Annotated in this window: 55 protein-coding genes and 1 riboswitch (2 of these 56 running past the window's edge); of the genes, 10 read left to right on the top strand and 45 right to left on the bottom strand. The window is 55.1% G+C overall.

Annotated features, from left to right (window positions below):
• The 6 genes from RUM_RS07580 to RUM_RS07555 all read right to left on the bottom strand — a co-directional run.
• A protein-coding gene (locus RUM_RS07580; protein WP_015558554.1) for a TspO/MBR family protein crosses the window boundary here: on the bottom strand, positions 1-195 show its start. Its footprint begins 279 nt before the window's first position; only the first 195 of its 474 coding nucleotides appear in the window; its start codon is at positions 193-195; its stop codon lies beyond the left edge, outside the window.
• Positions 196-289: 94 nt separating this feature from the next.
• Positions 290-1,063, bottom strand: a complete 774-nt coding sequence (locus tag RUM_RS07575) for a dockerin type I repeat-containing protein (protein WP_015558553.1) — start codon at positions 1,061-1,063, stop codon at positions 290-292.
• The gene (locus tag RUM_RS07570) at positions 1,060-1,635 is read right to left on the bottom strand and encodes a Maf family protein (protein ID WP_015558552.1); all 576 of its coding nucleotides are present in this window, start codon (positions 1,633-1,635) and stop codon (positions 1,060-1,062) included. Before RUM_RS07570 ends, RUM_RS07575 begins: the two co-directional genes overlap by 4 nt.
• Positions 1,636-1,667: 32 nt before the next feature.
• On the bottom strand, positions 1,668-3,458 hold the full coding sequence (locus RUM_RS12115; RefSeq protein ID WP_147645592.1) for a sensor histidine kinase: 1,791 nt from the start codon (positions 3,456-3,458) through the stop codon (positions 1,668-1,670).
• A gap of 65 nt (positions 3,459-3,523) precedes the next feature.
• On the bottom strand, positions 3,524-4,204 hold the full coding sequence (locus RUM_RS07560; protein WP_041326346.1) for a response regulator transcription factor: 681 nt from the start codon (positions 4,202-4,204) through the stop codon (positions 3,524-3,526).
• A gap of 197 nt (positions 4,205-4,401) precedes the next feature.
• On the bottom strand, positions 4,402-4,668 hold the full coding sequence (locus tag RUM_RS07555) for a hypothetical protein (RefSeq protein WP_015558551.1): 267 nt from the start codon (positions 4,666-4,668) through the stop codon (positions 4,402-4,404).
• Between the two features lie 512 nt (positions 4,669-5,180).
• On the opposite strand from RUM_RS07555, the gene aroF reads away from it, so the two are divergent.
• From aroF to RUM_RS07520, 7 genes are all read left to right on the top strand, one after another.
• Positions 5,181-6,194, top strand: a complete 1,014-nt coding sequence (aroF, locus tag RUM_RS07550) for a 3-deoxy-7-phosphoheptulonate synthase (RefSeq protein ID WP_015558549.1) — start codon at positions 5,181-5,183, stop codon at positions 6,192-6,194.
• Positions 6,194-7,240 (top strand): 3-dehydroquinate synthase, encoded by a 1,047-nt coding sequence (aroB, locus tag RUM_RS07545; protein WP_015558548.1) that lies wholly within the window; start codon positions 6,194-6,196, stop codon positions 7,238-7,240. Before aroF ends, aroB begins: the two co-directional genes overlap by 1 nt.
• Entirely contained in the window at positions 7,237-8,487 is a 1,251-nt protein-coding gene (gene aroA / locus RUM_RS07540) for a 3-phosphoshikimate 1-carboxyvinyltransferase (protein WP_015558547.1), read from the top strand. Before aroB ends, aroA begins: the two co-directional genes overlap by 4 nt.
• Positions 8,468-9,562 carry a chorismate synthase gene (gene aroC, locus RUM_RS07535; RefSeq protein ID WP_015558546.1) on the top strand — a complete coding sequence of 365 codons (1,095 nt, stop codon included), beginning with the start codon at positions 8,468-8,470 and terminating at the stop codon, positions 9,560-9,562. The genes aroA and aroC overlap by 20 nt, the downstream gene beginning before the upstream one ends.
• Positions 9,563-9,578: 16 nt before the next feature.
• On the top strand, positions 9,579-10,160 hold the full coding sequence (locus RUM_RS07530) for a DUF4364 family protein (protein ID WP_015558545.1): 582 nt from the start codon (positions 9,579-9,581) through the stop codon (positions 10,158-10,160).
• Between the two features lie 120 nt (positions 10,161-10,280).
• Entirely contained in the window at positions 10,281-10,736 is a 456-nt protein-coding gene (locus tag RUM_RS07525; RefSeq protein WP_015558544.1) for a GtrA family protein, read from the top strand.
• The gene (locus tag RUM_RS07520; protein ID WP_015558543.1) at positions 10,733-12,319 is read left to right on the top strand and encodes an NAD(P)/FAD-dependent oxidoreductase; all 1,587 of its coding nucleotides are present in this window, start codon (positions 10,733-10,735) and stop codon (positions 12,317-12,319) included. Before RUM_RS07525 ends, RUM_RS07520 begins: the two co-directional genes overlap by 4 nt.
• Here RUM_RS07520 and RUM_RS07515 read toward each other — a convergent pair.
• The 15 genes from RUM_RS07515 to RUM_RS07445 all read right to left on the bottom strand — a co-directional run bounded on the left by RUM_RS07515 (position 12,264) and on the right by RUM_RS07445 (position 26,286).
• Positions 12,264-13,844, bottom strand: coding sequence for an oligosaccharide flippase family protein (locus RUM_RS07515; RefSeq protein ID WP_015558542.1), 1,581 nt, complete (start codon positions 13,842-13,844; stop codon positions 12,264-12,266). The two genes, RUM_RS07520 and RUM_RS07515, sit on opposite strands and share 56 nt — an antisense overlap.
• Positions 13,845-13,911: 67 nt before the next feature.
• Positions 13,912-14,592, bottom strand: coding sequence for an ECF transporter S component (locus tag RUM_RS07510; protein ID WP_015558541.1), 681 nt, complete (start codon positions 14,590-14,592; stop codon positions 13,912-13,914).
• On the bottom strand, positions 14,589-16,229 hold the full coding sequence (locus RUM_RS07505) for an ABC transporter ATP-binding protein (RefSeq protein ID WP_015558540.1): 1,641 nt from the start codon (positions 16,227-16,229) through the stop codon (positions 14,589-14,591). Before RUM_RS07505 ends, RUM_RS07510 begins: the two co-directional genes overlap by 4 nt.
• Positions 16,157-17,062, bottom strand: coding sequence for an energy-coupling factor transporter transmembrane component T (locus RUM_RS12670; protein ID WP_015558539.1), 906 nt, complete (start codon positions 17,060-17,062; stop codon positions 16,157-16,159). Before RUM_RS12670 ends, RUM_RS07505 begins: the two co-directional genes overlap by 73 nt.
• Entirely contained in the window at positions 17,059-17,589 is a 531-nt protein-coding gene (locus RUM_RS07495) for a DUF4430 domain-containing protein (protein ID WP_015558538.1), read from the bottom strand. The genes RUM_RS12670 and RUM_RS07495 overlap by 4 nt, the downstream gene beginning before the upstream one ends.
• Positions 17,586-18,950 carry a prenyltransferase/squalene oxidase repeat-containing protein gene (locus RUM_RS07490; protein WP_015558537.1) on the bottom strand — a complete coding sequence of 455 codons (1,365 nt, stop codon included), beginning with the start codon at positions 18,948-18,950 and terminating at the stop codon, positions 17,586-17,588. Before RUM_RS07490 ends, RUM_RS07495 begins: the two co-directional genes overlap by 4 nt.
• Positions 18,943-19,875 (bottom strand): DUF4430 domain-containing protein, encoded by a 933-nt coding sequence (locus RUM_RS07485; RefSeq protein WP_015558536.1) that lies wholly within the window; start codon positions 19,873-19,875, stop codon positions 18,943-18,945. Before RUM_RS07485 ends, RUM_RS07490 begins: the two co-directional genes overlap by 8 nt.
• 124 nt (positions 19,876-19,999) lie before the next feature.
• Positions 20,000-20,204, bottom strand: a riboswitch (cobalamin riboswitch).
• A gap of 20 nt (positions 20,205-20,224) precedes the next feature.
• Entirely contained in the window at positions 20,225-21,046 is an 822-nt protein-coding gene (locus RUM_RS07480; protein WP_015558535.1) for an Mrp/NBP35 family ATP-binding protein, read from the bottom strand.
• Between the two features lie 20 nt (positions 21,047-21,066).
• Complete coding sequence (locus RUM_RS07475) at positions 21,067-21,798, bottom strand: YebC/PmpR family DNA-binding transcriptional regulator (RefSeq protein WP_015558534.1); 732 nt, start codon at positions 21,796-21,798, stop codon at positions 21,067-21,069.
• A gap of 5 nt (positions 21,799-21,803) precedes the next feature.
• Positions 21,804-22,208, bottom strand: a complete 405-nt coding sequence (locus RUM_RS07470) for a Mini-ribonuclease 3 (RefSeq protein WP_015558533.1) — start codon at positions 22,206-22,208, stop codon at positions 21,804-21,806.
• Between the two features lies 1 nt (position 22,209).
• Entirely contained in the window at positions 22,210-23,487 is a 1,278-nt protein-coding gene (gene obgE / locus RUM_RS07465; RefSeq protein ID WP_015558532.1) for a GTPase ObgE, read from the bottom strand.
• A 102-nt stretch (positions 23,488-23,589) separates the two neighbouring features.
• Positions 23,590-23,874: a 50S ribosomal protein L27 gene (rpmA, locus tag RUM_RS07460; RefSeq protein WP_015558531.1), complete on the bottom strand. Its 285-nt coding sequence runs from the start codon at positions 23,872-23,874 to the stop codon at positions 23,590-23,592.
• A gap of 3 nt (positions 23,875-23,877) precedes the next feature.
• On the bottom strand, positions 23,878-24,201 hold the full coding sequence (locus RUM_RS07455; RefSeq protein ID WP_015558530.1) for a ribosomal-processing cysteine protease Prp: 324 nt from the start codon (positions 24,199-24,201) through the stop codon (positions 23,878-23,880).
• Complete coding sequence (gene rplU, locus RUM_RS07450) at positions 24,201-24,512, bottom strand: 50S ribosomal protein L21 (protein ID WP_015558529.1); 312 nt, start codon at positions 24,510-24,512, stop codon at positions 24,201-24,203. Before rplU ends, RUM_RS07455 begins: the two co-directional genes overlap by 1 nt.
• Before the next feature lie 127 nt (positions 24,513-24,639).
• Positions 24,640-26,286, bottom strand: a complete 1,647-nt coding sequence (locus tag RUM_RS07445; RefSeq protein ID WP_242821760.1) for a cellulase family glycosylhydrolase — start codon at positions 26,284-26,286, stop codon at positions 24,640-24,642.
• A gap of 122 nt (positions 26,287-26,408) precedes the next feature.
• On the opposite strand from RUM_RS07445, the gene RUM_RS07440 reads away from it, so the two are divergent.
• The 3 genes from RUM_RS07440 (at position 26,409) to RUM_RS07430 (ending at position 29,994) form a co-directional block, all read left to right on the top strand.
• Positions 26,409-27,140, top strand: coding sequence for an NAD-dependent protein deacylase (locus RUM_RS07440; protein ID WP_015558528.1), 732 nt, complete (start codon positions 26,409-26,411; stop codon positions 27,138-27,140).
• Between the two features lie 159 nt (positions 27,141-27,299).
• On the top strand, positions 27,300-29,450 hold the full coding sequence (locus tag RUM_RS07435) for a glycosyl hydrolase (RefSeq protein ID WP_015558527.1): 2,151 nt from the start codon (positions 27,300-27,302) through the stop codon (positions 29,448-29,450).
• A gap of 112 nt (positions 29,451-29,562) precedes the next feature.
• Positions 29,563-29,994 carry a hypothetical protein gene (locus RUM_RS07430; protein WP_015558526.1) on the top strand — a complete coding sequence of 144 codons (432 nt, stop codon included), beginning with the start codon at positions 29,563-29,565 and terminating at the stop codon, positions 29,992-29,994.
• Positions 29,995-30,076: 82 nt separating this feature from the next.
• On the opposite strand, the gene eno is transcribed toward RUM_RS07430, so the two are convergent.
• From eno to RUM_RS07310, 24 genes are all read right to left on the bottom strand, one after another.
• The gene (gene eno, locus RUM_RS07425) at positions 30,077-31,336 is read right to left on the bottom strand and encodes a phosphopyruvate hydratase (RefSeq protein ID WP_015558525.1); all 1,260 of its coding nucleotides are present in this window, start codon (positions 31,334-31,336) and stop codon (positions 30,077-30,079) included.
• Positions 31,333-31,944: a rubrerythrin gene (gene rbr, locus RUM_RS07420; RefSeq protein ID WP_015558524.1), complete on the bottom strand. Its 612-nt coding sequence runs from the start codon at positions 31,942-31,944 to the stop codon at positions 31,333-31,335. The genes eno and rbr overlap by 4 nt, the downstream gene beginning before the upstream one ends.
• Positions 31,945-32,068: 124 nt before the next feature.
• Positions 32,069-32,302: an acyl carrier protein gene (locus RUM_RS07415; RefSeq protein ID WP_015558523.1), complete on the bottom strand. Its 234-nt coding sequence runs from the start codon at positions 32,300-32,302 to the stop codon at positions 32,069-32,071.
• A complete protein-coding gene (locus tag RUM_RS07410; protein WP_015558522.1) occupies positions 32,295-34,100 on the bottom strand; it encodes an HAD-IIIC family phosphatase in 1,806 nt (601 codons plus the stop codon). Before RUM_RS07410 ends, RUM_RS07415 begins: the two co-directional genes overlap by 8 nt.
• A 10-nt stretch (positions 34,101-34,110) precedes the next feature.
• A complete protein-coding gene (locus tag RUM_RS12110; RefSeq protein ID WP_015558521.1) occupies positions 34,111-35,553 on the bottom strand; it encodes a DHHW family protein in 1,443 nt (480 codons plus the stop codon).
• A gap of 12 nt (positions 35,554-35,565) precedes the next feature.
• Complete coding sequence (locus RUM_RS07400; RefSeq protein ID WP_015558520.1) at positions 35,566-36,969, bottom strand: MBOAT family O-acyltransferase; 1,404 nt, start codon at positions 36,967-36,969, stop codon at positions 35,566-35,568.
• Between the two features lie 230 nt (positions 36,970-37,199).
• Entirely contained in the window at positions 37,200-38,459 is a 1,260-nt protein-coding gene (locus RUM_RS07395; RefSeq protein WP_015558519.1) for a bifunctional folylpolyglutamate synthase/dihydrofolate synthase, read from the bottom strand.
• Positions 38,460-38,502: 43 nt separating this feature from the next.
• Positions 38,503-41,124 (bottom strand): valine--tRNA ligase, encoded by a 2,622-nt coding sequence (locus RUM_RS07390; RefSeq protein ID WP_015558518.1) that lies wholly within the window; start codon positions 41,122-41,124, stop codon positions 38,503-38,505.
• Positions 41,125-41,293: 169 nt separating this feature from the next.
• On the bottom strand, positions 41,294-41,806 hold the full coding sequence (locus RUM_RS07385; protein WP_015558517.1) for a DNA-3-methyladenine glycosylase: 513 nt from the start codon (positions 41,804-41,806) through the stop codon (positions 41,294-41,296).
• On the bottom strand, positions 41,790-43,565 hold the full coding sequence (locus RUM_RS07380; RefSeq protein ID WP_015558516.1) for an Rqc2 family fibronectin-binding protein: 1,776 nt from the start codon (positions 43,563-43,565) through the stop codon (positions 41,790-41,792). Before RUM_RS07380 ends, RUM_RS07385 begins: the two co-directional genes overlap by 17 nt.
• Before the next feature lie 13 nt (positions 43,566-43,578).
• Entirely contained in the window at positions 43,579-44,346 is a 768-nt protein-coding gene (locus RUM_RS07375) for a Nif3-like dinuclear metal center hexameric protein (RefSeq protein ID WP_015558515.1), read from the bottom strand.
• Positions 44,336-45,025, bottom strand: coding sequence for a tRNA (adenine(22)-N(1))-methyltransferase (locus tag RUM_RS07370; RefSeq protein ID WP_015558514.1), 690 nt, complete (start codon positions 45,023-45,025; stop codon positions 44,336-44,338). The genes RUM_RS07375 and RUM_RS07370 overlap by 11 nt, the downstream gene beginning before the upstream one ends.
• Positions 45,026-45,086: 61 nt before the next feature.
• On the bottom strand, positions 45,087-45,290 hold the full coding sequence (locus RUM_RS07365) for a DUF1858 domain-containing protein (RefSeq protein WP_015558513.1): 204 nt from the start codon (positions 45,288-45,290) through the stop codon (positions 45,087-45,089).
• Between the two features lie 106 nt (positions 45,291-45,396).
• Positions 45,397-45,675 carry a zinc-ribbon domain containing protein gene (locus RUM_RS07360; protein ID WP_015558512.1) on the bottom strand — a complete coding sequence of 93 codons (279 nt, stop codon included), beginning with the start codon at positions 45,673-45,675 and terminating at the stop codon, positions 45,397-45,399.
• Positions 45,676-45,775: 100 nt separating this feature from the next.
• Positions 45,776-46,390 carry a sigma-70 family RNA polymerase sigma factor gene (locus tag RUM_RS07355; protein ID WP_015558511.1) on the bottom strand — a complete coding sequence of 205 codons (615 nt, stop codon included), beginning with the start codon at positions 46,388-46,390 and terminating at the stop codon, positions 45,776-45,778.
• A 238-nt stretch (positions 46,391-46,628) separates the two neighbouring features.
• A complete protein-coding gene (locus RUM_RS07350) occupies positions 46,629-47,975 on the bottom strand; it encodes a coiled-coil domain-containing protein (RefSeq protein WP_015558510.1) in 1,347 nt (448 codons plus the stop codon).
• A gap of 222 nt (positions 47,976-48,197) precedes the next feature.
• Positions 48,198-49,295: a cell division protein FtsZ gene (gene ftsZ / locus RUM_RS07345; RefSeq protein WP_015558509.1), complete on the bottom strand. Its 1,098-nt coding sequence runs from the start codon at positions 49,293-49,295 to the stop codon at positions 48,198-48,200.
• A gap of 169 nt (positions 49,296-49,464) precedes the next feature.
• Positions 49,465-50,313 carry a cell division protein FtsQ/DivIB gene (locus RUM_RS07340; protein ID WP_015558508.1) on the bottom strand — a complete coding sequence of 283 codons (849 nt, stop codon included), beginning with the start codon at positions 50,311-50,313 and terminating at the stop codon, positions 49,465-49,467.
• A 28-nt stretch (positions 50,314-50,341) separates the two neighbouring features.
• The gene (murA, locus tag RUM_RS07335; protein WP_015558507.1) at positions 50,342-51,598 is read right to left on the bottom strand and encodes a UDP-N-acetylglucosamine 1-carboxyvinyltransferase; all 1,257 of its coding nucleotides are present in this window, start codon (positions 51,596-51,598) and stop codon (positions 50,342-50,344) included.
• 100 nt (positions 51,599-51,698) lie between these two features.
• Positions 51,699-52,820 carry an undecaprenyldiphospho-muramoylpentapeptide beta-N-acetylglucosaminyltransferase gene (gene murG / locus RUM_RS07330; RefSeq protein ID WP_015558506.1) on the bottom strand — a complete coding sequence of 374 codons (1,122 nt, stop codon included), beginning with the start codon at positions 52,818-52,820 and terminating at the stop codon, positions 51,699-51,701.
• 11 nt (positions 52,821-52,831) lie between these two features.
• Positions 52,832-54,001 carry a putative lipid II flippase FtsW gene (ftsW, locus tag RUM_RS07325; protein WP_015558505.1) on the bottom strand — a complete coding sequence of 390 codons (1,170 nt, stop codon included), beginning with the start codon at positions 53,999-54,001 and terminating at the stop codon, positions 52,832-52,834.
• 54 nt (positions 54,002-54,055) lie between these two features.
• The gene (mraY, locus tag RUM_RS07320; protein WP_041326344.1) at positions 54,056-55,093 is read right to left on the bottom strand and encodes a phospho-N-acetylmuramoyl-pentapeptide-transferase; all 1,038 of its coding nucleotides are present in this window, start codon (positions 55,091-55,093) and stop codon (positions 54,056-54,058) included.
• 37 nt (positions 55,094-55,130) lie between these two features.
• Positions 55,131-56,495, bottom strand: coding sequence for a UDP-N-acetylmuramoyl-tripeptide--D-alanyl-D-alanine ligase (locus RUM_RS07315; protein ID WP_015558503.1), 1,365 nt, complete (start codon positions 56,493-56,495; stop codon positions 55,131-55,133).
• Between the two features lie 3 nt (positions 56,496-56,498).
• Positions 56,499-57,671: the 3' portion of a UDP-N-acetylmuramoyl-L-alanyl-D-glutamate--2,6-diaminopimelate ligase gene (locus RUM_RS07310; protein ID WP_041326343.1), read on the bottom strand. 291 nt of this gene lie beyond the right edge of the window; only the last 1,173 of its 1,464 coding nucleotides appear in the window; its start codon lies beyond the right edge, outside the window; the stop codon is at positions 56,499-56,501.

The raw sequence follows: 57,671 nt of genomic DNA, 5'->3' as shown, positions 1-57,671 counted from the left end.
CAGATAAGAAGAAATGCCCATCAAGACGAACAATATGCCCCACACCACCGGAAAGATCCAACCGGGCGGTGCAAGCGGCGGCTGGACAAGCCCCCCATACTGCTCCATGGCATCCCGAGTCACCCAGGCGGACAGCCCTCCTACTCCCAGGGGGATCACCAGAGCCAGCAGCAGCTTTTTCCCCTCGATCTTCATACATTTTCACCTCTGAAAAAGTATATGCAGACCCGGGTCAAGTATACGTCCGAATACAAAAAAACGACCCATGGATTCCATGGGTCGTGCTGATTCACCATTGCGGATTCGGATCCACCAATGTCCGGGCACAGTATTGCAGAATGGCAACTGCATCCGCAACCTCCACTGTACCGTTTTCGGTTGCATCTGCGCCGCAAAGCCAGGCGTAGGACTGATCCGGCGTTTGCCCGACGGCAGCCTCTGCACAGTATTGCAGAACCTCTACAGCATCCGCAACCTCCACTGTACCATTGCCGTCCGCATCACCCCGCAGATAGTCCGGCTTGCCCTCCAGCACCGTCACCGTCAGATCCTCCAGGGTACAAGACAACAGTTCCCGATCCTGATTGCAGGCATCCGTCGCTGTAGGATCAAACGAAATTTGATATTCCCCGGCAGGTGTGCCCTGTGGGATTACCACTGACAAAATCGCAAAGGGCAGTGCCGCATCATATATGACTTCATTTGCCCCGTTGTTGGAGGTATACCACAGGAGTCTGGCAGACCGGGGAGATGTTACCCGGCACTGATCCTCTGCCCCTGCCCTGCCGCTACCATAGCAGTATGGCTCCGCAAAGGACAGCCCCCTGATCTCCAGGGGCGCATCCGCCCCAAACGCCGCATTGATCCCGGCAGTGCCCGGATCCTCTGCAATCTGCATGGCAACAGTCAGGGAGATATCCTGGCTGGAAAGCTGTGCCGTATAAAACACCTGCTGCTCCGCACGCAAGCTGTAGGTCAATCCGGATGCTGCCTCCGCTTGCACACCATACAAACCGGTCAACATGGCAGTACTCAACAGCAGACTGATGCACTGTCTGCTCATACGCTGCCGCTCCATTCAGAAAAATCCGCAAGCTCCCGCAGCAATCGGGATATGGGCAGCCCCACTACGTTGTAGTAGTCCCCGCAGATCTCCTCAATCAGCAGGGCGCCCAACCCCTGAATGCCATAGCCCCCGGCCTTGTCAAATGGTTCGCCTGTGGCAATATACCGGTCGATCTCCCCGTCGGACAGGGCGTAGAACCGTACATCCGTACACACGGTAAAGCTCCTGCGCCGATCCCCCTGCTGCAATGCCACACCCGTATACACCTGGTGCGTCTTGCCGGACAGCAGGTGCATCATCCGGCGGCAATCCTCCGGGTCAGTTGGCTTTCCCAGGATCTGATCCCCGATCACTACCACCGTGTCACAGCCGATCACGATGGAGTCCGGATAGTCCGCAGCTATCGCTGCTGCCTTCTGCTTTGCAAGATGCTCCGCCGCATCACATGCCTGGATACCGACAGGGAGCTGCTCGTCTATATCTGCCGGATACACCGAAAAATCCGGAACCACCAGCTTCAGCAGGGACTGGCGCCGGGGGGAAGCTGATGCTAAGATCACTTGTTTCATCGTAAACGTTCCTTTCGGGAAATCAGCTGCGGTCAGGGCAGCGTTGTGATAAAGGTCACAACGCCCTGCCCGCTGTGGGCAACAATGGTACCCCCATGGTTCTGCACGATGGTCTGCGCAATATTCAGCCCCAGACCGGAGCCGCCTGTGCGCTTTGCCCGGGATTCATCCAGCCGGTAAAACCGGTCAAACAGCTTTTCCAGCTTATCCGGCGGAATGTCCTGTGCAGAGTTGGACACCGCCAGCCGGATCTTTTGCTGACAATCCTGGCTCAGGGATACCTGAATGTGGGCATGCTCCGTAGAATGCAGCAACGCATTGTCCAGCAGGATGGTCAGCAGCTGCTTGATCCGATCCTGATCCCCCACATAGGATATATGCGCCTGGATCGAGGTCTCCAGCGTCTTTTCCTGTTCAAACGCCAACGGCTCGAACACCAGGCATACGCTGGAAACCAGATCACTCATATCAAAGCTCTGGGGGGCGGACTTCAGCTGCTTGGCATCGGATTTGGCGATAAACAGCAGATTGCCCACCAGCCGGGTCATGCGGACGGTTTCATCCTTAATGTAATTGAGGAATTTCTCCTGGTTATGCACCAGATCGTTGGGATTGGACAGCACCACATCCGTATTGGCAGAGATCACCGCCAATGGTGTTTTCAGCTCATGGGATGCATCCGCCACAAACTGCTTCTGCTTTTCCCATGCCTGCTCAATGGGTCGGATGGTCCAGTTGGCAAGCGCCACACTGATTACAAAGATCAGCATCAGCCCTACCACGCCGATGATTACAAAGATCACCAACAGGCGGCTCAGGGTGGAAAGCTCCACAGAACGATCCAGCAGCACCACCCCATAGGAATGATCCGGGCCGGGCTGGGTCTTGCAATACCGGTAGTGGATATCCCCCACCTTGATCGTGCCCCGCTCCTTGCCGCTTTCCAGCACCTGATTGATGGCAAGGGATACGGTGTCCATGTCATTCTCTACCCCGAACTGGGACATGGCGCTTTCGATCACGTTGCTGCTGCTGAGAGAAACATACACGGAATTGCGCATATACATGCCCATTTCCTTGTCCACCGGCTCTGCAGTCGCCATGGATGCCATGGTGCGCCGGGTGGTTTCCGGCACAGCCGTTGTTTCCGGCGGTGCCGTTTCCGTGGTATCCGCTACAGGCGCCTCCGTTGCAGAAGTCGGCTCCGGAACCGGCTCCGGAGTCCGGGTCACGATCACCGGCTGTTCCCTGGTCTGCACCGGCGGCTCTGTTTCCGGCTCCGTTTCCGGCTGCGTCTGGACAGGAGCCGCAGTGGTTTCCGTTGGAAGCGGCGCATCCGTAGCCGTCGGTTCCGTTACCCATGGCTCCTCCGGCGGCGGTCCCCAGGGACTCCAGGGATCATAGGGTCTATCCGGATACTGGGGCCACGGATGCCATGCGCCGTACCGGTCAAAATGCCACTGGTCATTCCACTGCCCCTGGTTTTCCTCCGGCTGGTCTCCATCCCATCCCTGTCCGGAGGGATCCTCCGGCTGTGCATCCTCATAGGTCAGAGCAGAAGCCGCCTGTTCCTGCCAATGATACTCCAGCTGTATGCTTCCTGCAGGCATGGATGCGGAGGGAGAATCCCCTCGCGGCTCCGGCGGCTTTTCTCCTCTGCCCTTGTCCATATGGCTCTGTGCCACATGATCCATAATCTGTTCAGATACCCGCACCTCCGAACGATACATCATAGTAAACACCGCAATCTGAATGCCAAGCATCAGGCAGGTCAGAATGGACATGTTTACAAACACAAAGCGCCGTTTCAGTTTCCGGATCACAACAATCACCACAGCCGAAGCTGTTATCCTTTCCCGGGACAGTACAGAAAAACGGCATTGCCCCGTCAGTGCTGTTTGCTTTCCAGGCAGTATCCCACACCACGCACCGTCTTGATGGAAACAGTGGATTCAATATGCGTGAGCTTCTTGCGCAGAAAGGATATGTATACCTCCACATTGTTGTATTCCGCATCAGATTCATAGCCCCAGATTTTTTCAATCAGGGTCTCCTTGCTTAGTACAATGCTGCCATTGCGCAGCAAAAGCTCCATCATGTAGAACTCCTTGAGTCCCAGCTTGATGGATTTCTCACCGCAGAACAGCTCATATGTGGAGAGATTGAGGGTAATGTCGCTGAAGGTCAGCGCATTCTCCACGACCATATGCTGATTGCGCCGGCTGATGGAACGGATCCGTGCCAATAGCTCCTCGGTGGAGAACGGCTTTGTGATATAATCATCCGCACCGTAATCCAGACCGGTCACCTTATCCGAGATCTCATCCTTTGCGGTCAGCAGGATCACAGGCGTTTCCAGCTTGTTCCGACGAATCTCCCGTAGAACCTCCAGTCCGTTCATTCCGGGCAGCATAATGTCCAGAATGATCACATCGTGGATGCCGGTTAATGCATTATCCAGTCCGCTGACACCGTCATAGCAGGCGTCGGTCATATACTTATTCTTTGCAAAAATCTGTACCAATGCATCGGATAAGCCGACCTCGTCCTCAACCAGCAAAATGCGCAAAACGGTCACCCCTTCCCCGGAGTCATGCCCAACGGCATGACCTGAACCGGCGCCGCAGAGATGCTTGCTCTCTGTGAGGCCGTTTTCTATGCAGCTCCTGGAAGAACTGCTTTTTTATGCTTCTATTATACCACATTCCGACCGAAAAGGCAAGACGGCAGCCTGTGTTTTTGTACATCTGCTACCGGATCGTCCTGTCAGAAATGCTGATCCGGCGGTATCCCCCGAAAGCAGCTTTGTAGGGCACGGTATTCCTGTGCAGCAGCTTTCAGCTGTACCGGTTGTATGCAGGACTGGAAAATGTATTCCACAAAGCTGACCGCCTCCATCAGCGTAGGTGAAAAATCAGAGATGATTGCCGTGTCCCCGTTCCGGTGCGTCACACTGACACCGTAATGAGGCTTTTTGAATTTGTAAACATAATACACAACCTCGCCGCATCGCTTCGCATACATAATAGCCATACTCAATATCACTCCTGTTTACTTTTATGCTTTAAAGTTTTTATGCTTTAAAGCCTTCGTATATTATAACGTAAAAAAGAGTAGAAATGAGTCTAATTTCAGAAAATTATTAAAAAAATCAGCAGAATGCACAGAAAAACAACCGTTTCTTTGTGCAATAAAATAAACTATGTGTACAAATTCATAAAAAAAGCGATAAAAAACCGTTGACAAATCCGAAAGCGTCTGCTACAATGTAAACATCAATTCATGCATGATTGATTGTTTCACTTTTGATTTTTGAAGAAAGGAAGGCTTCTGCTATGTACCAGGCAAATCATTCTGCAGTCTTTACATATTTTCAGTTTGACTCTCGCTTTTACTTTAGCTGGGGGTTTTATTGTGCTGCAAAATATGATAAAGAACAGAAAAGCTAGGTGCATTGCGAAACCATCACAAGAAATACAATGCCGCTGCTTTTGCGTTCTTGCAGAAGCAGCGGCATTTTTTATTGAATGCAGGAGGTAATTATCATGATCGTCATTCTGAAGCAGAACACCAAGAAGGAAGACCTGGACCGTTTCATCAGCATGCTCAACAGCTACCATGTAAAGATCGCAGACATCAGCGGTGAGCAGCACAGTATCTTCGGTCTGATCGGCGACACCAGCAAGATCGATATCGATCTGCTCCGGGCACAGCCTGTGGTTGCAGACATCAAGCGTGTCCAGGAGCCGTACAAAAGCTGCAATCGAAAGTTCCACCCGGAGGATACCATCGTGGACATTGCCGGCAAGAAGATCGGCGGCAAGCATTTTCAGGTGATTGCCGGTCCCTGCTCCGTGGAAAATGAGGATCAGATCATCGAGACCGCAGAGGCTGTAAAGGCTGCCGGCGCTACCCTGCTCCGGGGCGGTGCGTTCAAGCCCCGTACCTCTCCTTACGCATTCCAGGGGCTCCACGCAGACGGCATTGAACTGCTGCTGAAGGCAAAGAAGGCAACCGGCATGCCCATTGTCACTGAAATCATGGCCATTGAGCATCTGGATCTGTTCGCTGACGTAGACCTGATCCAGGTAGGCGCCCGGAACATGCAGAACTTCGAGCTGCTGAAGGCGCTGGGGCACTCCGACAAGCCCATCCTGCTCAAGCGTGGTCTTGCCAACACAATGGAAGAACTGCTCATGTCTGCGGAGTACATCATGGCAGGAGGCAACAACAACGTGATCCTCTGTGAACGAGGTATCCGCACCTTCGAGACCAAGACCCGGAACACTCTGGATCTTGCAGCAGTTCCGCTGCTCAGTCAGATGTCTCACCTGCCCATCGTGGTAGACCCCAGCCACGCAACCGGCATCCCCACTCTGGTAAAGCCCCTGTCCCTGGCTGCCATTGCATGCGGTGCCAATGCTCTGATGATCGAGGTTCACAACAACCCGGCAAAGGCGCTGTCAGACGGTGCCCAGTCCCTGACTCCTGAACAGTTCAGAGATGTGATGGATGCAGTGAAGAAGCAGGCAGCATTCTCCGGAAAGGAGCTTGGCTGATGCGCAGGATCTCCGTACACGCAAGCACGGATTACGACGTACTGGTAGAGCATGGACTGCTCCGCCAGTGCGGCAGCCTGCTTGCCGGTGCGGCAGTTACCCGACATTTTGTCATCGTCACGGATGATACCGTGGACGAGCTGTACAGCAAGGATCTGCTGCATGCGCTGGATATGGCAGGATGCAAGGCGGAATGCTTTGTATTTCCCCACGGGGAAGCCTCCAAATGCAGCGGCACCCTGCTGAAGCTTTACGATTTTCTCTGTGAATCCGGCATTACCCGCTCCGACTGTCTGATCGCCTTAGGCGGCGGCGTTGTGGGGGATCTCACCGGCTTTGCGGCTGCCACCTTCCTGCGGGGCATCCGGTACATTCAGATTCCCACCACTCTGCTGGCGCAGATTGACTCCTCCGTAGGCGGAAAAACTGCCATCAACATCCCCGGAGGCAAGAACCTGGTGGGGGCATTCAAGCAGCCCAGCCTGGTGATCTGCGATCCGGACACGCTGAAAACCCTGCCGGGACATATTCTCAGCGATGGCATCGCAGAAGCAATCAAATATGGTATGATCCGGGATCCGGGGCTGTTTGCCCTGCTGGATGCCCACAACAGTGACAATGTTTTGCCCCAGGCGGACGAGATCATTGCCCGGTGCGTCACCATCAAGCGGGACATCGTAGCCAAGGATGAATTTGACACGGGAGAGCGCATGCTGCTGAATTTCGGTCATACCCTGGGGCATGCCATTGAGCGGCATTCGGAATTTGCCTACACCCATGGTCAGGCGGTAGCTGCCGGCATGTGCATGCTGTCCGCCCGGACAGCCGCCCCTGCTGTGACCGCCCGGCTGATCGGCTGCGTAAACAACTACGGACTGCCCACGGACTATGACGCTCCCATGCAGGAGCTGACTGCCCTGTGCGGGCATGACAAAAAGCGCATGGGCGGTGAACTGTCCTATGTAGTATGCCCGGCAATCGGTCAGGGAGAGATCCGGAAGGCGTCCTTTCCGGACTTCTGCCGGATGATGGAGGAATCCCTATGAACTGTGTGATCGAACCGGGACTGCTGGAGGGTACCGTGTCCATTCCTGCATCCAAAAGCGCCGCACACCGGGCTTTGATCTGCGCTGCCCTGGCAAAGGGTACCTCCCGGCTGACAAATCTGTCCGATTCCGAGGATATTGCCGCCACCATCGGTGCCTTGCAGCAAATGGGGGCGAAGATCACCCGGACTGGCAGCAGCGTCACCGTCACCGGCATCCTGGAGCCACCCACACAGCCCATTACCCTGGACTGCGGTGAAAGCGGCTCCACCCTCCGGTTTCTCATTCCGGTGGCAGCAGCCTTGGGACTGACCTGTACCATCATCGGCAAGGGCAGACTGCCCTACCGACCCCTGGATGCCTACCTGCGGGAACTGCCGAAAAAGGGTATATCCATTCAGCCGGAGCGGCAGGATGCTTTGCTTCCCCTACACATGTCCGGCAAGCTGCAAAGCGGCGTTTTTCAGCTGGAAGGGGATGTATCCTCCCAGTATCTGACCGGACTGCTGCTGGCACTGCCCTTGCTGGAGGGAGACTCACGGCTGGAGCTGACCTCCCCTCTGGAATCCGCCCCCTATGTGGATATGACCGCAGCGCTGCTCCGGCAGGCAGGCGTCCCCACCGAGAAAACTCCGGAGGGCTACCGGATCCCCGGGGGCGGCGTGTATCATCCTCTGTCCCTTGCCATTGAAGGGGATTACTCGCAGGCAGCGTTTTTTCTCACCGCCAATGCCCTGGGCAGTCATGTCCGGGTGGACGGACTTGGGGAAAATAGTTGTCAGGGGGATCGAAAAATTGTTGAAATCCTCCGGGAATTATGCTATACTAAAGAGAACACAATCGCTTCCGGTCTTTCTGTGTATGCCGCAGATATCCCGGATCTGGTGCCGGTGCTGACTGTGCTGGCATGCCTTTGCGGCAAGCCCTCCCGGATTTACGGGGCAAAGCGGCTCCGGCTCAAGGAAAGCGACCGGCTGGCAGCCATTGCAGCGGCGCTGAACGCCATCGGCGGACAGGTGAGCCAGACCGAGGACGGACTGGAGATCCAGCCCATCGCCGCTTTTACCGGCGGCACGGCGGACAGCTGCGGAGATCACCGGATCGCCATGAGCCTTGCTGTGGCAGCTACCCGCAGCACCGCTCCTGTCACCATACTGGGCGCAGAAGCGGTACGCAAGTCCTATCCGGATTTCTGGAGCGATTATCAAAAACTAGGAGGAACGGTACATGTCATCTCTTTGGAATAACCGCATTTCCATCTCTTTATTCGGCGAATCCCACGGCACAGCCATCGGCGTGGTGATCGACAATCTCCCTCCGGGGGAATCCATCGACCTGGAGGAGATCGCACGCTTTCTGGCTCGCAGAGCGCCGAAAAAGGACGGGACTACCACGTCCCGGGCGGAACTGGATATTCCACAGATCATGTCCGGTCTGTACCACAACAAAACCACCGGCACGCCTCTGTGCGCCATGATCATGAACACAGACACCCACTCGGTGGATTACTCCAACCTGTCCAAGCTCGCCCGGCCGGGACATGCGGACTATACCGGCGCCCTCCGGTACCGGGGCTTCAATGATGTGCGGGGCGGCGGACATTTTTCCGGCAGACTGACAGCTCCCCTGTGCTTTGCCGGGGCAGTCTGCGGGCAGATTCTGGAACGTCGGGGCATCTACACCGGCGCCCACATTGCCTCCATTCACGGCATCAAGGATGCGGTATTTGACAGAACCAACGTGACCAAGGAGGATCTGCTGGCAGTGCGCTACAAGGGCTTCCCGGTCATCAATACGGAACAGGGCGAAAAAATGCGGGAGGATATCCAGAACGCCCGGCTGGGGCAGGAATCCCTGGGAGGCATCATCGAATGCGCCAGCGTGAACGTACCTGCCGGCATCGGTTCCCCCATGTTTGACGGACTGGAAAACACCATTTCCCAGCTGGTATTCGGCATTCCTGCGGTAAAGGGCATCGAATTCGGTGCAGGCTTCCTGACCGGAGAAATGGTGGGCAGTCAGAACAACGATGAATTTTATGTGGACGAAAACGGTCACGTCAAGACCCGTACCAATAACCACGGGGGCATTCTGGGCGGCATCTCCTCCGGTATGCCCATTACCCTTCGGGTGGCTATCAAGCCCACGCCTTCCATTGCCCGGCCCCAGGCCACTGTGGACTACAGCGCCATGAAAAATGAAGTGGTCAACATTCACGGCAGACACGATCCCTGCATCGTGCCCCGGGCTGTGCCCTGCGTAGAGGCGGCGGTGAACCTGGCGCTGCTGTCCCATATGCTGGATTATCCCAATTTCACTTGAGGGAGGCGTCGTCCGCATGGAACACAACACTGCCGATCTGACCAACATTGAGCTGAACGATCTGCATCTGATCAACATCCTGCTGTGTTATCTGCTCTATCGGATCAAGGAGCCGGTCACACCGGATGCCCTATACGACATCGCCGTTTCCACCGGCATCATCAACTATTTCTACTACCAGGATTCCCTGGATTTTCTCACAAAAAACGGCTCTCTGGAGTTAAAGCCGGACAAAAAGGGGAAAGCCTGCTATATGCTGACCCCCCAGGGGGAGCTTTGCGCACTGCGGCTCAAGCAGTATGTGCCTAAGATCTTTCGGGACAAGCTGGTGCTGGCAGCGCTTCGGTACATCGCCCGTCAGAAGTATGAAAACGAGGTGCGGATCACCTACGAGCCCATGGACAAGGGGTATTACGTTCACCTGCGCTGTCTGGATACCGGGGACGATCTGCTGGATATGAAAATGTTTGCGCCGGATCTGCGGCAGGCCAAGCTGCTGGGAGAACGGATCATGAAAAACCCCCTGGGCTTTTACGGCAAGATCCTGGACATCGCCCTGCAAAATGAAGAAGAACCCTACGATCTGAGCGACAATTAAAACAATCGGTGCAGTCTGAACAGGCTGCACCTTTTTGCTGCAATTCCTGTGCACTGGGGTTTGACTTTTTGTGAAATATGTGCTATACTGATAAAATGATATATAAAGGAGTATGGAAACATGAAGGAGTTGCTTGGCTGTATCCGCAGGCTGGACTGGAAGGGATTGATGATCACCCCGTCGGACAACCTGTTCATTCAGCTGTTCCGTTATGCATTTGTTGGCGGTCTTGCATTCGTTGCCGACTTTGGCACCCTGGCACTGCTGTACCACAAATTCGGCGTCAATGAATATCTGGCAACGGCAATCGCCTTTGTGATGGGGCTGATCGTCAACTTCATCCTCTCCAAGCTCCTGGTATTCACCACCGGGGCAAAGGTAAAAAGCACAGTGCTGGAGTTCCTCTCCTACACCGTCATCGGTATCATCGGGCTGGGTCTGACGGAAGCCATCATCTGGCTCGGCACGGTACCCCTGCACATCCCGGTTCTGGTTGCAAAGGTCATTGCGGCGGTTCTGGTTCTGATCTGGAACTTTGCCGCACGAAAAATATTTCTGTACGGAGGAAAAGCATGAAGCAGGTTGTAATCATCGGCGCAGGGCCTGCCGGACTGACGGCGGCTTATGAATTGCTCAAGGCAAATGAGGACTACCAGGTCACCATCCTGGAGGAAAGCAACACCATCGGCGGTATTTCCCGGACGGTCAAGTATAACGGCAAGCGCATGGACATCGGCGGACACCGGTTCTTCTCCAAGGATGCCCGTGTCACCAAGTGGTGGGAGGAGATCATGCCCACCCAGGGTGCTTTGCCCTATGACTACAAAAAGCTGGGCAGGCAGATCGAAACCGTACCCGGCGGCCCTGATCCGGAAACCACCGACCGGGTCATGCTGGTGCGGAACCGGGTATCCCGGATCTACTACCAGAAAAAATTCTTTGACTACCCCATCAGCATGAAGCCCCAGACCTTCAAGAACATGGGCTTGTCCGCCACCATCAAGGCAGGATGCAGCTACATGAAGTCCACCGTCAGCAAGCAGGAAGAAACCTCCCTGGAGAATTTCTACATCAACCGCTTCGGCAAGGTGCTGTACTCCATGTTCTTTGAGGGCTACACCGAAAAGCTCTGGGGCAGACATCCCCGTGAGATCTCCGCCTCCTGGGGGGCGCAGCGTGTCAAGGGTCTGTCCATCAAGGCAGTCATCAAGGATATGTTCGGCAAGATCCTGCCCTCCGGCAACAAAAAAGAAGTGGAGACTTCCCTGATCGAGGAATTCTACTACCCGAAGTTCGGCCCCGGTCAGTTGTGGGAAACCGTAGCGGATCTGATCCGGGAAATGGGCGGAGTGATTCGCATGAACTGCGCCGTACATGCAGTACATACCGAAAACGGAAAGATCGTTTCCCTGGGATACACCGATGAAAACGGCACGGAGCAGACCATTGCCGGAGATTATTTCCTGTCCTCCATGCCCGTAAAGGATCTGATTGCCAGCATGCAGTCCACACCGGATGCAGTGCCGGCGGACATTGCCCAGATTGCTGCCGGGCTCCCCTACCGGGATTTCGTCACCGTAGGTCTGCTGGTGGACAAGCTGAACCTGGTCAACGGCACGGATATCAAGACCCTGGGGAACATTACCCCGGACTGCTGGATCTATGTCCAGGACGTAGGCGTGAAGCTGGGCAGAATCCAGATCTTCAACAATTGGTCCCCCTATATGCTGCCGGATCCGGAGCATCATGTGTGGATCGGTCTGGAATACTTCTGCAATGAGGGAGACGACTTCTGGAATATGAGTGACAAGGACTGCACGGAGTTTGCCATCATGGAACTGATCAAAATGGGCGTGATCCACAGTGCAGCCAACGTGCAGGATTCCCACCGGGAACGGGTCAAGAAGGCATACCCGGCATACTTTGACACCTACGATCACATGGATGACCTGATCGCATATCTGAACCGGTATGACAATCTGTTCTGCATCGGCAGAAACGGACAGCACCGGTACAACAACATGGATCACTCCATGGCGACCGCCTTTGAAGCAGTGGACAACATCCGCAAGGGCATCACCGACAAAAACAACGTTTGGAATGTCAATACCGAGCAGGAATATCACGAGGCAAAGCAGACGGAGCCGTCTGCACAGTAAAGGAACCAGACACGGAATGCAGAGATGTATTCCGTGTTTTTTTCTGCTGCTCCATGGAATCCAGCACCCGGAGAGCAAACAGATACACACCGCCCCCCAGCACCAGAAACACCGCCGGCTCCGCCCACAGGGGCAGGGCAAACAATCTCAGCAGCCGACACAGCAGCATGCCGCACTGCCAGGCAGCAAACAGTGCAATTCCGGGCCGCAGCAGAAGTGAACCCCAGGGAATGCCGCCGGCAAGCCGCCGAACCATCCAGAGCCGCACCAGATTGCCGATTACGTTGCTGGCATAATAGGACGCAAGAATCCCGTAAAAGCCAAAGATGGGTACACAAATCAGCAGCACGGAGATCCGGATCATATACTCGGCAAGATAGTTGACGGAGGAAAAATTCTGCTTTCCCATGCCACGCAGGATCCCCTCCAGCACGATCTCCAGATAGATAAAGGGAATCACCGGTGCCAGGATCCGCAGCATCCGTCCTGCAAAGGCGTCTCCTCCGATCAGGGTGCCGATCTGACTGCCATACAGCAAAAACAGCAGCATCACAAACCCGGCAAACCGCAGTGTCCGCCGCAGCACACTGCCAATCAGCGCCTGGGCATCCTCACCGCTGCCGGCACCCCGGTTCCGGGAAAGCTCCGGCACCAGGATGCTGGACAAGCATCCTAATACCACTGCTGGAAAAAACAGAGCAGGCAGCAGCAGTGCCTCAAATACCCCGAACTGGGCAAAGGCTTCTTCCGTAGAATTTCCGAACTGCCGCAGGGTAAATGGGATCAAGGCATCATTGGCAGTACTGAGCAGGGAGGTCAGATAGCTGTTTAACAGCAGGGGCAATGCTGCCCAGGCAAACCCCCGCAGACACATGGTGCAGGCATTGCTGCATGCTCGGCGGCTGTGCAGATACAGCACCCCCAGATAGCAAAATGCCGCCAGCTGTCCCAGCAGCATGCTGACCACAATGAGCATGAACAAACTGCAATGTCCAACGGGCAGCAGGAAGATGACTCCAAATGCCAAAGCGGCTCCATGCATGAGAAATTCAACCGCATCCGCCGCCGCAGGAATGGTCACCCGGCGCCGTGCGTGAAAATATCCCTTGAGACATGCACAGATGGACGCAAAGGGCAAAGTCACTGCCAAAAGCCGTACACCGCTTGCCAGGGCGGCAGACTTCAGAAACCGTTCCGCAAGCCAGGGTGCCAGCACAAACACGCTGCCCCCCACGAGCAGGCTCAGTAGCAGGCTGCAAATTCCCGCATACCGCAGCACACGCTCCGGATTGCCGCTGCTTCTGCCGATCTCCTCTGAAACGAACCGGCTGGTGCTGACAAAGCCGTTTCCACTGGCAAGCACGGCACACAGTCCGAAAAAAGTACTGATGAGTGTAACCACCCCCACCTGGGAGGGGCCGATCCGGCGGGTCAGAAACACATTCAGCATCAGACCCAGCGCCTGTAGCAACAACTGCATCACGCTTAGAAAGCAGGTATCCCTGCCCACTGATCCCTTGCTCATAGGCTCACCCCTTTTCCATAAAAGCTATGCGGGATGCGCCCGGAATAGACGCATCCCGCATAGGGATTCAGGTTTGTGTGAACAGTCCGTACTTGGTACAGATCCGGGTGAGCCGCCTGCCGATGGGCTTGGTCAACACCAGCAGGAATGCTGCATTGCTCACCGCATACACCGCAGTCACCGGCGCAGCGGTCAAGATCGCCGCACCATACCGGGCAAGGGTGATCTCCCCTTGGGCACTGAGTACCGTCCAGATATCCATCACCAGAGAGAAGAAGATGCCGGACAATGCGCCATAGAGCAACAGCACCGGCAGCCTATGAAACCAGGCATAACGGGCAAGGATTCCGGCGCCGTAGCCGATCAGCCCCCAGCTAAGCATCTGAAAAGGAGTCCACATGCCCTGACCGAAATAGCAATTGGACAGCAGTGCTCCCAAAGCACCGCAGAGAAAGCCGGATTCCCGCCCCAGATACAAGCCGGTCAGGATCACAAGGGCTGCCACCGGCTTGATGGACTGGGTCCAGGCGAAAGCCAATCTGCCTGCCACAGTCATTGCCACCAGCACCGCCAGCACCACCAGTTCCCCTGCCTGCCAGGCTCGATGCTCAATCCGCAGCAGCATCACTCCGCAGGTCAACAGTACCATCAGCACAGAAGCTGCAAGGGTATTTTGCAGCCATACTACACACAGCAGCATGCCAGCCGCCCCCAGCATCAACAGCCACCGCTGCACATGCCCCCTCATGCCTGCACCTCCAGGGCGGCAAGCACGTCTCCGCAGGTGACAGCCTCCGGCAGGCAGGACGCTGCCATCCGGTGCGCCGGCGTGGTGTAGATCCGGTTCTGCCGGAAAAATTGCCGGCTGGGGGTCAAGGGCGAAAGCTGTCCGTCAAAGAGCATGCCGCAAAGCTCCGTATACAAAGCGGCAAAATCCAGGTCATGGGTGGCAAGCACAATGGTAACGCCCTGTCCGGTCAGAGCACGCAGCTGCTGACCCAAGGACTGCCGTGCGGCTGCATCCATGCCCTTTGTGGGTTCATCCAACAGTAAAATTTTCGGCTTCGCCAGCAACAGCTTTCCCAGAGCAGCACGCTGTTGCTGACCGCCGCTAAGATCGTAGGGATGCTGCTTCAGCAGTTCCCGCAATGCCAGCACAGGCTCCAGCTCCGCAAGCCGCTGCTCTCTTTGCTGCTCATTCAACCCCAGACATCTGCTATAGGCGGTATAGTCCGCATCCAGGGTATCCTCACAAAACAGCAATGCAGGCTTCTGGGGCAGATACGCCGCCTGTATGCTGCCCGGGCGCAGCTTCTTCCCCCACACCTTCACCGAGCCCCGATCCGGCGAGAGCATCCCGCACAGCACCTGCAGCAGGGTGGACTTTCCGCTGCCGTTCCCACCAAGAATCGCCGTACAGGTACCCTCCGGCAGGGTCAGATCCACCCCCCGCAGCACATCCTCCTGCCGCTTTTCGTACCGAAGCCACACATCCCGGAGTTGGTAGCACGCCGCTCCCTCCGGCACAGTCTGCTCCGGGATCGGCACCGGCTTTGTCGGCATTTGCTCCAGAACAGCACGACCCTGGGGGATGGTCAGAGGACAGGGCTGCACCCGATGGTCAAATACCTGAACCGCTGCCGGCATGCCGGAACGAAGCACTGCATAAGCCTCCGTTCCCCGAAGCCGCTCCAACGCCTGCTGAGGCGGTGCCAGGCAGCAAAGTCTGCCCCCATGCAGCACTCCCACCAGATCCGCCATGGGCAACGCCTCCTCCAATCGGTGCTCTGACAAAAGGATGGTCGTCCCCTGCTCCCGGTTCAGCCGCTGCAGGGTGGCAAAAAAGTCGGATGCCGCCACCGGATCCAACTGGGCGGTAGGCTCATCCAGCAGCAACAGTTGAGGGGCAAGGGCAAACACGGATGCCAGGCTTACCAGTTGCTTCTGCCCTCCGGACAGCGTATCCGTCCGCCGCCGATACAAGGACTCCAGTCCAAAGTAACTGACGGTTTCTGCGACTCGTACTGCCATCTCGGATTGGGGCATACCCAAGGATTCCAGCCCGAAGACAAGCTCCTGCCAGACCCGATCCGTGACGATCTGCCCCTCCGGATCCTGTCCGATAAGTCCCACTGCCCCCGGCTCCGGCTTGCCTGCCTGGAAAATTGCCGGGTCAAACCGGATCTCCCCTTCCCGACTGCCATGGGGGGCACATTCTGCTTTCAGCAACCGCAGCAGGGTGCTTTTCCCGGAACCGGAACCGCCGCAAAGCAGCAGGATCTTGCCCCGGGGAACAGCCAATGTCACATCCTTCAGCGCCGGGACTGCCGCTCCGGCATAAGTAAAGCTGAGTGCTGTGGTTTCCACAAGTGCCATCTGATCCATGCGCCTCCTTCCTCCAATCCGGGCAAAAGCAGCAGCAAGCCGAACCCTGCGGCAGTTGCCAGTTCCCGTGCTCCAAGTTGAAATTCCATACGGGGGTAAAACTGCGCCTGCATAGCGCCCCGGTGCAGCAAAATTCCGATGCACACCGTCAGCAGCAGGATGCAACCCAGTTGCGTCCATTCCCGTTTCCGCATCCGGTACAGACTCATCCGGGTACGCTTTCCGCTGCCGTATCCTCTGGCACGCATGGTATAGGCAGTCTGCACCGCATCCTCCAGTGCACTGCCCAGAAGAACGGATAAGAGCTGAAAGCTGCCGTTCAAACGATGCACAAAGGTGTCCTGCCGGTAAAGCCCCATACATGTGTGCAGACGGTGCAACTGCTGGTACCGGCGCTGCAAGGCAGGCAGATACCGCATTGCCACCGAAAACAGCAATGCAGCCTGGGGGAGCACTGCGCCCAGCAGCCACAGGATCTTTTCCCCGTCCACCAGGTGACTATAAATACCCCCCCACAACAGCAGACTGCTGAGCAGTCCGCCCAGAACCGCCCCGTAGCAAAGTGCCTCCAGAGTAATGGGATTACCCCGGAAAAACAGCAGAGGCGTGACCCCATTGTGAGAAATCAGAGGGTTCAGCAGCGCCACTCCCAGGGCAAAGAGCACCAGTCCCGGCAGCCGCTTTACAAGCGCATGCCAGCCGGATAGGGCGCCGCTGACCACACAGCCGGAAACGAACGCTGTGCCGATCCAGAGGGGGTGCATGGTCAGCATACTCAATACCAGCACTGTGCCAAAGTAGCACAGCAGCACCAGGGGATGATCCCGTCTCATATGCCAGCCTCCTGCCACTGGGCTTCGGAAACGATGTACCGCCATTCGATCACATCTCCGTCGGACAACACATAGGCACCGCATCCCCGATCCGCCGCCTTGCCGTTGACCAGATAGATCCAGCCGCTCTGGGCACCGCAGGAGAACTCATATAAGTAGCTGATGCCCTGTACGTACACATCAGATGCGCCGGTGCTTTGATACTCCATCTGAATCTGGTGGTGCCGGGTCACCTGTTGTAACACATCAAACACCGTATCCCCATCCGAAAAGGAAACCTGCTCCTCCGGCAGGATCTGCCCGTTTTCCGGAAAATAGCCGCCGGCTTGCAGTGCCGGATCCAGCTGATCCCAAGCCCCGTATACCCGGCTGCAATCAATGGAGATGGAGGCATGCAGCCCTGTGTCCTCACCGGAGGATGCACCGTAATACTCTGCCGGAGTCTGCACATTGTGTACGATCCACGGTACCACGCACAGGGCGACACCAATCACGCAAAAACCGATCCCAATTTGTTTCGTTTTCATTCTTTTTTCTCCCACAGCATGCAGCCTCCCAGTGCCATGCAGACAAGTCCAAGCACCCACCAGGAACAGGTGACTGCCGGATGGGACTGCTCTGTTGCTTCCGCAGGGGCAGTGCGGATACCGGTACCTGTATTGACGACTTGTGTCTGGGTATATGCTGTCACGGTTCCGCCGACCGACTCCGTTCTGGCGGTTGTCTGCACGGCAGTGGTTTCTTCTGCATCATCGGAGGTCTGTGCCGGGATATCCGTTTCCTCCGGCGGCATGGTTTCCTCCGGTTCTGGTGCATCCGTCCCGATGGACTCTGTGACCGTCGGCGGAGCCGTATGCTCCGGCTCTTGACGCAGGGGCACATCCGTCAACTCATACACAGACTGCATACCCGCATCCAGCCGCTGCAACCCTGCCAGCGCCAGCATGCACTGGTTGGTGGCGATCACATTGCTGCCAGTCTGGGAAGCAATGTGGGCAAAGCCTCCGTCCTGCCGCCGATATGCCAACAGGGCATCCACCGGACTATGCCCCCCTGCCTGAAATGCAGCATCCAGCCGGGGATCCCGTCCAAGACTCAGCAACGCCAGGATCACCTGGGCTGCGCTTTCCGCATTTTCCGTGCCGTAGCTTGCAAAGCCGCCGCTTTCCAACTGCCGTTCAGACAGCAGTTCCATGCAGGCATCCACCACCTGCCGGATGGTGACAGCGCATGCAGCCCCATCAGAGCGCCGGGTATAGGTATACACCCTGTCCGCCTCATACAAAGGCGCCAGAGCCGCCACAACAGAAGCGGTCACATCCACATCTCCACTGGTGCCCGCAAGGGCAAAGCCACCATCCGGCAACTGCCTGGACAAAAGCTGCCGGATCATGTCCGCCTCCGTGTCGTGCGCATTGGCAGGCACTGCATACGCTCCACTGTGCAGGGTAATCAGCGCCCAGATCCAACCGGTCAACCCCTGCCGATCCAAAGCAGCGGTGTTGCCCCGGTTGTATGTGCCGTCGGCGATGAGGTCAATCGTTCCATCTGCACATCCGGCAGGATCCACTCCCATAGCCCGGAGAGTCAGAGAGATCCGGTGCCATTCGGTTGCCTTAGCAGGGCTCAGCTTTTGGGCGGTCTGATACTTTTGTGCCACATAGGCTTCCAGGGCTGCCGGATCCCCCTGTTCCTGTAAGGATGGCGCACGCTCCACTGCAAAGGTGAACCAATCCGTCTCCGAAGCACCCGGTTTGTCCTGCTCATGCTGTCGGTGCCATGCGGCTGCATCGGACAGCTCCTGCTCGTAAGAAGCCCCACAAACGAAGCGAGGCATACCAAGCAGCAACGCTGCTGATATGCCTGCGATCAGTATCCCTTTACGCATGCCGCTTCTTTGCACACAGTGCAGCCAGTGCCAGCACGCCGCATCCGGTAAGCACCAGTCCACCGGTATGATCTCCGGTCTTGGGTGCCGGGGTGCTTGTACCCGTTGCTGTCGTAGTCACGGTCGTGCCGGTGGTCTCCGCTGCAGCCTCTGTTGTGGTGGTCACAGTGGTAACGACCGGTTCTGCCTCCATAGCCGCCTGCAGTGCTGCTGCCGCCTCATCCAGCTTTGCCTGTTCTGCGGTCACATCGCTGATAACTGCAACTGCCGCATCGTAAGCAGCCCGAACTCCTTCGCCCTGGGCATCCTTTGCTGTTGCCAACAGCTTGGTCAGTGCATCCCGGTCTGCCGCCGGTGTGATGGCTGCTGCACCGCCCCATTCGGACATGTAAGAGGTGTCAATACCAAGATCCGCTCCGTATGCGTAAATGCTGAAGGTCCAGCGCAATACGTCCCCGTCCTGGGGCGTGTAATCCCCGATGCCGAAGGAAGGCACCTCATTGTTGACCATGTACATCCAGCCGGCAGTGCTTGCATAGTCATAGGACGCAAGCCAGCCCGGTGTGAGGCGCTCCTCCGCCAATGTACCGCCTGCGGCTTCCACTGCATTGCGGATCACCTCCGGAACGGTTCCCTTGCCCCCATCCGGATCAGCAATGGAAGCGATGTAGGCGCCTACGCCTTCCCCTTCGTTGATCTGCTCAGCCCCAAGGGCACGCTCCGTCAGGGCTGTACCGGTTTCTCCTTCATAAAAGGGCACTTCTACCGGCTCCAGAATGTAGCCCTCGCCAGTGGTAAATTTCTCCACTGCAACGGTCACATAACCCTGGGGCGCCGTTTCTTCTGCGAATACCGGCATAGCTGCAAATGCCATGCAGGCTGCCGCGGCACAAGCCGCAAGGATCTGCTTGTGTGTGTGTTTCATATTTATTCCTCCGATAAATCCGCCGGAAAAGAAAAGTGCCGCCGAAAGCGCCATGAAACCAAAGCCCCGCCCCGCAGCGCAGATGCAGGGCGGATGACTGAGCTTCCGCCATTCTCCTCCGGACTAATTGGGATAGAATGTGGCAGTTCTCCTGGCTTGAGTTCATCCTACTTGTCCGCATAGCCTTCCCGCACCGGCATGCCGGCACAGTGACCTGATTTACATCAACACGGAGGTTCGTCCCTCTCACAGTAGCGGGGACTGCTGCGGTTTTTCACCGCATTCTCTTTTCATGCACGCAGGGTGCAACCACATTCTCCACAGCACAGCTGTGTTCTGATGATTGGGATCAGACTGCCTCAATGGCGCTGACTGCATCCTGCAGCCAGTCCCCCTCAAACAGTTCGATCATACCCTTATCGCAGGCTGCTGCCAGCTTCGGGTTCATAGGGATCCGTGCCAGAACCGGCAAGCCATATTCCTTAGCGATCTCCTCAATATGGCTGTCGCCGAATACCTGGATCTTCTTTCCGCAATCCGGACATTCCGCATAGCTCATATTTTCCACAATGCCCAGGATCGGCACATTCATCAGCTTCGCCATCTTCACCGCCTTCTCCACGATCATGGATACCAGTTCCTGTGGGGTGGTGACGATGATGATGCCGTTGATGGGGATGGTCTGGAACACAGTCAGGGGCACATCGCCGGTTCCGGGAGGCATATCCACCATCATATAGTCCACTTCGTTCCAAATCACATCCGTCCAGAACTGCTTGACCACGCCGGCAATGACGGGGCCCCGCCAGATCACCGGGTCGCTTTCATTTTCCAGCAGCAGATTCACGGACATGATCTCCGTACCCAACTTGCTCTTTGCCGGATACAGACCCATATCGTCCCCCCGTGCCTTATCCCGGATTCCGAACATCTTCGGAATGGAAGGTCCGGTAATATCCGCATCAAACACGGCAGTCTTGTGCTCGTTGCGCTGCAGAGACACTGCCAGCAGGGAGGTCACCAGGGACTTGCCCACGCCGCCCTTGCCGCTGACTACTCCGATGACCTTGCCGATCTTGCTCAGTTCATGGGGCTTTTCCAGCATGCTCTCCGGCTTTCTTTCACCGCAGTTCTGGCTGCAGCTGCTGCAGTCATGTGTGCATTCACTCATTGTATGCTCCTTTCAGCCGGTTACTCCTCCGGCATCTCCCAGTTATGATATACGTTCTGTACATCATCATGATCCTCCAGATTTTCCAGCAGCAGATTCATTTTCTTGATCTGATCCTCGTCTGTCAGAGTGGTATAGGTGGAGGGAATCTGTTCAACCTCAGCGGACAGCACCTTATAGCCCTTTGCAGTCAGTCCCTCCCGCAGCGCATGCAGGTCGGAGGGTGCGCAGGTGATCTCTACCGTATCCTCATCGAAGGAAAAATCATCTCCGCCACAGTCCATGCAGTCCTCCATGACGGTATCCTCATCCAGACCGGTATTTTCCAGAATCACCACGCCCTTCTGGGAGAACATGAAGCTGACGCAGCCGCTGGTACCCAGATTGCCGCCGAACTTGTCAAAGTAATGCCGCACGTCGCCTGCTGTCCGGTTCTTGTTGTCCGTCAGACACTCTACGATCACTGCCACGCCGTTGGGACCATAGCCCTCGTACACCATGGACTCATAGCTGTTCTTGTCGTCTCCGCCGGCAGCCTTCTTGATGACACGGTCAATGTTATCGTTGGGCACATTGTTTGCCTTTGCCTTGGCGATCAGATCCCGCAGCTTGCTGTTGCTGTTGGGATCCGGGCCGCTTTCCTTGACGCAAACCATGATTTCACGACCGATTTTGGTGAAGATCTTGCCCTTGGCAGCGTCGGTTGCTTCCTTCTTCCGCTTGATATTATTCCACTTTGAATGTCCCGACATTCGTATCACTCCTCCGTTGGTAATTCCATATTCCAGATGGGAGCAAACAGCTCCTCCAGCCTGTCCTGCCGCCCCAAAAGATGCAGATAACCGAACAGACACTCCAATGCAGTGGCACGCCGATAAGTCTGTACGTCCGCATGCTTTGGCACTGTGTTTCCGGTGGCATTCCTCCCCCGGCGCAGCACGGTCTGCTCCTGTTCCGTCAGCATGGGCAGGATCACATCCACCGCAGCGGACTGATACTCTGCGCATACCCGTCGTATCGTCAGGTTATGCAGCTTGGCGTTGGGCATATTTGCACTGCCCAGGATCCGGCTGCGCATCATGCACTCGTACACGCTGTCCCCCAGGAACGCCAGCGCCAGGGGGCTGTATGCATTGACCTGCTTTTCCGTTAGTGTCTGCATATCACTTTACATAGTCAAATTCAAAGCCGAGGATATTGACCGTATCCCCTTCCTGAATGCCCATTTCCTCCAGTTTTTCAATGATCCCGCTGTTTTGCAGCACACGCTGGAAGTACTGCAGCGAGGAGTAGTCGTCCATATCCACCGTCCGCAGGATGGGCTCAAACCACTTGGCGTCCACATAGTACACCCCATCCTCCACCTGGATCTCGAACTTGCCGTCTCCGCTGCTGCGGGCAGCCAGCTCTTCTCCGGTCAGAGGCTCCGGCTCATACGCCTTGATGGGAGGCAGGGTCTCCAGTACCCGAGCCACATCCTGCACCAGGGCATCCGTACCCTGGGTGGTAGCGGCGGAGATCACGAAGAAGTGATGCCCTTCTCCCTCGATGAAGGTGCGCAGCCGCTGAATCTGCTCCTCTGTGGCCATGTCCGCCTTGTTGGCGGCTACAATCTGCGGGCATTCAGCCAGCTCCTCGCTGAAATTGGCAAGCTCCCGGTTGATGATCTTGTAATCCTCAATGGGATCCCGACCCTCCACGCCGGAAACATCCAGAACATGCAGGATCAGCCGACACCGTTCCACATGCCGCAGAAACTCGTGTCCCAGTCCCACGCCCTCACTGGCGCCCTCGATCAGTCCCGGAATATCCGCCATGACAAAGGAGCGCTCCTGGGCGATCTTGACCACTCCAAGCACCGGAGTCAGGGTGGTGAAATGGTAGTTGGCAATCTTGGGCTTGGCAGCGCTGACCACAGAGATCAGCGTGGATTTCCCCACGTTAGGGAAGCCCACCAGACCCACATCCGCCAGCAGCTTCAGCTCCAGGATCACCTCCAGCTCCTCACCCGGATAACCGGGCTTTGCAAAGCGGGGGATCTGCCGGGTAGCAGTGGCAAAATTCTGGTTGCCCTTGCCGCCCCGCCCCCCATGCGCCAGGATCTGTGGCTCGTCCGTGGACAGGTCTGCCAGCAGCCTGCCGGACTGGGCATCCCGGACAATGGTACCCCGGGGCACCTTGATGATCAGATCCTTTGCCGCCTTGCCGGTGCAGTTGCGGGAGCTGCCATCCTGCCCACGCTCTGCCACATACTTGCGCTTATAACGGAAATCAATCAGGGTGGAAAAATTATCGTCCACCACGAATACAACATCGCCGCCCTTGCCGCCGTCGCCACCGTCCGGGCCGCCTGCTGCTACATACTTTTCCCGGTGAAAGGAAACAGCGCCATCGCCGCCGTCTCCCGCCTTGATTTTAATTTTCGCCTTATCAACAAACATATGCTTCCTCACATGTGACAGGGCATCCGCCCGGCACCTTATTACACAATAAAACCCCTAGCCAAAGCAAGGGGTTTTATCTCTGTTTTTCAAACGTCCGGATTACTGCTCAACAGCGTAAACGGAAACCTTCTTGCGGTCCCGACCTACACGCTCGAATTTTACAGTACCATCGATCTTTGCGAACAGGGTGTCATCGGAACCGATGCCAACGCCCTCGCCCGGATGAATATGTGTGCCTCTCTGACGCACGAGAATGTTGCCTGCTACAACGAACTGACCGTCTGCACGCTTCACACCAAGACGCTTGGACTCAGAGTCACGACCGTTCTTAGTGGAACCCATTCCCTTCTTATGCGCAAAAAACTGCATACTAATTCTCAGCATTTCTTACACCTCCGTAAGCTTCATCTGAATTCTGTTCGGATAATCCTCTGACAGACACTGAAGCTGCAATTGCAGCCCCGCAAGCAGCTTGCTGCCTGCCCCTGCGCTGTCATCCTGCTGCCGGATGCTGATCCGGATCTCGTTGTCCAACGCCTCCACCTTTGCAGGGATCCGGAAGATCTCCGTGATTGTGTTGGTTGTCAGCTGTACTGCCGAGGAGACGGATGCACATACGATATCGTAGCCCGCATCCCCGAAATCGGCATGTCCGCTGATCTGGAGTCCGCACAGCACACCACCGCAGCTGCGGAATCTTGCGGCAATCATTATGCCTTGATTGCTTCGATCTTAAGCTTGGTATAGGGCTGTCTGTGACCCATCTTGGTCTTTTCGCCCTTCTTCGGCTTGTAGGTGAAGACTGTGATCTTCTTAGCCTTGCCGTTCTTGAGCACCTTGGCTTCAACGGTTGCACCTGCAACGTAAGGAGTTCCGACAGTCAGACCGCTTTCTGCGCCGATTGCGATTACCTTGTCAAAGCTTACTGCTGCGTCAGCCTCTACCGGCAGCTTCTCGATGAAGATCTCATCGCCTTCGCTGACCTGATACTGCTTTCCGCCTGTTTCAATCACTGCGTACATGATTCTGGCACCTGCCTTTTTCTAAAAACTCGCTGCGAGAGGCGGATGCATGCACATCACTTTTCCTGCCCATCACATGCGGCTTATTTATTTTATCACATTTTTACACCACTGTCAAGGGTTTTTCTCAGGTTTTTTCCTGGGTCAGATATCGGATCATAGCCACCAGATCCGCAATGTTCACCGTACCGTCCCGGTTGAAATCTGCAATTTCAGCGTCCAGGGTCTCCAGATCCGTGTGACCGATGATGTAGCGCTTGAAGATCACCACATCCAGTGCGTTCAGCTTGCCGTCGCTGTTGAAGTCACCCTGCAGAATGGGCTTGGCAGTGGTCACAGTCACCGGATTGCCCTGCTCATCCGTCACTGCTGTAGTGCCGGGTGTGGTCTTGCCATCCGTATACTCGCCCAGGGAAACCCCGTTGACCCCCAATGGGATCTCGTGATCCAGACCGATAAAGGCACCGTCCTCCGTCTGCCACAGCGCCGGCTTTACCAGTGCGTACTTCGCCTCATCCCAGGTGGAGAAATTGTCGTAAACCAGCCCGCCGGTATCACCGGAGTTTTCGTTGAAGCACCAGAAGGTATGATGGATATGCTTCTCGATCATATAGTCCCGCAAATAGGTCATCCACTTGGTGTTCTTCCCGTCTGCGTCATGCTCCTCGTCAATAAAGCCACCCCACTCGCCGATCAGCAGCGGCGCAATGTTCTCCTCATAAATAAACGCCCAGTTGTCATACCAGCAATCCTCCATCAGAGTCTCTTGGGTGAAATCCTTGTCAAACCAGGTCTGAGTCCATACCAGAGGCCCGTAGTCATGGGGAGAGAATACCACCTGTTTCTGATACTGGGGATTCTTTAGAGTAATCGGGTACTCCCGCTGTCCCCGGAAGCATGCACCCCACCAGGTATGATGATAGTACTCGGTCATGGTGGTGTAATCAATGCGAGGCGTCGTCCAGTCGTAACCCTCCATGGGGTATACCTCCACGCCTTCGATCATAATCAACAGGTTAGGGTTCACGTCCAGCACCCGGTTCGCACAGGTCTCTGCCGCGTACTTCCAGTTGTTGGCGTCCGTGGTATTATCCCACTTTGCCATGATATCCGGTTCATCCGCCGTACCATGGGGTTCATTCTTCAGGTCGATGGCTAGAATGGTGTCATCATCCTTGTAATAGTCCGCAAACCACTCCAAGCCCGTACACCAATCCTCCGTGCTGAACTTGTCCGTATACCAGAGGTGAATCTGATGACCGGCAGAAGCAGTCTCGGCACTGTGTACGTCAATCATGATTTTGATGCCCGCTTCTTTACACCATTGCACTGCCTGATTCCAGATGTCAAAGCTGTACTTCACTGTACCGCCTTCCACCCCCTCCACGGACAGTTCCGGATTGGAGTAGGTGTTTACCTTCGGCGTTGCCGGATCCGGATCCCCGTTTTTCCACTGGAGCAGCAGCTCCGTTGACATGGGTACACGCAGCAAATTGAACCCATGGTCAGCAATCTGCTGCAGCATGCTGTGCATGTTCTGGGACCATACCCCGTCGAACACCTGGCTACCCACATTGTAGCCGAACCAGTTACAGCCTGTCAGCCACACCTCGTTGCCGGATGCGTCATAGATCTTGTTCCCCTCCACATGCAGCCAGTCATCCTGGGTGGTTCCTTCCGCAGATGCCGTAGGAAAACCTGCTGCAAAACAGCCTGCTGCCACCATGCACAGGGTCATGCCCATTGCCGCTATACGTTTGAACTGTTTGATCAAAATGTTTCCGCCCCTCTCAATGTGATAGATACTTATATTTTATAGGATTTCACTAAAAAAGTCAAGCAAATAATTGCTTTTCTGATACAGCAGTGCTATACTGAGAAAAAGGAGGGGTTTCTATGAATCAGATTCAGCAGCTACAGGCCATGATCGACCAGAGCAGCAGCATTGTATTTTTTGGCGGTGCCGGCGTATCCACCGAAAGCGGCATCCCGGATTTCCGCAGTGTGGACGGCCTTTACAACCAGCAGTACGACTATCCCCCGGAGGAGATCCTGAGCCATCGCTTCTTCCTGAACCATACAAAAGAATTCTACACTTTCTATCGAAAAAAGATCCTGCTGTGTGACCATCCCTTTATGCCCCAGCCAAATGCCGCACACTATAAGCTCGCCCAGCTGGAACAGGCAGGCAGGCTCCGGGCAGTCGTCACCCAGAACATCGACGGACTGCACCAGAAAGCCGGCAGCAAACATGTGCTGGAGCTGCACGGTTCGGTGGAGCGGAACTACTGCATGGACTGCGGCAGGGCATATTCTGCGGATTACATTCGCAGAAGCACAGGCATCCCCCGTTGCAGCTGTGGCGGCATCATCAAGCCGGATGTGGTACTGTACGAGGAATCCCTGGACAGTGATATGATCTCTCAGAGCATTGCTGCATTGCAGCAGGCGGATCTGCTGATCGTGGGCGGCACCTCCCTGAATGTATATCCGGCAGCCGGCTTTTTGCAGTATTTCCGGGGCAATGCATCGGTACTCATCAACTGCGGTGAGACCCAGATGGACGGCAGCGTGGATCTTCTGATCCGGGACAAGATCGGCAGTGTACTTAACCAAATCAGTTGCTAATATTATTTAAGCAACCGTTTTATTCAATTCATCCTTCCATAACTTAACGGATTCTTTATTTAATATGCACATTTTTTCGAGTTTTTTATGAAAAGTACTTGAAGTTTTCAAACAAACGTGGCATAATATTAACATAAAATCATACAGGGAGGTTTTCTTATGAATTCATTCGTAAAGCGACTGGGCAGTGCCCTCACTGCCAGCGCAATGATGCTGACCGCCGGCATCTTCGTTCCGGTTCAGGCAGCCGACACAGGGGCTGATGCAGCGCCGCTGTTCACTGCCGAAGCGGAGGACTGCACCCTGCTGACCGGCGCCAGCGTCACCACCAATGTGTACGGCACGGAGTATCCGGGCTACAGCGGAGATGGTTTCGTATGGGCAGGGAACGCCGGCGGCATGACCTTTGAGGTGGATGTACCGGAGAATGCCATGTACGAGCTCACCACAAGATGCTGGATGTACCTGGGTGATCCGGGCACCACCAGAATGCAGACCCTGGCAATTGACGGAGATGTCAAAAGCTCCATCTACATTGCCAATAACGAAAAGTGGGAGGATTCCAGCTTCGGCTTCTTTTACCTGGAAAAGGGCAAGCACACCATTGAAGTGGGTGCTACCGGCAGCTGGGGCTTCATTCTCTACGACACCGTCACCTTTGACTTTGCAGATATGCCGGAGCTGAACATTGCGCCGGATCCCTGCGACAAAAATGCCACTGCCGAGACCAAGGCGCTGATGAAGTACATGACCGGTCAGTACGGCAACCACATCATCTCCGGTCAGCAGGAGATCTACGGGGGCGGCAACAACGGGGACACCGAGCTGGAATTCCGGTACATCTATGAGACCACAGGCAAATACCCCGTGATCCGGGGCTTCGATTTCATGAACTACAATCCCCTCTACGGCTGGGAGGACGGCACCACCGGCCGTGTCATCAACTGGGTGGCAAACTGCGGCGGCATTGCCACTGCTAGCTGGCACATCAACGTGCCCCAGGACTTTGACTCCTACACCCTGGGAGATCAGCTGGACTGGCAGAAGTGTACCTACAAGCCCACCTCCTCTTTCAACACTGCAAACTGCCTGGATCCTACCACAAAGGAATACAAATATCTGATGCTGGCAATCGAGGATCTGGCTGAGCAGCTGTTAATCCTTCAGGACGCAAATGTACCGATCATTTTCCGTCCCTTCCACGAGGCTGAAGGCAACAACAATACCAACGGCTCCGGCGCATGGTTCTGGTGGGGTTCCTCCGGCGCAGAGGTATACAAGGAGCTGTGGAAGCTGCTGTACACCACCCTGACCGAAGAATACGGCATCCACAACTGCATCTGGGAAGTAAACCTGTACGACTATGCAAATTCTGCACAGTGGTATCCGGGGAACGACTATGTAGACATGGTTGCATACGACAAGTACGAGGGCTCTCCCTACACCTGGAACACCTCTGCTGCAACCTCTGTCTTTCTGACCCTGGTGAATGACACCAACGACACCAAGATGGTAGCACTGGCAGAAAACGACGTGATCCCGGACATTACCAACATGGTGAATGAAGGCGCATGGTGGTCTTACTTCTGCCCCTGGTACGGAGATTTCATCACCAACGGTACCACCAATACCAAGGAAATGCTGGACAAGATCTATAACAGCGACTATGTCGTAACACTGGACGAGGTGCCCAATGACCTGTACGGCTATGCACGGGGCAACGGAGGCAACTGGAACGTGGAAGGTGCCTATGAGTGCGAGGACGGCAACATCCAGACCAACAAGGGCACCACGACCGTTGCTTACGATTACTGCTCTGGTGGAAAATATGTGTACCTCCAGGGAGAGGGCGACTACATCGAGCAGACTGTAACCGTAGAAAAGGCAGGCAAGTACGCCATCCGCTATGGTTATCAGCAGAACTTTGAGAAAAACGGCAAGACCCAGAACCTCTACGTCAACGGTACCGCAGTTGGCGAGGCTTTCTTCCCCTATTCCATCCTGTTTGGAGAGAGCGATGCCATCGTGGTAGAGCTGAAGGCAGGCAAGAATACAATCAAGGTAGAAAGCGGCGAGGGCTGGACATATTTTGACTACCTGACCGTAAGCTATGTGGGCGATGACATTCTCACCGGCGATATCAATCTGGACGGCAAACTCAGCGTCAGCGACGTGGTACTTCTCCAGAAGTATCTGATCAAGAGCGGTAAGCTGACTGCCGATCAGGCAAAGCGTGCCGATCTGAACGGAGACGGCGTGCTGAATGCATATGACCTGGCTCTGCTCAAGCACACCATGCTGGGTAAATAATCTCTTACACACAAAAGCAGAAAGCCGCTCCGGATGCTCCGGGGCGGCTTTTATGCATAGTTACACAATATAAATGTATGTGTTATAATATTATAAAAAAGGAGGGATACTTATGTTTGCAAAGGCTTCAACCCGCCAGAAGATGATCGCAATTGCTTCAGCAGCTGTTCTGCTTACCGCTGCATCCATCGGCTTTTTCCTTCGTCCATCCAAGCCATTCTCCACTCTGAAATCTGATGAGATCCAGGAGGCGCTGCTTTATACGGAATCAGGGACGAAAAGCGTCCAGCTAAGCTGGGAGGAGATCAACCAGGCAGTAGAAATGCTCAATGGCTTGCAGGTTTCCCACCGTGACAAAACACCGGATTCCAATACACTCGCCCGGCAGACCATCTCTCTGTGTATGATCCGGCAAGATCATACGGGCATCGTCATTTCCAGTGACGGAAGCACAGGCTGGATCATCAGCGGCGAAGGCTGGCAGGCTGATCCGGATTCTGCTCGATCCCTTAGCATGCTTGCACAAAATAAAGCCGACATGTAGGCACAAGCTTTACGCGACATTACCTGAAAAGCCGCTCCGGATGCTCCGGGGCGGCTTTTTCTTTCATTGTGCGGGATTCCCTTTACATTCTCCCATAACGGGCAGCACTGCCAAGCTCGGACTCAATCCGCAGCAGTCGGTTGTATTTTGCCACCCGATCCGTCCGGCAGGGTGCGCCGGTCTTGATCTGTCCGGCACCCACTGCCACTGCCAGATCCGCAATGGTGGTATCCTCCGTTTCCCCGGAGCGATGGGACAGAATCGTCCGGTACCCGGCGGATTTCGCCATGCCGATAGCGTCCAGCGCTTCGGACAGGGTGCCGATCTGGTTGCACTTAACCAGCAGTGCATTGGCGGCATGCTCGGAAATGCCACGGGACAGATGCTCCGTATTGGTTACAAACAGGTCATCCCCCACTAGCTGCACACAGGCACCCAGTCGGCTGGTCAGCTTGCTCCAACCCGTCCAGTCCTGTTCCCCCAGCGGATCCTCAATGGAACAGATGGGATAGGTTTTGCAAAGCTGCTCCCAATAGTCGCTCATGCCCTCTGTGTCATACTCCGTACCTCGCTTTGGCAGCCGGTACTTCCCGTTTTCGTACCATTCGCTGGCTGCTGCATCCAGAGCGATCTGCACATCCGATGTGCTGTAGCCTGCCTTTTCAATGGCCTCCAGCACACACGCAATGGCATCCTCATCCGAAGCCAGATTCGGTGCAAAGCCCCCCTCATCCCCAACGGTGGTGGCAAGACCTCTCCCCTTCAGTACACCTCCCAGAGCGTGGTAGATCTCCGTACCCATTTGCAGTCCCTCCCGGAAGGAGGATGCGCCCCGGGGCATTACCATGATCTCCTGGATATCCACATTGTTGGAAGCATGGGCACCGCCATTCAGAATATTCATCATAGGCACCGGCAGCACATTGGCATATATGCCTCCCACATACCGGTACAGAGGCATGTGGTAATGTCGTGCCGCCGCCCTGGCTGCTGCCCAGGACACTGCCAGCATGGCATTTGCCCCCAAGGCGGATTTATTGGCTGTACCGTCCAGTCTGCACATGCACCGGTCGATCCGGTACTGATCCAGAGTACCCTGGGCAATCAACGCCGGCGCCAGCACATGGTTTACATTGGATACTGCCTTGCGAACGCCTTTCCCATTGTAGCGGCCTTCCCCGTCCCGCAGCTCCACTGCCTCAAACATGCCGGTGGATGCACCGCTGGGCACACTGGCGGCACCCAGGGAACCGTCCGACAGCAGCACCTCTGCCCGGACTGTGGGATTCCCCCGGGAGTCCAGCACCTCATATCCTCTGATCCGTTCGATTTTCACACTCATGCCTGTGCCACCCCCGTCGTATACGGCGCATAGGCCTGCCGCACAAAATAGCCCTGGGGATGGGAGCATACAGGACAGATATGGGGCGCTTCCGTGCTGTCCACAATGTGTCCGCAGTTCAGACACATCCACTTGGTGGGGGTTTCATTGACGAACAGCTTCCCGCTTTCCATCCACTGGGCAAACATGCCAAACCGTTCTCCATGAGTCTTTTCGATCTTTGCGATCTGCTGGAATGCAACGGCAGCCTGGGTAAAGCCCTCCTGGGCAGCGATCTGCCCGAACTGGGGGTACACCGGGTCAAACTCCTGAAATTCGTTGTGCTGTGCATGCTGCAACAAGGGCAGCACCTCCGTCAGCACCTCCACCGGATAGGTACCGTCCACCGTTACGTTCTGCCCGTTCAGCTCCTTGAGCAGGTCATAAAACACCTTTGCGTGGGCAAGCTCCTGACTGGCAGTCAACTGAAACACCGCCTTGATCACATAAAGCTGTGCCTGGCTTGCTGCCTCTGCTGCAAAGGTATACCGATTCCGTGCCTGGCTTTCGCCGGCAAATGCCCGCATCAGATTCAGCCGGGTCTGACTTTCTGCAAATGCTATCTGCATGGTTCTTTTGCCTCCTTTTTATGGCAGCACTAAGCAAAGCATAAAATGCCGCCGGATGCAAATAGTATCTGCGCAAAGCCGGTGAATATACAAAAAGAGCAGCGCATCTGCACTGCTCTTTACCTTACGTTCTGCTTTCGATGATCTGTACCATTTCCCCCACGTTTTTCATGCCGGAAACCTCCCGCATCTGGAACCGCATGCCAAATGCGTCCTCCACGGCGGCGATCAGATTGATATGCTCAATGCTGTCCCAATCTTCAATGTCGTTTGCAGTAGTCTCCGGGGTCAGTTCGATGCTGTCATCATCAAAGACCTCCCGGAATACCTTTGTCAGCTTTTTGTAAGTATCACGCATGTTCCTGTTCTCCTTCCTGATTGACCCGGATCACATGATTCCGGTTTGTATAGTTCGTCAGATCCAGCAGCCAGTCGGTTCTGCCCTCTGGGGTCTCGGATTGCTTTGCAAAACCGAAGCCTTCATACAGCCCTGCCACCATCTTGTTCTTTGCCGTGGGCAGGTAGACCCCGTGCAGGGTGGTGATCCCCTGCGCCCGGCACTGGGATACCAGCGTATCCAGCATCGCAAGCTCCATATCCCGCTTCAGCACCCGGCAGCTCATAAGCCACAGAATGATATCCAGTTGGGTGCCCTGCTTCTGCCCGATCACAATGGAAACAATGCCGTTGTCCCCGAACTTATCCCGCAGCCGTCCGCACAGACGGACGTAATCCGGACTGTCCGCCACCGCCTGCATTTCACTTTCCGTGTATCGGCGGGTAGTCAGATTGAACTGGTTGCTTTTATTGGTCAGCTGGGTGATACGGGGCAGGTATACCGGGGAAAAATCCCGGATCTCCGCCTGCATCTCCAGGCTTTCCAGATACTCCGTGTAGTCGGCATACTGCTTCTGCTGCTGACTGCGCTGCAGGTTCTCCCGATACATTTCGTTCCGCTTTGCATCGTCCTTGGAATAAGCGGTCATTTCAAAGTAGCCGCAGTGATCCAGTACCCGGATATAATCCGTCACTTCCCCCATCTCCGGAACGGCAATGCCAGGGATCTGTCCCCGGACGATGGCACGCTCCGCAGGGTTATCATCCACAAACACAAAGCTGTCCGGCAGCAGACTCAACTGATCGGCAATGTGCAGAATGTTCTGATCCTTCGGCTCCCAGTTAGCCTCCACTGCGATGAAATCCTCCCGGTGCAGCACGTTTTCCGGATGCTGCAAGCCAAGCTCCGCATTTTCCGGCTCGTTCTTGGAGCATACATTCAGCAGCACTCCAAGCTGCTTGTGTGCTTTCAGATACTGCTGAAATTCCGTATAGCCCTGAGCCTGGGCAGTTTCCTGACCGATTTCGATGCCTGCCTGCCCATCGTCCCCGATGACACCGCCCCATAGGGTATTGTCCAGATCCAGCACCAGGGCTTTTTTATTTTTGCCGTAAATGGAGCGGATCACCCGGGTCAAACTATAGGCATAATCTGGAATGGCTTGCAGCGCCATGGGGTATTTGTACAGATACCAGTAGCTGGGATCCGCCCATCGATCCAGCCCGTAGCATGCAGCAAGACTCATCAGATCATGCACATAAAACTGGGGATGCTTCCGGGCATACCCGTAGATCAGCCGGTTCAGCTCCGTTACAAAATTGGTCAGCCCGTGGGGGTCGGAGGCATCTGCGCTGCCCAACAGCCGATAGGAGGGAAACTCAAAATTATTCTGGATCACGGGACAGTGATAGGTTTCCGCCAGCTTGTCCCACATGGCTTCCAGCTTCTGATACTGCCGCTGCACCGCCTCCCGGCATGCTTCCTCCGACAGGGTCAGATCCTGCTGAAATTCTGTAATATTCCGGCAGGTGGTATGCACCACAATCAGATCCGGCTGGAATGCCGCCAGCGTTTCGTTGGGAAACATGGCATCCTGCCAGTACTGGGCATACTCGGATTCATAAAAGGTCGGGGCAATGCCCTCGTTCAGCAGGAACAGCTCCAGCATGGACACAATGTCTGCCGTGGTGGATCCCCCCAGCACAGCGATCCGCTTGGGAATCCGCTGACTGTTGTCTGCCAGCAGCTGCCGCCGGTATTGCTTCCGGTGCCGCAGAAGCTCCGGACTGTCAAATGGATACGCAAGAGCCTGTAGCATAAGCCCCTCCTTATTGTGTGCGAATCTGTTCTATTTTCTTGGCATTGGGCCCGGTTGCGCTGAAGGTGTTCATGGCAAACAGCACATCCGTCACGTTGTGCTCCTTCATAAAGGAAATGGCATTTGGCTTGAAGTACCGCATGTCGATTACATAAATGTCCTCAAAGCTGTCCATAAAGTAGGGGGTCAGCGCATTGCCGTAGCTGTCCTTCACGATGCAGAGCGTTCTGCCATTCCGGGCGGAGGTCTGGATATGGGTAATTCTGTCGTCACTGCCCATGTATACCAGATACCAGCTGACAGGCTTCACCTTCTCCAGATTGATCAGCAGTCTGCCGGTGCGCTCGTTGCTCATGTCCGAGTTATAGTAGGTGGTGGTATAATCCTCTTGCGGCGCATAATATACGAAATCCTCCGGATTGTCCTTCAGAACGATATCCCCGGAATAACCATACAGCGTGCCTACATAACCGGGCTTTGTGATCTTCTCAAACTGAGAGATATCCCGGAAAGGAACCTGTGCCACGGATGCAAACTCCTGTGCCGCATAGTACGCAGCAATGGCGCCCCAGTGATGATCCGTCCGGGGATAGATCAGCTCATCCGCATGCTGTCCCAGAATGTCGTATACATTCACCGGCTTGACTCCGTCCAGGTACTGGTTGATATTATCGATATTCCCCTGCTCGCTGCCGATCAGGTTCTTATACTTGTCCGGCATATAGTAGGAACAGGGGGTGGGGATCACCATGGAGTATACGTTTACGTTCTCCCCCAGATCCGACTTGTATGCGTTCACATAGCTGGCGTAATTTCTGCCTGCCGCATAGCTGCCGCCATACAGCATGATGCCACGCTTTTTGTAGATCAGAATGTTGTTGCTGATCTCCCCGTCTTCCTTGCTGTCATCGTTCTCCTCCACCGCAACGGTGGTTGCAGCAGTGATCTGCTGGCTTTCCGCCGGCTGATCCGGCGCAGTGGTAACAGGCTCGGTGCCCACCTGGGTCTGGATGGGCTGGGTGGTCACCAGCGGCTCCGTTGTTTCCGGCTCGCTGTCCTTGTTTACATGCAGGGTGCCGTAAAACTTCACGTCATCCTCCATCTGCACCCCCATATGCCGCCGCATGGATGCAGTCAGATTCTTGAACCATTCCCGCTTGGGTACGGTGTCGTTGTAATAGTTTGCAATGTCCGCCGTGTACTTTCCGGAAATATAATCGCTCCAGGAAAAGGAAGGGAACTTGGCAAGGTTCCTGTTTTCGATCTCGGATTCCGTAGGGCGGGTGCCGAACAAAAACCACAAAGCCGTTCCGGTGACCAATGTGCCGATCACCAGTACATTCAGCAAATCGGTTTTCTGTCGGGCAGAATGATGACTGTGCCGGACTGGCTGCTTGTGTTCCGGTTTCTTCTCGGATGCAAGTTCAATATCCAGTTGATCCTTCGGTTCCATATGCGCACCCCCTTAAAAGCGAAAATACAGGAACGGATTGTTGGTGGCATCCACCAGCAAAATACTGCTTGTCACCAACAGCACCCCGTTGCACACAGCCTGCAGCACACCAAATGCCAGCTGCCGTCCCTCGGACTTCTTTGCAAGCTTTTCCAAGGTTTCCACAACCGGGAAGCAGCAGATTACCGCTCCGATCAGCAGATACAGATTGTTCGCAACAGACAGCTTGGTGAATTCATCGATAAAGCCATTGCCGCCAACACCGATCAGGTTCTTGAAGAACTGGCCCAACTGGGGCAGCTTTTCAAAGTAGAAGATACCAAAGCCGATGACGATAACGATTTTGGAGTAGATATGCCGCACTGCCACCGGGATCTGCTTGATACGCTTTTTACCCAGCAGTCGCTCAAAGCAGATAAAGATGCCGAAATACAGACCCCAGATGATATAGTTCCAGCTTGCGCCATGCCACAGACCCGTGCAGAACCAAACCAGGAACAGTCCACCGTATGCCCGGCGCTTGCCGAAGATGGGGATGTACAGCAGATAATCCCGGAAGAAGGTGCCCAGAGAAATGTGCCAGCGCTGCCAGAACTCTGTAATGTCCTTGCACAGAAAGGGATGCCGGAAGTTTTCGTCAAAGTGGAATCCGAACAGCCGTCCCAATCCGATTGCCATATCTGAATAGCCGGAAAAGTCAAAGTAGATCTGCATAGCGTAAACCGCAACCGCATACCAGGTGCCCAACACGGAAACATGATCCAGATCACCGGTGAAGAATGCGTCTACGATGGTACTCAGATGGTTGGAAAGAATGACTTTTTTGCCCAGACCGATCATGATCCGGGTCAGACCCTCGCTGATGTCATGGGCAGTGGCATACCGTTTGGACAACTCCGGCTCGATGGTGCTGTACCGGACGATGGGGCCAGCCACCAACTGGGGGAACATGGATACATACAGCAGGAATTTGGAATAGCTCCGCTGAGCCCGGATCTTTTCCCAATAGCAGTCCACCACATAGGAAATAGTCTGGAAGGTATAAAAACTAATGCCAATGGGAAGCCGGATGTTGGGAACGGGCAGATGAATGGAAAACAACGCATTGATGTTTTCAGCGGTAAAGGCGCTGTACTTAAACAGAAACAACAGCCCCAGATTCAGCACCAAAGAAGAAACCAGTGCAGTTTTTGCACCGGCTTTCCCCCGATATTTTTCGATCAGCAGTCCGAACAGATAGTTTGCCGTGGCACTGAATACCAGCAGCAGCACCCACAGGGGCTCTCCCCAGGCATAAAAGACCAAAGAAAAAAGAATCAGTACATTGTTTTTGTATTCGATTTTCGGTGCCAGCCAATAGGCCAGCAGACATAATGGTAAAAACAAATACAAAAAGAAAAGACTGGAAAATACCATAAAAACAGCCTCATTTCTTTTGTTGAAATCATTCTCTACACAAACAGGGATCCTTCTTTCGCTCTGCCGGATCAAAAACCATCCAGCCCCGAAAAACAGGGCTTTGCAGGATCTTTCCTTTCAGGCGAAGCAGCTTGTCATGTTTCTTTTTCGACAAGATCCCCAACATAATTTCATTATACTACAAAGAAATGCCGCTTGCAATAGCAAACGGCAACTTTTTTGAATCTTCACATTTTGTTCATATCCATCTCTGCCAAAAACCGGCTGGCAAGGTACAGAGAACCACAGATCACAGCAGTTCCCCCATGGGCTTTTGCAAGCTGCACCGCTTTGGTATAAGCCGCTTTCAAGGGCAGGGGCATTGCGGAAATGCGGGTGAATGCCTCCGCCAGGGTTTCCGCCGGCACACTGTTGGGTGCGTATCCATCCACACAAAATGCCTGCTCCAGCACCTGCTCCAGATTCCCCACAGCATGCTGATAATCCTTGGTGTCGATCAGCCCCACCACCCCGTATATGGGCTTGGGAGCGCAGGCGTTCAGCGTATCCCGCAGCGCCTCTGTGCCGTCCGGATTATGCCCCCCGTCCAGCAGGGTCAAAGGCTCCCGGCACAGCACCTGGATCCGGGCAGGCACCTTCCCATGCAAAAGCCCCTGTTGGATGGCTTCCTCTGAAATGGGATATCCCAGCTGCTCCAGCACATGCAGCACACAGACCGCAGTCATGGCGTTGTGGATCTGATGCAGTCCAGGCATGGAAATTTCATAGGGTCTGTCTCCATACACAAAGGATGCCCCGGCAATATCCTGCCGCCGGATCTCCAAAGGAATCTGCTCCGCCTCCTGCAAAGGGGCATCCACCACCGCCGCCCGGTTTCGCACCACGCTGCATACCTCCGGCAGATTGGCAGGTGCCAGCACCACCGGACGATGGGGCTTGATGATCCCTGCCTTTTGCCAGGCGATCTGCTCCACCGTATTCCCCAGCAGGGCGGTGTGATCCAGGGAAATGGAGGTGATGACGCTTACCAGGGGATCCACCACGTTGGTAGCGTCCAGCAGCCCCCCGATGCCCACCTCCAGAAACACCAGCTCACACTGACGCTCCAGAAAATACAGCAGAGCGATCGCAAGGGTGATCTCAAACTGGGAAAAGGGCAGCTCCGGCGCATGCTCCCGCACCTGCTCCCCCAGTCGGCAAAGCGCATCCCGGGGGATATTCTCCCCATTGACCCGAATCCGATCCTCGTAGCACAGAATATAGGGAGAGGTGAACATGCCTGTTTGGATGCCGGCGGTCATGGAGGCTTCCGCACAGTAGGTCAGGGTGGAGCCTTTGCCGTTTGTACCGGCTATGTGGACGAATTTCAACTGCCGGTGGGGATTCCCCAGCGCATCCAGCAGTGTTTCCATCCGGCTCAGATCCGTCACCGGTGCCCCTGTGTGCCCAAAGTGATTGATGTATTTCATTGTCTGTGCATATGTCATGTTCTCACCTCAGAAAAAGGGAGGACTTCCGTCCTCCCCATCCTTATTTTTTCAGTCCTGCAATGGACTGCATGATCTTTTCCATTTTGTCCTTTGCCTTTGCGAGCTTTGCCTGCTCCGCCTCAATCAGCTTTGCAGGAGCCTTTGCCAGGAAGCCCTGGTTGTTGAGCTTGCCCCCAAGGAAGTCCAGATCCTTCTGTACGGCTGCACGCTCCTTTTCCAGCCGTGCCAGTTCCTTTTCCTTGTCCACCAGTTCATCCATGGGGATGAAGATCCGGCAGGCATCGGTTACTGCGGTCGCTGCATCCTCCATGGTAAAGCCGGATGCCACTTCCACGCCGGATGCAAACGCCAGCTTTTCAAAGAACATGCCGCAGGAACGGAACAGCTCCTGATCCTGGGTCTCGATGCATACCTTCGCCTTTACAGAAGGCGGAACGTTCATGGAGGTACGCAGATTCCGGATTGCAGAGATGGCTGCGATCACCTTTTCAAAGGCATCCGCATCCGCCCGGTAATCCAGAGCCGGGTCAAATTCCGGATAACGCTCCAGCATAATGGGAGTCTTGCCGCCGGTAAGCGCCTGCCAGATTTCCTCGGTAATAAAGGGCATAAAGGGATGCAGCAGCTTCAGCATGCCCTGCATTACCCAAACCAGAACCGCCTGGGCGCTTTCCTTGGTTGCGCCGCCAGCCATGATACGGGGCTTGGTCAGCTCAATGTACCAGTCACAGTATACATCCCAGATGAAATCGTACAGCTTGGAAACTGCAATGCCCAACTCAAACTTGTCCAGATTCTCGGTAACCGCCTTGCACAGGTCATTGAACCGGGTCAGAATCCACTTATCCTCAATGGTCAGGCTTTCCGGCAGACCGGTAAGCTCGTAATCCTCCGGCAGATTCATCATAATAAACCGGGAAGCATTCCACAGCTTGTTGGCAAAGTTCCGGGACGCCTTCACCTTTTCGTCCATGTAGCGCATATCATTGCCCGGCGCATTGCCCGTTGCCAGCATGAACCGAAGGGCATCCGCACCGTACTGGTCAATGACCTCCAGGGGGTCAATGCCGTTGCCCAGGGACTTGGACATCTTTCTGCCCTGGGAATCCCGCACCAGACCGTGGATCAGCACCGTGTCAAAGGGGATCTCCTTCATGTGCGCCATACCGGCAACGATCATACGGGATACCCAGAAAGTGATGATGTCATAACCGGTAACCAAAGTAGAAGTGGGATAGAAGTAATCCAGTTCCTCGGTATGATCCGGCCAGCCCAACGTGGAGAAGGGCCACAAAGCAGAGGAGAACCAGGTATCCAGAGTATCCGGATCCTGCCGCATGGGCTTGCCGCACTTGGGGCAAACCGCCGTATCCTCCTTGGTGACTACCAGCTCGCCGCAATCATCACAGTAAAAGGCAGGAATCTGATGTCCCCACCAAAGCTGACGGGAAATGCACCAGTCCCGGATATCCTCCATCCAGTTAAAGTAGTTCTTGTCAAAACGCTCCGGCACAAACTTGATCTTTCCGCTGCGCACCACGTCAATAGCAGGCTTTGCAAGCTCCTCCATCTTCACAAACCACTGGAGGGATACTCTCGGCTCTACGGTGGTGCCGCACCGGTAGCAGGTGCCTACGTTGTGAGCATGAGGCTCCACCTGAATCAGATAGCCTCCTGCCTCCAGGTCTGCCACAATGGCTTTCCGGGCTTCATACCGATCCATACCCGCATACTTGGGGTAATCCGCAATAATCTTGGCATCATCGGTCATCACATTGATTACCGGCAGATCATGCCGTCTGCCCACCTCAAAGTCGTTGGGGTCATGGGCAGGTGTGATCTTTACAACGCCGGTACCAAATTCCATATCCACATAGCTGTCTGCAACCACCGGGATTTCTCTGCCAACCAAAGGCAGAACCACGGTCTTGCCCACATACTGCTTGTAGCGTTCATCCTTCGGGTTCACTGCCACTGCCGTATCACCCAGCAGGGTCTCCGGACGGGTGGTGGCAAGCTCCAGATAACCGCTGCCGTCAGAAAGCGGATACCGCAGGTGCCAGAAGAAGCCGTCCTGCTCCTCAAATTCCACCTCTGCATTGGAAATGGAAGTGTGGCAGTGAGGGCACCAGTTGATGATCCGTTCTCCCCGGTAGATCAGACCTTCTTCATAATACCGGACGAACACCTCCCGGACAGCCCGGTTGCAGCCCTCGTCCATGGTAAAACGCTCCCGCTCCCAGTCGCAGGAGGAGCCCAGCTTCTTGAGCTGCTCTACGATTCTGCCGCCGTACTGCTCCTTCCATGCCCAGGCACGCTTTAAAAAGCCGTCTCTGCCGATATCGTCCTTGGTGATGCCCTCTTTCCGCATCGCCTCTACAATCTTTGCCTCTGTTGCAATAGAAGCATGATCCGTACCGGGCAGCCACAGAGTGCAGTAGCCCTGCATCCGGCGGTACCGGATCAGAATATCCTGCAAGGTTTCGTCCAGTGCATGTCCCATATGCAGCTGACCGGTGATGTTCGGAGGGGGGATGACAATGGTATAGGGGTTCTTTGTCCGGTCAACCTCTGCGTGGAAGCAGTGGTTGTCCATCCAGTAAGCATAAATCTTATCCTCAAAGTCCTTGGGACTGTAGGATTTTGCAAGCTCCTTGCGCATGTTGTTTCTCTCCAGTCATATAGGCAGCCGGAAATTGCCGCCTGAAATCAATATAAATCCAGTATAGCATAATTCGGGACAAAAAGCAAGGGCAATGCTCCACATTCCGCAGCATTGCCCGATGGCAACACCACACAAAGCACATTTGCCCCACAATCTTTGTGCTGTATTACGGCTTCAAGACGAATCGCCAGGGCTTTGCCGCCCACTCCGGGCCCGCATAATCGATGCCGACCCGGGGCTTTGTAATCAGCTCCGGCACAAAGCCGTCATCCTCCACCCAAATTCCGGTTTCCGGCTGCAATGGCTTACCGTTGCACGCTCCATCCAGCTGCAAATACTTGGTGAGCTTTCCGGGACCCGTATAGTCCGCCGCTGCCCGGAACAACACCCCCTGGGGCTGATCCGGCTCCCCGGTGATCACGTTCATCAGCCAGTGCATGCCGTAGCACAGGTAAATATAAATGATACCACTCTCTCCATACAAAAGCTCTGTCCGCTTTGTGCGTCCCTTGGACGCATGACAGGCACGATCCTCCTCACCCCGATAGGCTTCCGTTTCTGTGATCCGCACCCGGCGCAGGGAGCCGTCCGGCAATTGACGCACCAGCAGCTTCCCTACCAGTGCCGGTGCCACCTCCAGGCAATCCCGGTGAAAAAATGCATCATCCAGCGGTTTCATGAACGCCCTCCCTGCATCGCTCCAGAATTTCTTCGTCCGGCTTTACATATAGGGTCTGATAATTTGTAAAGATCACCATGCCGGGCTTTGCCCCGTTGGGCTTTTTTACATACCGCACCGGGCAGTAATCCACCGGCACCTGAGCCGAATCCCTTCCCTTGCTGTGATGGGCTGCCAGCAATGCTGCCTCGTAAATCGTAGACTCCGGGATCTCCCTGCCCTGACTGACCACGATCACATGGGAGCCGGGAATACCCTGGGTGTGCAGCCAGAGATCCTGCTTTGCCGCCTGCTTCAGCGTCAACTGATCGTTCTGCCGGTTGTTCCGTCCCACCAGAATCTGAAACCCATCCGAAGAACGGAACACCAACGGCGGCTGGGATCGGGCGGGCTTGGTACCACGGCGTGCAGCACGCAGATACCCCTCCCCTGCCAGCTCCTCCCGGAGCACTGCAATGTCCGTTTCACTGGTGCAGCGGGTCAATGCGTCAAACACGCTGTCAATGTAGCGGAGTTCCTCTTCCCCGTTCCGGATCTGTTCCACCAGCACTTTTTCCGCCGTGCTTGCCTTCCGGTACTTGGCATAATACCGCTGTGCATTCTGGGAAGGGGTCAGCCGCACATCCAGGGGGATCTCCACCGTGGGGCATGCGGGATCGTAAAAATTCTGCACCCGGGCAACCGCATCCCCCTTTTGCAGCTGATAGAGATTTGCCGACAACAAATCCCCCTTCTGCTTCATGTCCTCCTTTGCAGCGCACGCCGCCAGCTCCTCCCGCTGATTGGCAAGCCGCTTGGAAATCCGCTCCATGGTATGCATCAGCAGGGTAAACAGATCATTTGCCCGCTGCTTGAGCCGGGCATCCTGATCCCGCCGGGCATAAAATTCATCCAGAGTCTCACAAGCACTGGATGCTTCACTTTCCAGCATCAGCGTACCGTACTGGGCGATCCGCTGAAAGCAAAACTCCTTCAGCATGTCCTCCCGGGTACGCAGCGTGGCATAATGAGCAGGCTGCTCCCCCAGAAGGATGCTCCGGGTCTGCTGCATGGCAAATACCAACCGATTCGCCTGCTCCGGCTCAATCTGCTCACCGACTGGCTCACTGCCCCGAAAGGCGTAATACGCCCACTCCCGTGCCAGCAAAGGGGAAATGCCCTCCATGCCTGCCACCAGTTGCTTTGCCAGCTTTCCCGGCTGCATGGGTGTAACCAGCCGGGTCAGTGCATCCCGGTCCGCATCCAGCAGGCAAAGCCGTTCCTCTCTGGGGGGCATGGCGTAGGTCATACCCGGCAGTACCATACGCTCCCGGGATACGGAAGCGTCCACCCGACGCAGGCAGTCCAGAATGGTGCCATCCTGCCGGATCACCACCAGATTGGAGCAGCGACCCATGATCTCACAGGCAAGAGTAATGACCACGCTGTCCCCCAACTCATTGGTACACTGAAAGTCCAGAAAGAGGATCCGTTCCAGTCCATCCTGCCGGATGGCAATGAGCCGCCCCCCGGTGAGATGCTTCCGCAAAAGCATGCAGAACATAGGAGGCTTTGCAGGGTTATCCACTGCCACCTGGGTCATATGCACCCGGGCACTGCTGGGAGCAGCGGAAATCAGCAGCTTTCTTGCCCCCTGCTTTGTGCGAAAGCCCAGGATCACCGACTCCCGGGAGGGCTGATACACCTTGTCGATCCGCCCCTCCAGCAGGCAGTCCAACTCCCCTTGTATCATGTGCAGAAATGCACCGTCCAATGCCATGAAGATTCTCCTTTCAGAACTGATACTGTACCGGATCCCGGTTCGTCTCTGCATAAAAAACAGGAAGCTCCGGGAATGCCTGTCCCATTGCCTGCTCCAGTCGGCGCATCACCGGCACCTCCAGGTGATAATGCCCACAGTCAAACAGGGCAATGCCGGCGGATCGGGCAGCATACCACCGGTCGTGCTTCACATCCCCGGTGATAAACGCATCACAGCCTGCTCCGATTGCCTCCTCCAGCATGGAACCGCCGGAACCGCATGCAAACCCGATCCGGCGGATGGGCATGTTTCCGGCAGCATACCGCACCACCGTGCAATCCAGGCACTGCTTCAGTGCGACCGCCAGCTGTGCAGCATCCCAGCAGCGGTGGCTGTTCACTGCCATCCCAAAGCCCTCCTCCAGCATCTGCCCGGATTCCTCCAGTTCCAGTGCCGGACGAAGCAGTTCCAGCAGGGTGTTGTTTACGCCCTCGGCTGCTCTGTCCAAAGGGGTATGGGAACAGATCGCCGCCATACCATGCTGTACCAACCCGTACACAGGATGGGTGGGAGTCAACTGCCGCAGGGGGTCAAAGATCACCGGATGGTGGGCAAGGAGCAGATCACAATGCTTCCGGGCAGCCTCCTCCACCGCATCCGAAGAAATGTCCAGAGTCAGCAGTATCCCATGCACTTCCTGCTCCATACTACCCACCAGCAGGCCGGAGTTATCCCACCGTTCCTGACCTGCAAAGGGGGCGTATGCGTCCAGCCAGTTGTAAATTTCCTTAACCTGCATGCTCCTGCTCCTTTCCCTGTGCCCAGGCAGTCAATGCCGCCGCCAGTGCTTCTTCCGACCTGGCATCCAGTCCTGCCCGGGTCAATCCTGCCGCCTTTTTTTCCAGTGCATCCGTCTGCGCCTGTACATACGCCCGGGCAACGGGATCCCTTTGATCCAGCGCACCGACGCGAGCCTCCAGAGGAGATATGTTCCGCTTTTCCCCGGTATACTGCGCCTGCATCACCGTGTATAGCCGCTGCTCCTCCTGCACCGGAATCTCCCGGCACAAACCATAGCCGTTTTCCGCAAGCCAATTGCGCAGCAAGGGAGCTTTGGTCATGGGCTGCAAAATCAGGTTGGTGCCCCGTTGGAGCCAGTCTGCATGCTCCAGAATGCCACAAATGGTTTCCGCTCCCATACCGGCAATCACCACGTCCGTGATGCCGGCATCCGGCACCTGCTGCAAGCCATCCGACAGAAGGATGCGGATCCGGTCAGACAGCCCCCACCGGGCTGCTGTCTGTCGGGCATACTGCAGCGGGCCCTCGCCGATATCCGAAGCAATCACACTGGTGCAGATGCCCTGCTGCAACAGGTAAACCGGCAGATAAACGTGATCCGTGCCCACATCACAGCAGCATCCGGCACCGGACACCAGGCGGGCGCATGCCAGCAGCCGAGGGGATAAAGTAAGCATATGTCAGAACCTCCGATTGATGAATTGAAAAAAGAAGGGCGGCAATCTGCCGCCCGCCTGGTTACTTCTTCGCTGCGAAATGTGCGTTGAGCTTTGCGACCAGCTCATCCGGGTCAACCCCGTGAACGCTGCAAGCCTCTCCAACAGACTCGCCTCTTGCAGAGGGGCAGCCAAGGCAATGCATCCCCATCTCCAGGAAGAAGGGGGCAACCTCAAAATCCTCATCCAGGATATCCCCGATGATCGTATCCTTTGTAATTGTCATGATTTTCGCCTCCTGTTTCAGCATGCGCCATGGGCATGCTTTTATTCAACGAATGAAATGAAAGAAAAAGGAAAGCGCAACCGACTGGCTGCGCTTTAGAAGTCGATTATTCAGCTTCCTTCATCTTTGCAAAGCAATCGCTGCAGTATACTGCGCGATCTTCTCTGGGCTTGAACGGAACCCGAGCTACACCGCCGCAGCGTGCGCAAGTAGCTTCAAACATTTCTCTGTCAGACTTGTTTGCATTCTTTCTTGCATCTCTGCAAGCCTTGCAGCGCTGGGGCTCATTTACGAAACCCTTTTCAGCGTAGAATTCCTGCTCGCCAGCGGTGAATACGAATTCGTTTCCGCATTCCTTGCATACCAGTGTCTTGTCTTCGTACATGTTTTTTTACCTCGCTTTGAGTTTTTTGAACCTCGGACGGATTCGCACCGACACCTTTGATAAACAACGCTCTGAAATTTAAGCTACCCGGTCATATAGATCAGGAATCAGAGTTCCTGAATTGATCAGCCATCCAGACTGATTTTAACTTACGCCGCACCCGCTGCATAGCATTGTCCACAGACTTTTCCGTGATATGCAGACGTTCTGCCATCTGCTCATACCGCAGACCGCATAAAAACAATTTAAAGATTTCAAGCTCCCGTTTGGATAATACCAGATCCATCTCCCGGTATAATTCGTGCAGCCGCTCCTTTCTCAAAAGGATCCGCTCCGGATCGTCATCCTCAACCTCATTCTGAACCTGGGCTGCGGATTCTGCATCCTCCACCGGCAGGGCTGTATGCCTGGTACGGATCAGCGCCGATTTCATTTTATTGGTGATGCAAACATCAGCAAACGTGGAAAACTTGATTTCACGGTTGGGATCAAAATGCGCAATGGCATTCATCAGTCCCAGCATTCCCTCCTGCGCCAAGTCTTCCGCATCCACAACTGCATTTGCCATTGTGTTTGCCTTCACCCAGATCAGCTTCATATAGCGAGAGATCAGCTCCGCAGTAGAATCCGAGCACTTTGCCGCTGACAGCGCCAGTTCTTCATCGGATCGTTCCGTCTGCCGCTTGCCAAGATCCTGTTCACGTTTCTGCTCCATGCCATCCTTCACCAATCAAATCACTTTCGGGATACCAGTCTAATCATATACGCAAACGCATCGTTTGTCAAGATTATAATGCAAATAAGTTTAAATATAGGAAAGAAAACGGCAAAATGTATGAAGGAAACCACGTTTTTTCAGTGGTTTTGCACATGCAAAATCATACAATTCCTGCTTTCTCCGAACTCCGGACGAAAAAGCGGCGCCGAATGGCGCCGCCATACGTTCCTACCTATTACAGCGTCCAGCTGTCATTATCATTACCGCCATTCTTGGCTGCTTCTTCAACGGCCTTGGTCAGATCGTCAAAATCAAAGCCAAAGTTAGCCGGCTTCTTGACGCCCTTGTTGGGGGCAGCATTTACCGCAGACTCCTGCTTGGGCGCATCATGCTTTACGGGCTTCTGCTCCGGTGCCTGATGCAGCTTAACTTTCAGCTCATCCGCCATGGCAGCCTTGGGCTTTTCAAATGCATCCGCCTTGGGATCCGGCACATCTCCCACAGTCTTGCGGGCTTCCATTGCCACGCTCTGGGCTTCATCCAGCCGCTTTGCAGCCTGATCGGTCAACTGATTGATGAGATTTGTGATCTCTGTCAGCTTCTTGGTCACGCCGTCGATCTCGTTGTTCAGCATCTGCCGCACTGTACCGGTCATTTCGTTTGCGGTCTTTGCCTTTGCATTAGCATCATCAATGGTAGCATCCGCCTTGGCATTGGCCTCCATGATGGTTGCTTCGATCACAGACTCAGCGTCCGCAATCTTTCGTTCAGCCTGTGCATTCGCCTCGCTCACAATGGACTCAGCCTGCTCCTTAGCCTCTCGTGTGGTCTTTTCAGCCGCATTGCGGGCTTCCAGAGTCAGCTTCTTTGCAGTCATCTGTGCCTCTGCAAACAGAGCACCCATATCGAAGCTGGGCGGCATGGAGGAATCCCCTGCCGTCTTCAGATCATCCACTTCATCCTGCAGCTTCTTGACATCCTTCTCCAGGGAAGCGATCTTCTGATCCTTCTCTGCGATGGCAGCGTCCTTGGTCATCAGCTGTTCGGACTTTGCCTTCAGCTCTGCCGCCTTTTCAGCCAACTGGCTGTCACGCTTTGCGATCTCCTGCTTCATGATCGCATCGTCCACATTGGGAACAGCCGGAATCGCCTCCGCCGGCTTTGCAGCCAGATCTGCCTTCAGCTTTTCGATTTCCTTCTCCAATGCAGCCTTTACATCCTGGAACTTGGCAGCATCCTGCTTCAGCTTTTCATTTTCAGCCGTCAGTCGCTGATTTTCCGCAGTCAGCTTGCCGGTATCCCCACCGGCATTCTTAGCCTGATTCTCCAGATCCTCCTTCGCCTTCCGCAGTGCAGCGTTTGCTGCTCCCAGATCCGAGCGAAGACCCTTGATCTCATTTTCATACTTCTGCGCCTGCTGCTGATCCAATCCCGGACCCGCTGCGCTTTCCTGCGCTTCCTTCAACTCGTTTTCGAGTGCAACAATTTTGGAATTCAGTTCATCCACATATGCCAGAACATCTTCCTTGACAAAGCCGCCGCCAATTTTAGTAGGGCGCAATAACAACATCGGCTGATCCATAGTAATGTCGCTCCATTCCACGCACTTAAAATCAATAGAAGCCGGGGAACAGCATATGTGCGTCCATGCTGCTCCTATATCGTGTGCTTCCTTCCATGTTGTTAATTATAACATAAAATGAGATTGATTTCAACGTACATTTCGTACAATATTTCCTGTCATTTTCGTGCAAAATGTCGGAAACAGAAAACGGGCTGTTGCATTCAACAGCCCGTTCCACAATTATTTCTTGTCCAGGATCTTAAAAATTTCATCCAGATCATCATCCACCTGGTCTGCCTGCGGCTTGGCAGCAGGCTGTGCCGGTGCAACCGGATCCTCATCCAGCAGCGGATTGCTAATGGGAATTACCTTTTCATCCGGATCGTCAAAACCGGCAGCGATCACGGTAATGGTCATCTCATCGTTCATATCTTCCTTGAATGCAGTGCCGAAGATGAACTCTACGCCGGGTGCAGCAGTGTCGGTGATCATCTTCGTTGCGGTATCCACCTCGGAGGACAGGATATCCTCGGACATGGTGATGTTGATCAACAGACGGTGTGCGCCGGCAATGGATGTAAGCAGCAGCGGGCTGGAAATAACCTGGCTTGCAGCCTCCTCTGCCTTGTTCTTGCCGGAGCCGTGTCCGATTGCCATATGTGCATAGCCGGCACCCTTCATGATGGTGGAAACGTCTGCAAAATCCAGATTGATGTAGCCTTCCTCCACGATCAGGTCGGAAATGCTCTTGACACCGGTCTTGAGAATGTCATCGGACAGCGCAAAGGACTCCTTCATGGTCAGAGGCTTGTCAATACCAACCAGAAGCTTTTCATTGGGGATCACGATCAGAGAATCCACATACTTCATCAACTCATCAATACCACGCTCAGCCTGTGCCATTTTCTGCTCGCGCTCGAACAGGAAGGGCTTGGTAACAACCGCAACGGTCAGAATGTTCATCTCCTGGGCGATCTGTGCAACCACCGGAGCCGCACCGGTACCGGTACCGCCGCCCATGCCTGCGGTGATGAATACCATATCCGCACCCTTCAGAGAATTTGCAATCTCGTCCTTGTTTTCCTCAGCGGAACGCTGTCCCACATCCGGCTTGTTGCCGGCACCACGGCCCCGGGTCAGCTTTGCACCGATCTGGATCTTGGAAGTAGCCTTGGAATTGTTCAGCGCCTTTGCGTCCGTATTCACTGCAATATATTCAATGTTCTTGACGCCGGCATTGACCATACAGTTCAGCGCATTGCCGCCGCCGCCGCCAACGCCGATCACCTTAATATTCACCTGCGGGTCGAATGCTTCCTCGTAGATAAAGTCAGTCATTTGAAAGTCCTCCTATGTTTATTCACATAACCATCCATTTGGCAGTCTGTAGCTAGCACATCATATTAAACACATTTTATATTTTATCACATGTATCTCCCGATTGCAAGCCATTTTGAAAAAATATTCGAAAAAAATTTAGGCAGCACGCTGATTTCCGAACCAATTATCATGCAGCCGGTGCAGCGGTCGTGGTGGTGGTTTCCGTGCTCTCCGGCTCCGTGGGATTCTCCGGAGCAGTGGTCACCGCCGGCTCCTGCTGGGTGGCGGAAATCTGGTTATCCCCAACCATACGCAGGTTGTACTTTTTGGAATCGTTCAGCCGGGGAATCGCCGTAGCTGCCAGCCGCAGCTTATAGCTGATCTCGTTGGAGTTGCCGATATCAAACCGGATCCGATCCCCGTAATACACCACGATATCATACTGATCCGTCATATCTACCTCAGTCAGATCCGCAGCATACTCATTGCTGAGGAAGGTGGTATAGATAGCATTTTTCTGATCCTCCGTAGAGGTCAGCATCTGCCCCGGCTCAAGAAATTCCGGGTTATACCCCTTGAAAATCAGCAGTCCCTCCTTGGGCTGGCTGGTCTTTTCCAGGATCTTGCCCTTGGCGCTGACGATCAGATACCCTCCCTCATACGCCACACAGGCGGTGGGCACGCAGGGCTTTACAATGATCTCTACCGTGCTGGGAAAATGCTTTTTTACATACACATCCTCTGCCAGAAGCAGCTTGGAAAGCACAGAATTGCTGACAGAAACCGTATCCAGCCGCATCAGATTGTCACCCTCCTGGATGCCGGATGCAGCATAGACCTCCTGATCCGTATACGCCGTATCACCTGTGACCCGGATGGACTTGATATTGAAAAACATCGTCATGGACAGGGCAAAGCCAATGCCGACCACCAGGATCAGCACCAGTAGAATGTACATGGACATATTGCGCCGCCTGCGCCTCTGCCGCTTGGAATTCTGTTTGCGTTTCACGCTTGTTTTTACAACTTCCTGCATACGTTCCTCCGTTTGTGGCGGTATCGCCTTATGTGATCCGTTCGATTTTTGCCCCCAGGCTCCGGAGCACGCCTTCCGGATCCTCATAGCCCCGATCCAGGTGGGACAGCTCCGTCAGCTCCGTGATGCCATCTGCGGTGAGCCCTGCAATGAGCATGGCTGCGCCCCCCCGCAGATCCGTTGCATGCACCGTCGTCCCGGACAGCTTCTGCACCCCATGCACCACTGCCGCCCTGCCGGACAGACGGATATCTGCACCCATCCGGATCAGATCGTCCACATGCCGGTACCGGCTGTCAAAGATGGTTTCCTCAAACATGCAGCTGCCCCGTGCCTTACAATGCGCCGCCATCAGCAGCGCCTGTGCATCCGTCGGAAATCCGGGATGGGGCATGGTGCGGATATAGGGTGCAGCATGCAACGGCAGACTGCTTTGCAGATAGATCCGGCTTTCGTGACAATATACCCGACAGCCCATCTGCCGGAGCACCTCTGTAACAGCGGTAAGATCCTCCGGACAGCAGTCCTGGATACAGACGGAACCCCCGGCGGCGGCGGCTGCAGACAGATAAGTAGCCGCTACAATTCGATCCGGCATCACCCGGTACACACAACCGTGGAGCCGCTCCACCCCATCGATGATGACCGTGTCCGTGCCGGCGCCGGAAATCTTCGCACCGCATGCCGCAAGAAATTCCGCAAGATCCCGGATCTCAGGCTCCCGGGCGGCATTATGTATCCGGGTCTGCCCCTGGGCAAGCACTGCCGCCAGCATAATATTCTCCGTTGCACCCACCGAAGGAAACGGCAGATACAGATCGGTGCCCCGGAGTCTGCCCTGGAGCCGGAGCATGCCATGGGTTTCATGGATCTCCGCCCCCATCTGCCGCAAAGCATGCAAATGCATATCAATGGGGCGTGGCCCCAGCTCACAGCCTCCGGGCAGGTACAGGGTGCAGCTGCCGGTTCGACTCAGAAGCGGGCCCAGAAAGGTGATGGACGAACGCATTTCGTGCATCATGGCCTCCGGGATCTCACTGCGACTGATGCCGCCGTTCCGGATCTCCATTTTCCCGTCCCGGAAGCTGCAGCGACAGCCCAGATGGGTCAGGATCCGACTTGCAGCATACACATCCGACAGGGCAGGGCACCGCTCCAGCACCACATCCTCATCACACAGCACCACCGCCGAAAGCAGCGGCAGCACACTGTTTTTCGCACCCTGTATCCGGATCTCTCCCTGTAAAGGATGCCCGCCCTCAATTACGAGTTTTGATTCCGCCATAGCCCATCACCTCAAAAGCAATTTGTTTATCCTATGCTTGTGAGGGAAAATGGGTTCCGGTTAAGGCAGCGCCGCCAGGCATGCTCTGTACAGTGTCGCCTTAAGCCTTTTGCAGAGAAGAAATCACCTTGTAGATCCGTTCATCCGTATCCGGCACCGCCAGATCGGCGGCATGCTGTGCCATGGAGCGCAGCTTTTCCGGGTGCTCGTACAGGTTCTTCACCTGTTCTACGATGCCCTCCGGCGTCACATCCTTCTGCTCAATGACGATAGCTGCCCCCGCTTTGCCCAACACATTGGCATTGTGGAACTGGTGGTTGCCGGTGACGATGGGGGACGGAATCAGCAGGGATGCACGCCCCACAGCCTCCAGCTCTGCCAGGGTGGAAGCGCCTGCACGGCACACCACAAGATCCGCCGCTGCCAGGCACACGTCCATATCGTTGATGTACTCGGAGATCCGCAGCCGGGGATTGTTCAGATCCACGCCCCGGTCCCGCATGGCTTTGGGGAAGCTCTCTCTGCCCATGCCGCCATAGCCGTGAATGTGGTTGATCTTCAGCTGATTGGAGGTATGCCACTGAATGACCTCCGCCATGGTTTCATTGATGCATCCGGCACCCAGACTGCCGCCGAAGGAGAGGATACACATACCGTCGTCAAACCCCAGCTTTCTCCGGGCATCCGCCCGGCTTTCCTGGAGAATGGACGCCCGAACCGGCAGCCCCGTCACCGTGTAATTCACATTTTTGTCCAGGTATTGCAGCGCCTCCTTGAAGGTGAGCATGACATGGGACACTTCCTTCGCCAGCAGCTTGTTGGTGACACCAGGATAGGCATTCTGCTCATGAATGGCGCAGGGCACACCCAGCTTTGCCGCCATACGGATCACCGGGCCGGACACATATCCACCGGTGCCGATGGCAATGTCCGGACTGAAACCGGTGACAATCTCCTTTGCACGCTTGCCGGAGGTTGCCAGATACCGCAGCGCCTGGGCGTTGCGTTTGATGTTTTTCAAGGTCAGCTTCCGCTGAAACCCTGCCACGTTGATAAACTCAATGGGATACCCTGCCTGGGGAATGAGCTTTGCCTCCATGCCGTTGGGTGTCCCTGCAAAGAGAAATTCCGCCCCGGGATCGTGCTGCTTGATGATGGACGCAATGGCAAGCGCAGGGTTGATGTGTCCTCCGGTGCCGCCGCCGGCCAGTAAAACCTTCATAAGATGTCCTCCTACTTCTCGATATTCGCCTGTCGGGACACATTCAGTATGATCCCCATTTCCGCAAGCTGCATAATGAGTGCGGTACCGCCGTAGCTAAAGAAGGGCAGACTGATGCCCGTGTTGGGGATCAGATTGCTGACTACGGCAATGTTCAGAAATGCCTGCAAGCCAATGTGCATGGTCAGTCCCAGCACCAGCAGGGTGCCCAGCTTATCCCGTGCCTTGGAGGCAATATACAGCCCCCGGAACACCAGCAGTGCAAACAGCAGAATCACAACCACTGCCCCCACATAGCCCAGCTCCTCGCAGACGATGGCAAACACGAAGTCGTTCTTGGTTTCCGGCAGATACAGATACTTCTGCCGGGATTCACAGAACCCCAAACCAAACAATCCCCCGGAGCCGATGGCAATCAGAGACTGACAGGTCTGCCAAGTATCCCCTGCGGAGGTGGCTTCATTAAAGGGATCCAACCAGGTGGTGATCCGGGTCATAAAATAGTTCTTTTTCAGAAGGATTGCTGCAATCAGCAATGCACAGCCTGCCAGCCCGGCGCCCCCCAGGTGAGTCAGCTTTGCGCCGCCCACGAATACCAGGGTCAGCCCGATCAGCAGAATCAGAATGGTACCGGACAGGTGGGGCTGCATCATCATCAAGCCGGCGATCACTCCAAGCATGAGGAAATAGGGCAGAACTCCCCGCTTGAAGTCCTGCATATGATTGTAGTTTTTTGAAATCAGCATGGAGAAAAACACCACAACTGCAAACTTCATAATCTCTGAGGGCTGGAAGGTCAGGGGGCCGATACGCAGCCACCGGGTAACGCCGGTGTCCGTAGAGGTACCCATAAACAGCACCAGTATCAACATCACCAGAGCAACAGCGAAAATGCCAAAGCTGATCCAGAACCGACCGAAGGCGTGATAATCGAAATGAGAGGCAAAGAACATGACCACCAGACCAACCCCAGCCATTTCCAGTTGCTTGACCGCATAGTATGTGCCAGGCTCTCCCTCATCTATGGCTGTGGCATAGCTGGCGGAAAACATCATCAGAATGCCGGTAGCCAGCAGAAACAACACAATGGTCAGAAAGGGCAGATCCGAATAATCATAGCCGGCAAAGGATCTGCGGCGGGTATTGCTTTGTACCGACGTAAGTTTGGCTTCGTGGGCCATGTAAATGCCTCCTGTAGTTTTATGATCCGGGCTCGGGCTTTGTAAGCTGTTGTCTTACAGCAGAACCGTCAGAACCCCCAGTGTACCGGCAATCAGACCAAACAGCGAAAAGGTCGCCACGATGCGGTATTCACTGAAGCCGGACATCTCAAAATGGTGGTGAATGGGGGTCATCTTAAAGATCCGCTTGCCCTTCCCCTTTTCACCGGTTTTCTTAAAATGCTGCTTTGCGGTGTATTTGAAGTAGGATACCTGGATCACCACGCTCAGTGCCTCCAGCACATACACCAGTCCCACCAGAACCATCACCAGATGCTGATGGGTGGTAAGTCCAATGGCAACAAAGGCGCCTCCCAGATACATGGAGCCTGTGTCCCCCATAAAGCACTTTGCGGGATGCAAGTTCCACACCAGAAAGCCCAGGCAGCCTCCGGCAATGGCAATGGCATACAAGGATATCTCCTTGGAGCAGATCATGGTAAATGCCAGCATGGCAACGGCTGTCACCGTGCCGCACAAGCCATCTACCCCGTCTGTCAGATTCACCGCATTGGACAGGTAGATCATGAACAGAATCATGATCGGGTAGTAGAAGAAATGCAGATCCAGCTTGCAGAAAATCAGATCCAGCTCTGTGGAGTGATCCCCCAGTGCATACAGCACAGCCAGGAATCCGGCACACAGCAAAAACTGCGCCGCCATCTTCTGCCTGGGTCGAAGTCCCAGGTTCTGCTTTTTGACTGCCTTGATGTAGTCATCCGCAAAGCCGATGCAGGAAAACAGCAGAGAGAACACCACGCATGCGATCAGCCGTAGCATGCCGTTCCGGATCTCCGGATCCGTGCCGTCCTGGACACACTGGATGCGGTACAGCACATACCCGGCGATCACCGTGACCACGGAGCTGATGATAAACATAAAACCACCCATAATGGGGGTACCCTGCTTGTTCTTGTGCCAACGGGGGCCAATCTCCAGAATCGTCTGTCCGAAATGGATCTTCTTCAGATACGGAATCAGAACCCTGCCGATGGCAGCAGCGAACACTGCGGACAGCAGCGCTGTTGCTAATAGAATCCAAATGATAGGCATAATACGCATAGCCCGTTACCAGGCATTCCCCTTTCTGTTATACTGCAAGCGCCGGAAAAAGTGCCTTTGCCACGGACTCCAGCTGCATGCCCCGGCTGGCCTTGAACAGCACCGCATCCCCTGGCTGCAAGCTGCGCCGCAGCTGCTCTGTCAAGGCTTCTTTCTCCGTAAAATGCTGCACAGGCACGCCCTGTTTGGCAGCCTCCTCCGCAATGTACCGGCTTTCCGGTCCGTAGCAGAACAACAGATCCACCTGCGCCGGTGTAACCAGACCGCCCACCATCCGGTGCAGCTGTCGGGACTGCTCCCCAAGCTCCAGCATATCCCCCAGCACCCCGATGCGCCTGCCGGTCACAGAAAGCTGCCCCAGCACGGACAGGGATGCCCGCATGGAATCCGGGCTTGCATTGTAGCAATCCAGGATTACAGTTTTGTCGTCAATCTGCTGGATATTCTGCCGCATGCCGTCCGGCTGGTAAGTACGCAAAGCCCCGGCAATCTCCTCCGGCTCCATGCCTGCCAGCATACCGATACAGAAGGCAGCAGCCCCATTCATCACATTATGTTCCCCGATGCAGGGCAGGGTCACAGGGGTAACGGTACCCTGCCAGCACAGATCAAAGCTGGTGCATCCGTTTTCAGACACGATACGCTCCGCCCGGCAATCCGCTCCTGCATTCTTGATTCCATAGGTATACACCGGACGGGACAGGGTGGTTTTCAGAGGGATCAGATAGGGATCATCCCCATTCACCACCAAGGGCGCATCCGCCGCCATGCCATCCAGGATCTCCAGCTTCGCCCTGCAAATTCCTTCCTGGGATTTCAGCTGGGCAATGTGGGAAAAGCCAATGTTGGTAATCACGCCGATGCTGGGTGCAGCCGCCTTGGACAACCGGGAAATCTCTCCGAAATCTGACATACCCATCTCCACCACTGCTGCCTTATAAGTAGAATCCAGACCCATCAGAGTTTTGGGCAATCCGATCTCATTATTCAGATTACCGGCAGTTTTCAAGGTCTTGCAATGGGTGCTCAGTACCAGTGCGATCATATTTTTTGTGGTGGTCTTGCCCACACTTCCGGTTACCCCCACAAAGAAGGGCTGAAACTTCCGGCGATAGTATGCGGCAAATGCGAGCAGTGCCTTACCCGTACTGTCCACCACAATACAGGGACAATCCGGGATCACATGATCCGAGATTACCGCCACTGCCCCCTGTTCGCATGCCTGTCTGGCAAAGGTATGCCCATCAAACCGGGCACCCCGCAGTGCAAGAAATACACAACCCGGTGTGATCGTCCGGGTATCGGTTGAGATCTCTGTCACAGCACAGTCCGGGCAGTTGGAAAGCGTGCCGCCCACCGCCTGTGCGATTTCTGTTAATGTAACCCGTTCCATATGTCAATCCCTTTTCTCTGTAGTTTCATGTGCGGCATCCAGCAGGGTCAGCCCCTTTGCCACCACTTCCCGCTCATCCAGATGGATGTGCTTGTTTCCGGCCAGGATCTGATAATCCTCATGCCCCTTGCCAGCCAGCACAATCACATCTCCGGCACGGGCAATGCGCAATGCGTGGTAGATCGCCTCGATCCGATCCACCACCACATCGTAGGACACCTTGCTGTCTGTGAGTCCTGCCAGAATATCCGCAATGATTGCCTCCGGCTTTTCATCCCGGGGATTGTCGGAAGTGATGACCAGATGATCCGCATACTTTGCCGCCGCCTTTGCCATCAAGGGACGCTTGGCACTGTCCCGGTTGCCACCGCAGCCGAACAGGCAGATCAGTCTGCCCTCCGTGTAACCCCGTACATTGGAAAGAATATTTTCAATGGCGTCCGGCGTGTGGGCATAGTCGCAGATCACGGAGAAATCCCGCCCCGTGGGGATCACCTCGCACCGTCCCTTCACTCCGTTATACCGGGACACGGAAGCGATGATCCGCTCCATGGGCACGCCGCATTTCAGACATACTCCCATGGCAGCGGTCACATTGGACACGTTGAACATGCCGGTCATCTTCATGGTGACCTGGTGGGATTTCCCCTGGCTGCAAAACCAGAAGCTGGTCTCTGTGGGGCGGATCTTGATCACGTCCGCATAGAAATCCGCATTTTCATGGCAGCCATAGGAACACTTCTCACAGGTAATCTCCTTGTATAGCCGCTGTCCATAGGCATCGTCAATGTTGCAGATCGCCAGATCGCATACCTCAAACAGCATGCGCTTTGCCTGGTAATAATCTTCCATATTCTTGTGGTAATCCAGGTGATCCTGGGTCAGATTCGTAAACACAGCAGTCTGGAAATGGGTGGGGCCGATCCGACGCTGCACCAGACCAAAGGAGGAAACCTCCATGACCACCGTATCGCAGCCAGCCCGGTACATCCGGTCAAACAGCTGCATCAGATCAAACGCCATGGGGGTGGTATTGTCCGTGTGGACGATCTCGTCCCCGATTTCATTCTGAATGGTACCCACCAGCCCCACCTTATGCCCATTGTTCGTGAGAATGTACTTGATCACATTGGTCATAGTGGTCTTGCCGTTGGTGCCCGTGACCCCAATCATCTT

Origin of the sequence: Ruminococcus champanellensis 18P13 = JCM 17042 (assembly GCF_000210095.1) — a bacterium.
GTDB lineage: Bacteria > Bacillota > Clostridia > Oscillospirales > Ruminococcaceae > Ruminococcus_F > Ruminococcus_F champanellensis.
Note: the sequence above shows the minus strand (reverse complement) of the source record. Positions and strands in the feature narration are given on the sequence as shown.

What these genes read in the sequence shown, in the direction of transcription:
- RUM_RS07575 (WP_015558553.1), bottom strand. Translation starts at nt 1,063, where the DNA reads ATGAGCAGACAGTGCATCAGTCTGCTGTTGAGTACTGCCATGTTGACC.
- RUM_RS07570 (WP_015558552.1), bottom strand. Translation starts at nt 1,635, where the DNA reads ATGAAACAAGTGATCTTAGCATCAGCTTCCCCCCGGCGCCAGTCCCTG.
- RUM_RS07555 (WP_015558551.1), bottom strand. Translation starts at nt 4,668, where the DNA reads ATGGCTATTATGTATGCGAAGCGATGCGGCGAGGTTGTGTATTATGTT.
- aroF (WP_015558549.1), top strand. Translation starts at nt 5,181, where the DNA reads ATGATCGTCATTCTGAAGCAGAACACCAAGAAGGAAGACCTGGACCGT.
- aroB (WP_015558548.1), top strand. Translation starts at nt 6,194, where the DNA reads ATGCGCAGGATCTCCGTACACGCAAGCACGGATTACGACGTACTGGTA.
- aroA (WP_015558547.1), top strand. Translation starts at nt 7,237, where the DNA reads ATGAACTGTGTGATCGAACCGGGACTGCTGGAGGGTACCGTGTCCATT.
- aroC (WP_015558546.1), top strand. Translation starts at nt 8,468, where the DNA reads ATGTCATCTCTTTGGAATAACCGCATTTCCATCTCTTTATTCGGCGAA.
- RUM_RS07530 (WP_015558545.1), top strand. Translation starts at nt 9,579, where the DNA reads ATGGAACACAACACTGCCGATCTGACCAACATTGAGCTGAACGATCTG.
- RUM_RS07525 (WP_015558544.1), top strand. Translation starts at nt 10,281, where the DNA reads ATGAAGGAGTTGCTTGGCTGTATCCGCAGGCTGGACTGGAAGGGATTG.
- RUM_RS07520 (WP_015558543.1), top strand. Translation starts at nt 10,733, where the DNA reads ATGAAGCAGGTTGTAATCATCGGCGCAGGGCCTGCCGGACTGACGGCG.
- RUM_RS07515 (WP_015558542.1), bottom strand. Translation starts at nt 13,844, where the DNA reads ATGAGCAAGGGATCAGTGGGCAGGGATACCTGCTTTCTAAGCGTGATG.
- RUM_RS07510 (WP_015558541.1), bottom strand. Translation starts at nt 14,592, where the DNA reads ATGAGGGGGCATGTGCAGCGGTGGCTGTTGATGCTGGGGGCGGCTGGC.
- RUM_RS07505 (WP_015558540.1), bottom strand. Translation starts at nt 16,229, where the DNA reads ATGGATCAGATGGCACTTGTGGAAACCACAGCACTCAGCTTTACTTAT.
- RUM_RS12670 (WP_015558539.1), bottom strand. Translation starts at nt 17,062, where the DNA reads ATGAGACGGGATCATCCCCTGGTGCTGCTGTGCTACTTTGGCACAGTG.
- RUM_RS07495 (WP_015558538.1), bottom strand. Translation starts at nt 17,589, where the DNA reads ATGAAAACGAAACAAATTGGGATCGGTTTTTGCGTGATTGGTGTCGCC.
- RUM_RS07490 (WP_015558537.1), bottom strand. Translation starts at nt 18,950, where the DNA reads ATGCGTAAAGGGATACTGATCGCAGGCATATCAGCAGCGTTGCTGCTT.
- RUM_RS07485 (WP_015558536.1), bottom strand. Translation starts at nt 19,875, where the DNA reads ATGAAACACACACACAAGCAGATCCTTGCGGCTTGTGCCGCGGCAGCC.
- RUM_RS07480 (WP_015558535.1), bottom strand. Translation starts at nt 21,046, where the DNA reads ATGAGTGAATGCACACATGACTGCAGCAGCTGCAGCCAGAACTGCGGT.
- RUM_RS07475 (WP_015558534.1), bottom strand. Translation starts at nt 21,798, where the DNA reads ATGTCGGGACATTCAAAGTGGAATAATATCAAGCGGAAGAAGGAAGCA.
- RUM_RS07470 (WP_015558533.1), bottom strand. Translation starts at nt 22,208, where the DNA reads ATGCAGACACTAACGGAAAAGCAGGTCAATGCATACAGCCCCCTGGCG.
- obgE (WP_015558532.1), bottom strand. Translation starts at nt 23,487, where the DNA reads ATGTTTGTTGATAAGGCGAAAATTAAAATCAAGGCGGGAGACGGCGGC.
- rpmA (WP_015558531.1), bottom strand. Translation starts at nt 23,874, where the DNA reads ATGCTGAGAATTAGTATGCAGTTTTTTGCGCATAAGAAGGGAATGGGT.
- RUM_RS07455 (WP_015558530.1), bottom strand. Translation starts at nt 24,201, where the DNA reads ATGATTGCCGCAAGATTCCGCAGCTGCGGTGGTGTGCTGTGCGGACTC.
- rplU (WP_015558529.1), bottom strand. Translation starts at nt 24,512, where the DNA reads ATGTACGCAGTGATTGAAACAGGCGGAAAGCAGTATCAGGTCAGCGAA.
- RUM_RS07440 (WP_015558528.1), top strand. Translation starts at nt 26,409, where the DNA reads ATGAATCAGATTCAGCAGCTACAGGCCATGATCGACCAGAGCAGCAGC.
- RUM_RS07435 (WP_015558527.1), top strand. Translation starts at nt 27,300, where the DNA reads ATGAATTCATTCGTAAAGCGACTGGGCAGTGCCCTCACTGCCAGCGCA.
- RUM_RS07430 (WP_015558526.1), top strand. Translation starts at nt 29,563, where the DNA reads ATGTTTGCAAAGGCTTCAACCCGCCAGAAGATGATCGCAATTGCTTCA.
- eno (WP_015558525.1), bottom strand. Translation starts at nt 31,336, where the DNA reads ATGAGTGTGAAAATCGAACGGATCAGAGGATATGAGGTGCTGGACTCC.
- rbr (WP_015558524.1), bottom strand. Translation starts at nt 31,944, where the DNA reads ATGCAGATAGCATTTGCAGAAAGTCAGACCCGGCTGAATCTGATGCGG.
- RUM_RS07415 (WP_015558523.1), bottom strand. Translation starts at nt 32,302, where the DNA reads ATGCGTGATACTTACAAAAAGCTGACAAAGGTATTCCGGGAGGTCTTT.
- RUM_RS07410 (WP_015558522.1), bottom strand. Translation starts at nt 34,100, where the DNA reads ATGCTACAGGCTCTTGCGTATCCATTTGACAGTCCGGAGCTTCTGCGG.
- RUM_RS12110 (WP_015558521.1), bottom strand. Translation starts at nt 35,553, where the DNA reads ATGGAACCGAAGGATCAACTGGATATTGAACTTGCATCCGAGAAGAAA.
- RUM_RS07400 (WP_015558520.1), bottom strand. Translation starts at nt 36,969, where the DNA reads ATGGTATTTTCCAGTCTTTTCTTTTTGTATTTGTTTTTACCATTATGT.
- RUM_RS07395 (WP_015558519.1), bottom strand. Translation starts at nt 38,459, where the DNA reads ATGACATATGCACAGACAATGAAATACATCAATCACTTTGGGCACACA.
- RUM_RS07390 (WP_015558518.1), bottom strand. Translation starts at nt 41,124, where the DNA reads ATGCGCAAGGAGCTTGCAAAATCCTACAGTCCCAAGGACTTTGAGGAT.
- RUM_RS07385 (WP_015558517.1), bottom strand. Translation starts at nt 41,806, where the DNA reads ATGAAACCGCTGGATGATGCATTTTTTCACCGGGATTGCCTGGAGGTG.
- RUM_RS07380 (WP_015558516.1), bottom strand. Translation starts at nt 43,565, where the DNA reads ATGGCATTGGACGGTGCATTTCTGCACATGATACAAGGGGAGTTGGAC.
- RUM_RS07375 (WP_015558515.1), bottom strand. Translation starts at nt 44,346, where the DNA reads ATGCAGGTTAAGGAAATTTACAACTGGCTGGACGCATACGCCCCCTTT.
- RUM_RS07370 (WP_015558514.1), bottom strand. Translation starts at nt 45,025, where the DNA reads ATGCTTACTTTATCCCCTCGGCTGCTGGCATGCGCCCGCCTGGTGTCC.
- RUM_RS07365 (WP_015558513.1), bottom strand. Translation starts at nt 45,290, where the DNA reads ATGACAATTACAAAGGATACGATCATCGGGGATATCCTGGATGAGGAT.
- RUM_RS07360 (WP_015558512.1), bottom strand. Translation starts at nt 45,675, where the DNA reads ATGTACGAAGACAAGACACTGGTATGCAAGGAATGCGGAAACGAATTC.
- RUM_RS07355 (WP_015558511.1), bottom strand. Translation starts at nt 46,390, where the DNA reads ATGGAGCAGAAACGTGAACAGGATCTTGGCAAGCGGCAGACGGAACGA.
- RUM_RS07350 (WP_015558510.1), bottom strand. Translation starts at nt 47,975, where the DNA reads ATGGATCAGCCGATGTTGTTATTGCGCCCTACTAAAATTGGCGGCGGC.
- ftsZ (WP_015558509.1), bottom strand. Translation starts at nt 49,295, where the DNA reads ATGACTGACTTTATCTACGAGGAAGCATTCGACCCGCAGGTGAATATT.
- RUM_RS07340 (WP_015558508.1), bottom strand. Translation starts at nt 50,313, where the DNA reads ATGCAGGAAGTTGTAAAAACAAGCGTGAAACGCAAACAGAATTCCAAG.
- murA (WP_015558507.1), bottom strand. Translation starts at nt 51,598, where the DNA reads ATGGCGGAATCAAAACTCGTAATTGAGGGCGGGCATCCTTTACAGGGA.
- murG (WP_015558506.1), bottom strand. Translation starts at nt 52,820, where the DNA reads ATGAAGGTTTTACTGGCCGGCGGCGGCACCGGAGGACACATCAACCCT.
- ftsW (WP_015558505.1), bottom strand. Translation starts at nt 54,001, where the DNA reads ATGGCCCACGAAGCCAAACTTACGTCGGTACAAAGCAATACCCGCCGC.
- mraY (WP_041326344.1), bottom strand. Translation starts at nt 55,093, where the DNA reads ATGCCTATCATTTGGATTCTATTAGCAACAGCGCTGCTGTCCGCAGTG.
- RUM_RS07315 (WP_015558503.1), bottom strand. Translation starts at nt 56,495, where the DNA reads ATGGAACGGGTTACATTAACAGAAATCGCACAGGCGGTGGGCGGCACG.